General features: G+C 74.3%; 37 protein-coding genes and 2 riboswitches (1 of these 39 running past the window's edge). Of the genes, 15 read left to right on the top strand and 22 right to left on the bottom strand.

All coding sequences use genetic code 11. The features are described 5' to 3' along the window. The coding region (locus AH6_RS01210; RefSeq protein WP_067471925.1) for a tetratricopeptide repeat protein at positions 1-1,152 on the bottom strand (1,152 nt) is incomplete at its 3' end. A 95-nt stretch (positions 1,153-1,247) separates the two neighbouring features. Continuing rightward, entirely contained in the window at positions 1,248-2,153 is a 906-nt protein-coding gene (locus AH6_RS01205) for an NADP-dependent oxidoreductase (protein WP_067471923.1), read from the bottom strand. Positions 2,154-2,291: 138 nt separating this feature from the next. Here AH6_RS01205 and AH6_RS01200 point away from each other — a divergent pair, with 138 nt between their 5' ends. Beyond that, a complete protein-coding gene (locus AH6_RS01200) occupies positions 2,292-3,302 on the top strand; it encodes an AraC family transcriptional regulator (protein WP_067471919.1) in 1,011 nt (336 codons plus the stop codon). Here AH6_RS01200 and gcvP read toward each other — a convergent pair. Beyond that, positions 3,245-6,124, bottom strand: a complete 2,880-nt coding sequence (gene gcvP / locus AH6_RS01195) for an aminomethyl-transferring glycine dehydrogenase (RefSeq protein ID WP_067471915.1) — start codon at positions 6,122-6,124, stop codon at positions 3,245-3,247. The genes AH6_RS01200 and gcvP overlap by 58 nt on opposite strands. 180 nt (positions 6,125-6,304) lie before the next feature. Then, a riboswitch (glycine riboswitch) is annotated at positions 6,305-6,399 on the bottom strand. A gap of 234 nt (positions 6,400-6,633) precedes the next feature. On the opposite strand from gcvP, the gene AH6_RS01190 reads away from it, so the two are divergent. After that, on the top strand, positions 6,634-9,120 hold the full coding sequence (locus AH6_RS01190) for a lysylphosphatidylglycerol synthase transmembrane domain-containing protein (RefSeq protein WP_245679108.1): 2,487 nt from the start codon (positions 6,634-6,636) through the stop codon (positions 9,118-9,120). Positions 9,121-9,196: 76 nt separating this feature from the next. Here AH6_RS01190 and AH6_RS01185 read toward each other — a convergent pair whose 3' ends face one another. The 9 genes from AH6_RS01185 to clsA all read right to left on the bottom strand — a co-directional run bounded on the left by AH6_RS01185 (position 9,197) and on the right by clsA (position 17,985). Then, positions 9,197-9,805 carry a MerR family transcriptional regulator gene (locus AH6_RS01185; RefSeq protein ID WP_067471912.1) on the bottom strand — a complete coding sequence of 203 codons (609 nt, stop codon included), beginning with the start codon at positions 9,803-9,805 and terminating at the stop codon, positions 9,197-9,199. 298 nt (positions 9,806-10,103) lie between these two features. Continuing rightward, complete coding sequence (locus tag AH6_RS01180) at positions 10,104-10,574, bottom strand: bifunctional nuclease family protein (RefSeq protein WP_067471909.1); 471 nt, start codon at positions 10,572-10,574, stop codon at positions 10,104-10,106. Between the two features lie 141 nt (positions 10,575-10,715). Continuing rightward, positions 10,716-11,600, bottom strand: coding sequence for a transcriptional regulator FtsR (gene ftsR, locus AH6_RS01175; RefSeq protein ID WP_218005669.1), 885 nt, complete (start codon positions 11,598-11,600; stop codon positions 10,716-10,718). 86 nt (positions 11,601-11,686) lie between these two features. Then, on the bottom strand, positions 11,687-12,235 hold the full coding sequence (locus tag AH6_RS01170; RefSeq protein ID WP_067471906.1) for an FHA domain-containing protein: 549 nt from the start codon (positions 12,233-12,235) through the stop codon (positions 11,687-11,689). Between the two features lie 317 nt (positions 12,236-12,552). Further along, positions 12,553-13,350, bottom strand: coding sequence for a DUF881 domain-containing protein (locus AH6_RS01165; protein WP_067471903.1), 798 nt, complete (start codon positions 13,348-13,350; stop codon positions 12,553-12,555). Further along, positions 13,347-13,679 (bottom strand): small basic family protein, encoded by a 333-nt coding sequence (locus AH6_RS01160; RefSeq protein WP_067471900.1) that lies wholly within the window; start codon positions 13,677-13,679, stop codon positions 13,347-13,349. The genes AH6_RS01165 and AH6_RS01160 overlap by 4 nt, the downstream gene beginning before the upstream one ends. A 34-nt stretch (positions 13,680-13,713) precedes the next feature. After that, complete coding sequence (locus tag AH6_RS01155; RefSeq protein WP_083982093.1) at positions 13,714-14,658, bottom strand: DUF881 domain-containing protein; 945 nt, start codon at positions 14,656-14,658, stop codon at positions 13,714-13,716. Positions 14,659-14,716: 58 nt separating this feature from the next. Next, positions 14,717-17,215, bottom strand: a complete 2,499-nt coding sequence (locus AH6_RS01150) for a mannose-1-phosphate guanyltransferase (protein ID WP_067471897.1) — start codon at positions 17,213-17,215, stop codon at positions 14,717-14,719. Next, a complete protein-coding gene (gene clsA, locus AH6_RS01145) occupies positions 17,212-17,985 on the bottom strand; it encodes a cardiolipin synthase ClsA (RefSeq protein ID WP_067471894.1) in 774 nt (257 codons plus the stop codon). Before clsA ends, AH6_RS01150 begins: the two co-directional genes overlap by 4 nt. 78 nt (positions 17,986-18,063) lie before the next feature. Here clsA and AH6_RS01140 point away from each other — a divergent pair, with 78 nt between their 5' ends. Further along, the gene (locus tag AH6_RS01140) at positions 18,064-18,600 is read left to right on the top strand and encodes an NUDIX hydrolase (protein WP_067471891.1); all 537 of its coding nucleotides are present in this window, start codon (positions 18,064-18,066) and stop codon (positions 18,598-18,600) included. On the opposite strand, the gene AH6_RS01135 is transcribed toward AH6_RS01140, so the two are convergent. Next, positions 18,567-19,781, bottom strand: a complete 1,215-nt coding sequence (locus tag AH6_RS01135; protein ID WP_067471888.1) for a sensor histidine kinase — start codon at positions 19,779-19,781, stop codon at positions 18,567-18,569. The genes AH6_RS01140 and AH6_RS01135 overlap by 34 nt on opposite strands. A gap of 107 nt (positions 19,782-19,888) precedes the next feature. On the opposite strand from AH6_RS01135, the gene AH6_RS01130 reads away from it, so the two are divergent. The 7 genes from AH6_RS01130 (at position 19,889) to thiC (ending at position 26,513) form a co-directional block, all read left to right on the top strand. After that, a complete protein-coding gene (locus AH6_RS01130; protein ID WP_245679107.1) occupies positions 19,889-20,884 on the top strand; it encodes an adenosine deaminase in 996 nt (331 codons plus the stop codon). 94 nt (positions 20,885-20,978) lie between these two features. Next, positions 20,979-21,620, top strand: a complete 642-nt coding sequence (locus AH6_RS01125) for a YoaK family protein (RefSeq protein WP_067471882.1) — start codon at positions 20,979-20,981, stop codon at positions 21,618-21,620. Further along, complete coding sequence (locus AH6_RS01120; RefSeq protein ID WP_067471879.1) at positions 21,617-22,786, top strand: glutathione-independent formaldehyde dehydrogenase; 1,170 nt, start codon at positions 21,617-21,619, stop codon at positions 22,784-22,786. Before AH6_RS01125 ends, AH6_RS01120 begins: the two co-directional genes overlap by 4 nt. A gap of 55 nt (positions 22,787-22,841) precedes the next feature. After that, entirely contained in the window at positions 22,842-23,645 is an 804-nt protein-coding gene (locus AH6_RS01115; RefSeq protein WP_067471877.1) for a thioesterase family protein, read from the top strand. Positions 23,646-23,760: 115 nt separating this feature from the next. Next, entirely contained in the window at positions 23,761-24,099 is a 339-nt protein-coding gene (locus tag AH6_RS41945) for an NAD(P)-binding domain-containing protein (RefSeq protein ID WP_169807780.1), read from the top strand. 39 nt (positions 24,100-24,138) lie between these two features. Continuing rightward, entirely contained in the window at positions 24,139-24,651 is a 513-nt protein-coding gene (locus tag AH6_RS41940; protein ID WP_083982091.1) for an imine reductase family protein, read from the top strand. Between the two features lie 64 nt (positions 24,652-24,715). Further along, a riboswitch (TPP riboswitch) is annotated at positions 24,716-24,829 on the top strand. Then, positions 24,825-26,513 carry a phosphomethylpyrimidine synthase ThiC gene (thiC, locus tag AH6_RS01105; protein ID WP_067471874.1) on the top strand — a complete coding sequence of 563 codons (1,689 nt, stop codon included), beginning with the start codon at positions 24,825-24,827 and terminating at the stop codon, positions 26,511-26,513. It overlaps the preceding riboswitch by 5 nt. Before the next feature lie 70 nt (positions 26,514-26,583). Here the strand turns inward: thiC and AH6_RS01100 are convergent, their stop codons facing one another. Next, entirely contained in the window at positions 26,584-27,090 is a 507-nt protein-coding gene (locus AH6_RS01100; RefSeq protein ID WP_067471871.1) for an anthrone oxygenase family protein, read from the bottom strand. A gap of 46 nt (positions 27,091-27,136) precedes the next feature. After that, complete coding sequence (locus tag AH6_RS01095; protein ID WP_067471868.1) at positions 27,137-27,976, bottom strand: NAD(P)H-binding protein; 840 nt, start codon at positions 27,974-27,976, stop codon at positions 27,137-27,139. Positions 27,977-28,079: 103 nt separating this feature from the next. Between AH6_RS01095 and AH6_RS01090 the strand changes: the two genes are divergently transcribed. Continuing rightward, positions 28,080-29,021 (top strand): AraC family transcriptional regulator, encoded by a 942-nt coding sequence (locus AH6_RS01090; RefSeq protein ID WP_067471865.1) that lies wholly within the window; start codon positions 28,080-28,082, stop codon positions 29,019-29,021. An 87-nt stretch (positions 29,022-29,108) separates the two neighbouring features. Here AH6_RS01090 and AH6_RS01085 read toward each other — a convergent pair whose 3' ends face one another. From AH6_RS01085 to AH6_RS01065, 5 genes are read right to left on the bottom strand one after another with little or no spacing between them, the layout of a single operon-like run. Then, positions 29,109-31,391 (bottom strand): sugar-binding protein, encoded by a 2,283-nt coding sequence (locus tag AH6_RS01085; RefSeq protein WP_067471862.1) that lies wholly within the window; start codon positions 31,389-31,391, stop codon positions 29,109-29,111. A gap of 10 nt (positions 31,392-31,401) precedes the next feature. Beyond that, positions 31,402-32,205 carry a carbohydrate ABC transporter permease gene (locus tag AH6_RS01080; RefSeq protein WP_245679106.1) on the bottom strand — a complete coding sequence of 268 codons (804 nt, stop codon included), beginning with the start codon at positions 32,203-32,205 and terminating at the stop codon, positions 31,402-31,404. Further along, positions 32,202-33,113 carry a carbohydrate ABC transporter permease gene (locus AH6_RS01075; RefSeq protein ID WP_067471859.1) on the bottom strand — a complete coding sequence of 304 codons (912 nt, stop codon included), beginning with the start codon at positions 33,111-33,113 and terminating at the stop codon, positions 32,202-32,204. The genes AH6_RS01080 and AH6_RS01075 overlap by 4 nt, the downstream gene beginning before the upstream one ends. Beyond that, a complete protein-coding gene (locus AH6_RS01070) occupies positions 33,110-34,462 on the bottom strand; it encodes an extracellular solute-binding protein (protein WP_067471855.1) in 1,353 nt (450 codons plus the stop codon). Before AH6_RS01070 ends, AH6_RS01075 begins: the two co-directional genes overlap by 4 nt. Before the next feature lie 3 nt (positions 34,463-34,465). Beyond that, a complete protein-coding gene (locus tag AH6_RS01065) occupies positions 34,466-35,614 on the bottom strand; it encodes a PfkB family carbohydrate kinase (RefSeq protein ID WP_245679105.1) in 1,149 nt (382 codons plus the stop codon). Between the two features lie 209 nt (positions 35,615-35,823). Here AH6_RS01065 and AH6_RS01060 point away from each other — a divergent pair, with 209 nt between their 5' ends. Both AH6_RS01060 and AH6_RS01055 read left to right on the top strand, forming a co-directional pair. Then, positions 35,824-36,057 (top strand): EF-hand domain-containing protein, encoded by a 234-nt coding sequence (locus tag AH6_RS01060; RefSeq protein ID WP_067471852.1) that lies wholly within the window; start codon positions 35,824-35,826, stop codon positions 36,055-36,057. Positions 36,058-36,159: 102 nt separating this feature from the next. Beyond that, a complete protein-coding gene (locus tag AH6_RS01055; RefSeq protein ID WP_067471849.1) occupies positions 36,160-36,993 on the top strand; it encodes an alpha/beta hydrolase family protein in 834 nt (277 codons plus the stop codon). 56 nt (positions 36,994-37,049) lie between these two features. On the opposite strand, the gene pgi is transcribed toward AH6_RS01055, so the two are convergent. Continuing rightward, a complete protein-coding gene (gene pgi / locus AH6_RS01050) occupies positions 37,050-38,729 on the bottom strand; it encodes a glucose-6-phosphate isomerase (protein ID WP_067471846.1) in 1,680 nt (559 codons plus the stop codon). 206 nt (positions 38,730-38,935) lie between these two features. On the opposite strand from pgi, the gene AH6_RS01045 reads away from it, so the two are divergent. After that, complete coding sequence (locus tag AH6_RS01045; RefSeq protein WP_067472010.1) at positions 38,936-39,955, top strand: lactonase family protein; 1,020 nt, start codon at positions 38,936-38,938, stop codon at positions 39,953-39,955. A gap of 101 nt (positions 39,956-40,056) precedes the next feature. On the opposite strand, the gene trxA is transcribed toward AH6_RS01045, so the two are convergent. Further along, complete coding sequence (gene trxA / locus AH6_RS01040; RefSeq protein ID WP_067471843.1) at positions 40,057-40,437, bottom strand: thioredoxin; 381 nt, start codon at positions 40,435-40,437, stop codon at positions 40,057-40,059. 216 nt (positions 40,438-40,653) lie between these two features. On the opposite strand from trxA, the gene AH6_RS01035 reads away from it, so the two are divergent. Then, a protein-coding gene (locus AH6_RS01035; RefSeq protein WP_067471840.1) for a cytochrome P450 crosses the window boundary here: on the top strand, positions 40,654-41,010 show its beginning. 903 nt of this gene lie beyond the right edge of the window; the window shows 357 of its 1,260 coding nt (coding positions 1-357); the start codon lies at positions 40,654-40,656; the stop codon falls past the right edge of the window.

Below are 41,010 nucleotides of genomic sequence, written 5' to 3'. Positions count from 1 at the left end.
GCCAGGCGAGCCCCCCTGGGCCGGGGCTTCAGGAAATACTGCCGGGGTGCCCATGGCCAGGCGCAGCCGCTCGGCGAAGCTCTCGTGCAGCAGCGGGCCCCAGGCGTAGTCGCTGGGCACCCGCACGGCCTGCCCGAGCACCTCGTGGGCCTCGGCGGGCCCCAGGTCGCCGGGGCCGTCGGCGTAGCGGACCGCCAGCAGCGCGTACATGTGGTCCAGCGCGCCGAACGCCTCGCCGGTCAGGGCGGGCAGCGTGCCGTCGGCGGCGGCCTGCTCCAGCACCGGCTCCCACCACAGGTCGGCGGGGTCGTCCTCGTCGCCGCCGAAGTCGCGCCGCAGCCGCGCCCGGACCTGCCCGGCGACGCCCGGGTCGGCCAGCCCGCGCCGCCACACCTCGTGCGCCTCGGCGCCCCTCCCCCGCAGCGGCAGGGTGCGGGCGAGCAGCTCGGTGGCCAGCGGGCCGACCTCGGCGTCGGCGGGCTCGCCCGGCTCGCCGAGCGCCGCGCCGAACGCGCCGATCGCCTGGTCGAGGTAGGCGATGCCGAGCGCGACCGCCAGCCGCGCGTAGGCGTAGGGAGCGCCGTCCCGGTCGATCAGGCGCAGCCCGGCGGTCAGCACGCGCAGGGCGCGGGCGGGCTCGCCGCGCTCCAGCAGGCGTTGCGCGAGGTCGTGGGCGGCGGGCGGCCCGTACTCGGCGTCGCCGGTGGCCACCACCTGCTCCCAGTGCTCGCGGGCGGCCTCGAAGTCGCCCGCGTCGTCGGCGATGCGGGCCAGCGCCAGGTGCGCCGGGGGCAGGTAGGCGGCGTTGCCGAAGTCCACGACCTCGCGCCAGGCGGGCGCGGCCCGGTCGTCCTCCCCGACGCGCTCGTGGGTGAGGGCCAGGTGGTAGGCCGCGCGCGGGCCGTACTCGGGGTCGCGGGTGGCGATGGCGATCCGGTCGGCCTCGCGGGCCCGGTCCACCTCGCCGGCGTCGTCCAGGACGACGGCCAGTCCGAGCGCGGCCCGCGCCCGGTAGGGGGTGTCGCCGAGCGCGAGCACCCGCCCGAACAGGGCGGCGGCGCGGCCCGGCTCGCCGTGTTCGGCCAGCAGCCGGGCCTGCTCGCACAACTGGGACGGGTCGTCGGCCGGGGCCGGGTCAGGCGTGTCGCTCATGCTGCCCTCTGGGGGTTCGGGGTTCGCCCCGAGCCTAGCGATCCGGCCCCGCCCCGTCCCGCGCCGACACACCGCGCCCCGCCGCCCAAGATCGTCTACGGCGCCAGCACCACCTTGCCGCGCACCCGGCCCGCCTCCGCCTCACGATGCACCGCCGCCGCCTCGGCCAGCGGCCGCACCGCAGCCTCGACCCGGACGGCCCCGGCGTCCACCAGCGCGACCAGCTCCGCGAGCTGGGCGGCGTCGTTGCGGGCGACGAAGTGCGCGGTCTCCACCGGGCTCCCCGGCGGTACCGCGACCGGCCCGGTGATCGACACCAGCCTGCCGCCGGGACGCACCAGCTCGAGCGGACCGGACGCGTCCCCCGGCACCAGGTGCAGGACCAGGTCGACCGGGCCCGCCTCCGACAGCGGGGCGCGCGTGTAGTCCACGATCTCGTCCGCGCCATAGTTCCGTACCGCCCGCGCGCTGCGCGGGCTCGCCGTCGCGACGACCCGCGCCCCGGCGTGCCGGGCCAGCTGGACGGCGAACATCCCCACTCCCCCGCCCGCGCCGTTCACCAGCACGCGCATGCCCGCCTCCACGCGGCCATGCTCGAACAGCGCCTGCCAGGCGGTCAGCCCGGCGACCGGGATCGCCGCCGCCTCGGCCAGCGGCACCGACACGGGCGCGGCGGCCAGATCCGCCGCGGCGGCGACGGCGTACTCGGCCGCCGCCCCGCCTCGGTCCAGCCGCCCGATCACCCGGTCGCCGGGCACGAACCCGGTCGCCCCCTCGCCCACCGTCTCGACCGTCCCCGAGACGTCGGCCCCGATGACGAACGGCGGCTCGACGGGCAGCACCTCGCGCAGCAGACCCGACCGCAGCCCGATGTCGGAGGGGTTGAAGGACGTCCCCGCGACGCGGATCAGCACCTCCCCCGGGCCGGGCACGGGACGCGGTGCCGTGCCGTACTCGATGGCGGACGGACCGCCGAACTCGTTCACCAGGGCTGCTCGCATCACGGCCACGTCCTTTACAAAGTAGATCTGTTGACCGCCTCCAGTCTCCGCCCCGGCCGGCGGCTTCACCATGCGTGACCGTCTCGGTTTTCTGCGTGCGCGTCTCACCGGCCCGCCCGCCCCGTTAGGGTCCGGGGAATGGACGTGCTCAGTGACGTGATCGCGGTGATGCGCACCGGTGAGCCGCGGTCGGCGCGGGTGGCCTGGCACGCGCCGTGGGGCCAGCGGTTCCGGGCCGTCCCGGGCGCGGCGGGCTTCCAGGTGGTGCTGCGCGGCTCGTGCTGGCTGCTGCCCGAGAACGGCGCGCCGATCGCGCTGAGCGTCGGCGACGTGGTGTTCTTCCCGCGCGGCGCGGCGCACGCCCTGGTGGACCACCCCGCCACTCCCCTGACCGCCGAGGACTGCGGCCCGTCGGACGGCGGCGCGCGGTACGCCGCACCCGCCGACGGCCCCGGCACGCCGACCGCCGTGACGCTCTGCGGGGCCTACCAGCTCGACCCGCGCCGCGCGCACCCGCTGCTGGCGAGCCTGCCGGAGGTCGTGCACCTGCCCGCGCAGGTCGGGCGGCAGAGCGAGATCCGCGCCGCGGTGGAGCTGCTCGGCGGCGAGCTGACCGACCCGCGGCCCGGCGTCGACGCGGTGGTGCCCGCGCTGCTGGACACGCTGCTGCTGTACGTGCTGCGCGCCTGGTTCACCGACGCCACCGCGCACGCCCCGCAGGCGGGCTGGGCGGCGGCGCTGGCCGACCCCCGGATCACCGCCGCGCTGGACGCCCTGCACCGCGCCCCCGGCCGCGCCTGGACGATCACCGAGCTGGGCGCGCTGGCCCAGATGTCGCGCGCGGCGTTCGCGCGCCGGTTCACCGCGCTGGTGGGCCGCCCGCCGCTGGCCTACCTGACCTGGTGGCGGATGGCGACGGCGGCGCGGATGCTCCGGGAAGGCGACGACCCGCTCGGCCGGGTGGCCGAGCGGGTCGGTTACGGGTCGGAGTTCGCCTTCGCCGCCGCGTTCAAGCGCGAGTACGGGACCGCGCCCGGACGCTACCGGCGGGAGCAGCGGGGCGAGGTCCCGGCCGCCCGGTCCCCCGCCGCTCAGTCCTCGAACGCCTCCGGCGGCGGGCAGGAGCACACCAGGTTGCGGTCGCCGTAGGCCTGGTCGATGCGGCGCACCGGCGGCCAGTACTTGCCCTCCCGCAGCGCGGGCAGCGGGTAGGCGGCCTCCTCGCGGGTGTAGGGGCGCTTCCAGTCGTCGGTCAGCAGCGCCGCCGCGGTGTGCGGGGCGTTCTTCAGCGGGTTGTCCTCGCGGTCGTACCCGCCGTCGGCGACGCGCTGGATCTCCCGGCGGATCTCCACCATCGCGGCCACGAAGCGGTCCAGCTCGGCCAGGTCCTCGCTCTCGGTGGGCTCGATCATCAGGGTTCCCGCCACCGGGAACGACAGGGTGGGCGCGTGGAAGCCGTAGTCGATCAGCCGCTTGGCCACGTCCTCGGCGGTGATGCCGGTCTCCTTGGTGATCTTGCGGAGGTCGGCGATGCACTCGTGCGCCACCAGCCCGTTGCGGCCGGTGTAGAGGATCGGGTAGTGCGGGGCCAGCCGGGCGGCCAGGTAGTTCGCGCCGATGATCGCGCCCTCGGTGGCGGCGCGCAGGCCGTCGGGACCCATCATCGCGATGTAGGCCCACGAGATCGGCAGGATGCCCGCCGAGCCCCACGGCGCGGCCGAGATCGGGCCGACGCCCGTGTCCTGCGGACCGGCCTCCGCGCGCAGCGGGTGGCTCGGCAGGAACGGCGCCAGGTGCTCGCGCACCCCGACCGGGCCGACGCCGGGGCCGCCGCCGCCGTGCGGGATGCAGAAGGTCTTGTGCAGGTTCAGGTGGGAGACGTCGGAGCCGAACTCGCCGGGCCGGGCCAGCCCGACCAGCGCGTTGAGGTTCGCGCCGTCCACGTAGACCTGGCCGCCCGCGGCGTGCACGGCCTCGCAGACCTCGGTGATGGTCTCCTCGAACACCCCGTGCGTGGACGGGTAGGTCACCATGATCGCCGACAGCGCGGCGCCGTGCTTGTCGATCTTGGCGTGCAGGTCGGGGAGGTCGACGTTGCCCGCCTCGTCGCACTTGACGACCACGACCTTCATCCCGGCCATCACCGCGCTCGCGGCGTTGGTGCCGTGCGCCGACGACGGGATCAGGCACACGTTGCGGTGCTCCTCGCCCCGCGAGGCGTGGTAGCCGCGGATCGCCAGCAGCCCGGCCAGCTCGCCCTGCGACCCGGCGTTCGGCTGCACCGACACCCGGGCGTAGCCGGTGATCTCGGCGAGCGCCGACTCCAGCTCGCCGATCAGCTCCACGTACCCCTGCGCCTGCTCGATCGGCGCGAACGGGTGGATTTCGGCGAACTCCGGCCAGGTGATGGGCTCCATCTCGGTGGTCGCGTTCAGCTTCATGGTGCAGGAGCCGAGCGGGATCATCGAGCGGTCCAGCGCGATGTCCTTGTCCTGGAGCCTGCGCAGGTACCGCAACATGGCGGTCTCGGAGCGGTGCTGGTGGAACACCGGGTGGCTCAGGTAGGGGCTCTCGCGGCGCAACGACTCGGGGAAGGCGTCGCCGACGCCGCCCGGCGCGGCGTCCTCGACGCCGAAGGCGGCCAGCACGGCGGCGACGTGCTCGGGCAGCGTGGTCTCGTCGCAGGCGATCGCGACGCGGTCGGCCCCGTCCGGGCGCAGGTTGATCCCGCGCTCGCGGGCGGCCTCGACGACCTCGGCGGCGCGGCCGGGCACCCGGGCCAGCACGGTGTCGAAGAACGAGCCGTGCACGACCTCCACGCCCCCGGCGCGCAGGCCCGCGGCCAGCTCGGCGGCGCGCGCGTGGGTGCGCTGGGCGATCGCGGCCAGGCCCTCGGGGCCGTGGTAGACCGCGTACATGCTGGCCATCACGGCCAGCAGCACCTGGGCGGTGCAGATGTTGCTGGTGGCCTTCTCGCGGCGGATGTGCTGCTCGCGGGTCTGGAGGGCCAGCCGGTAGGCGGTCGCGCCGTCGGCGTCCACCGACACGCCGACCAGGCGGCCGGGCAGCTGGCGCTGGATGCCCTCGCCGACGGCCATGTACCCGGCGTGCGGGCCGCCGAAGCCGTAGGGGACGCCGAAGCGCTGGGAGGAGCCGACGACGATGTCGGCGCCGGACTCGCCGGGCGGCCGCAGCAGCGTCAGCGCCAGCAGGTCGGCGGCGACCACGACCTGCGCGCCGCGCTCGTGGGCCTGCTCGGCGACCGGGGCCAGGTCGCGGACCGCGCCGGAGGCACCGGGGTACTGGAGCAGTACGCCGAAGAAGTCGCCCTCGGGCAGCCCGCCGGACAGGTCGGCGACCACGACCTCGATGCCCAGCGGGACGGCGCGGGTGCGCACGACGTCGACGGTCTGCGGGAGCGCGTCGGCGTCCACCAGGAAGGTGCCGGGCTCCTTGCGGCGCGACACGCGGTGCGCCAGCGTCATCGCCTCGGCGGCGGCGGTGCCCTCGTCGAGCATGGAGGCGTTGGCGACCGGCAGGCCGGTCAGGTCGGCCACCACGGTCTGGAAGTTCAGCAGCGCCTCCAGGCGGCCCTGCGAGATCTCCGGCTGGTAGGGGGTGTAGGCGGTGTACCAGCCCGGGTTCTCCAGCACGTTGCGCAGCACCACGCCCGGGGTGATCGTGCCGAAGTAGCCCAGCCCGATCATGGAGGTGTACACGCTGTTCTTGTCGGCCAGCTCGCGCAGCCGCGCCAGCGCGGCGGTCTCGCTGAGGGCGGGCGGCAGCTCCAGCGGGCGCCCGGTGCGGATCGTGGCGGGCACCGCGTCGTCGATCAGGGCCTCGGCCCCGGAGTAGCCGATCGCGGCCAGCATGCGGGCCTGGTCGTCGGCCGACGGCCCGACGTGCCGGTCGGCGAACGTCGTCCGGGCGTGCTGCGGCGCCGCCACGGGGGCGAAGAACTGGGCGGTCATGGGGAGAGCCTCCTGGGCTGCTGCGGTCGCTCAGGGCCACCATCGGCCCCTTGGCGGGCCGTTGGCCGGTCTCCCCCTCTGTCATCGGCACCTGAGAGCTTCACCCGCGGCGGTGCGGGGTTTCCCCTTCGGTGAGCCGGTCCGCCCCTCGGGGCGCGCGCGGCTGCTTTCCAGAGGTGCCTCACCCGAGCGGTCCTTTTGCCTGAGAGGTTCCGGGGAGGTTGCCCCTTCGGCGTCCCACGCTGGCTGCGCGGGATCTCTCCCGCCCAGGGTCGACGGCGTTTCTCCCCGAACTCTATCCAATGCGGCGCCCCTCGATCGTTCTCCGGGGCCCGGCAAGTACCATAACCACAGTTCACCGGCCCGGGGGAAGGCCGGCGGGCCGGAGCGTGAGGGCGAGGGGGCCAAAGGGTGGGGCACGGGTGCGGCTCGGTCGGCGAGCGGCCTCGACGCGGCGCGGCCCGTTCTGGGACGCTGATCGCGCAGCCCTGTCCAGACGGCGGTACAACGTGACCCAGACCCACGACGAGCCGGTGACGCCCCGGGACCGCGCCGAACCGGCGGTCCCGCACGCCACGGTGGACGAGCCCGCCCGGCCCGAGCGCATCCGCCGCCCGGTCGACGCGATCCGCTTCGCGACCTCGGTCGCCGGGCTCGGCGCGGTGCTGCTGCTGGTGACCATCGCCCAGCAGACCACCCACGGCCTGAACACCGACATCGCCGAGACCACCGCGCACGCCCCGCACTTCCTGCTGACGCTGGCGACCCTCGCCTCCAGCTTCGGGGTGCTGGCGGTGCCGGTGGCGTTCTCGGTGGAGCGCCTGGTCCACAAGGACGGCATGCGGGTGGCGATCGCGCTGCTGGCGGCCACCATCGCGTTCGCGATCACCGTGCTGCTGGACGGCTGGGAGCTGCCCGCCGCGCCGGGCGGCGTGCTGGACTCGCTGATCTGGGGCGGCAGCGACACCGCCCCGGTGCACACCGACATCACCCCGGTGATCGCGTTCGTCACCGCCGTCGGCATGGCGGGCCGCACCCGCTGGCAGGCCGCCACCTGGACCATGATCGGGCTGGCCGCGCTGACCGGCCTCACCGCCGCCTACGCCTCGGTCGCGGCGCTGGCCGCCACCTACTTCCTGGGCCGCGCCATCGGCCACGGCACCCTGTACGCGGTCGGCACGCCCAACCCGCGCCCGCCCGGCAGCGCGGTCATGGCGGCGCTGGGACGGCTCGGGCTGCGGCCCTCGCACGCCGCGCGGCTGCCCGACGCCGCCGACGAGCCGCGCCGCTACGACGTCGCCACCACCGGCGGGGAGGGCGCCTCCCCCACCGACGGCTCCGGCCTCGCGCTGCCGCGCGGCGACTGGCAGCTCCAGGTCAAGGTCCTGGACCGCGACCTGATGACCGCCGGGCTGGTCTACCGGATGTGGCGGCTGGTGCGATTGCGCGGCCGCGCCCCCTGGCGGGCGGTGCGGTCGCTCCGCCGGTCGCTGGAGCAGGAGTCGCTGGCCTCCTACGCGGTGACGGCGGCGGGCGCCCGCACGCCCCGGCTGGTGGCCACCGCCGAGGTCGGCACCGAGGCGGCGCTGCTGGCCTACGAGCACGTGCCGGGGCGGCTGCTGTCCCAGGTCGCCGACGAGGAGATCACCGACGCGCTGCTCACCGACATCTGGCGGCAGTCGCGCCGCCTCCAGGCGGCCCGCATCGCGCACCGGCGGCTGGAGGGCGAGGCCATCCTGGTCGCCGCCCCCGGCACGCCCGGCGCCCGCGCCCACCTGGTGGACCTGCGCGCCGGGGAGATCGCCGCCGGTGACCTGGTGCTGCGGCTGGACCTGGCGCAGCTGCTGACCACGCTGGCGCTGCGGGTCGGCCCCGAGCGGGCGGTGCGCACCGCCGCCGACGTGCTGGGCGAGGCGGCGCTGGCCCCGGTGGTGCCGCTGCTGCAACGGGTGGCGCTGTCGCGCGGCACCCGGGGCGCGGTCAAGCACGACAAGGACCTGCTGACCCGCATCCGCGAGCAGATCGTGCGGCTGGAGCCGGAGTCGGAGGCCCCGCCGATCCGGCTGGAGCGCTTCCGGCCCCGCACGATCGTGTCGATCGTGGCCCTCACGATCGCCGCCTACATCGTCATCCCGCAGTTCAGCAGCGTCGACATCGTCCACCTGGTGGCGACCGCCAAGTGGTGGTGGGCGGTGGTGGGGCTCGCCGCCGCCGCGCTGACGTTCCTGGCGGCGGCGTGGATGTTGCTGGGCTTCGTGCCCGAGCGGCTGCCGCTGTGGCGCACCGTCCTGGTGCAGCTCGCGGCCTCGTTCGTGAAGCTGGTGGCCCCGGCGGCGGTGACCGGCGTGGCGCTGAACACCCGCTACCTCCAGCGCTCGGGGGTGCGGCCGGGCCCGGCGGTGGCCAGTGTCGGCGCCTCCCAGCTGATGGGCATGGTCACCCACATCCTGCTGCTGATCCTGTTCGGGTTCCTCACCGGCTCGGCCTCCAACGCCACCAAGGACCTCGCGCCCTCGCGCACGGTCGTCATCGTGCTGCTGTCGCTGGCGGTGGCCGCCGCGGTCGCGCTGGCGGTCCCCCGGGTGCGGCGCACCGTCACCGCGCGGCTGCGCAGCATGTTCTCCGGCGTGCTGCCGCGGCTGGTGGACGTGCTCCAGACGCCCCGCAAGATGATCACCGGGATGGGCGGCACGCTGCTGCTCACCGTGGGCTTCGTGGTGTGCCTGGACGCCTCGATCCGCGCGTTCGGCGGCGAGCTGCCCTGGACGGCGGTGGTGGTGGTGTTCCTGACCGCCAACGCGGTCGGCTCGGCCGCGCCCACCCCCGGCGGCCTGGGCGCGGTGGAGGCGTCGCTGACGCTGGCGCTGACGATCTCGGGGCTGCCGGCCGACACCGCCGCCTCGGCGGTGCTGCTGTTCCGGCTGCTGACGTTCTGGCTGCCGGTGCTGCCGGGCTGGGCCGCCTTCGCCTATCTCCAGCGCAAGGAGGCCATCTGAGGGCCGTCCAGGGACGTTCGCGGGCCGGTCAGGGGCGCGCCGGGCGGGACGGGGCCGGGCCGGAAAAGGGCGCGGTTCAGCCCGTCCTACGGGTGCGGCGGCGGTGGGCCAGTTCGTCGTGGGGGTGCACGGTAGGGTCCACGGCCTCATCGGTGGCGGTGCGCTCGCCGGGCAGCTCCGCCAGGCTGCCCTCGACCTCCTGCCAGACGCGGCCCAGCGCGATGCCGAACACGCCCTGGCCGCCCTGGAGCAGGTCCACGACCTCGTCGGCGGAGGTGCACTCGTAGACGCTCACGCCGTCGCTCATCAGGGTGATGCGGGCGAGGTCGCGGACGCCGCGGTCCTGGAGGTGGGTGACGGCGGTGCGGATCTGCTGGAGCGAGACGCCGGTGTCCAGCAGCCGCTTGACGACCTTCAGCACCAGGATGTCGCGGAAGCTGTACAGCCGCTGGCTGCCCGAGCCGTGCGCGGCGCGGACGCTGGGGGTCACCAGCCCGGTGCGCGCCCAGTAGTCGAGCTGGCGGTAGGTGATCCCCGCCGCGGCGCACGCCGTGGGCCCCCGGTAGCCGACGTCCTCGGCCGGCGCCGACACCTCGGTGTCGAAGAGCAGGCCCTGCTCGCCCGCGTGCTGGGACGCCACGTGCCTGTCGGGGGTCGCCTTGCCCTCGCCGCTGCTCACCGCCACGCGGACCTCCGGCTTCTATCAGCCCGCGGTGTTCCGTCAAGGGGGTTTGACGAATTACACCACGGGTGTTCCACCAGCACGGTAGGTGCCGGTCAGGGTGTGGTCAACGTTCGTCGTCGGCGCGTCGCATGCCCGAACGAACCGGCTTCACATGGGCAAACTGCGCACCTTCGCTCGCACTGAACTCCTACCCCGCCCGCCACCCGCGGGAAACGGCCTGATCACGGGCAATGCACGAGCCCGCACAGCACGACATAACCCTGCAAAGCCGACATACGGGTCGAGCAAGGGCGGCCGGTCAGCCCGCGCGGCCGAAGTCCTCGGGGGTGATGGTGTCGAGGAACTCGCGGAACTTCTCCACCTCGTCCTCCTGCTCGTCGGGGATGGCGACCCCCGCCTCCTCCAGCACGTCCTCGCCCGCGAAGATCGTCGCGCCGGTGCGCAGCGCCAGCGCGATCGAGTCCGACGGGCGGGCGCTCACCTCCACGCCGTTGGAGAACACCAGGTCGGCGAAGAAGATGCCGTCGCGCAGCGCGGTGATGTTCACGGTGCGCAGCTGCACGCCGAGGGCGTCCAGCACGTCGCGGAACAGGTCGTGGGTGAGCGGCCGCGCGGGCAGCACCCCCTGCTGGGCGAAGGCGATCGCGGTCGCTTCGACCGCCCCGATCCAGATGGGCAGGTAACGATCGCCGTCGATCTCCTTCAACAGGACGATCGGCTGATTGGAGGGCATCTCGACCCGGACGCCGACGACCTCCATCTGCTTCACTGCGGCTCCCTGCTGGTCCTCGACGTCTCGATCACCACGTGCCCGGATCGACTCCTGACCGAACCCTGTAGCCAACGTACACCCCGAGTCGCGGGGCGCGGTCCGCCGACGGCCCGGCAAATGCCCGCGGGCCCTTCCCGGTCAGGGGTCCAGGCTTTCCCGCAGGCCCGCCGCGACCAGCGCCGCGTGCAGCCGGACCGCGAGGTCGGCGATGCGGCCGGCGGTGTCGGCGGCCTCCTGGTGGGCGCCGGGGCTGCGCCGGCGCAGCTGCGGGGCGACCACCTGCTCGATCAGGCCCACCTGCCGGTCGGCGGCGGCCTTGACGGCCCGCAGGTGCCGGGCCTCGAAGCCGAACTCGCCGAGGGCGGCGACGGTGCGGGCGATGGTGAGCGCCTCGCCGTCGTAGTGGCCGCCGGTGCGCGCGATGAGGCCGTAGTCCTCCAGCTGCGCCAGCAGGCCCTCGTCGATGCCCGCGCCGTCGGCGAGCTGGCGGCGGGTGAGGCGGACGGCCGAGCCCGGCGCGGCGCTGTCGGCCGCCACCAGCGTGCGGGGGGCGGGGACGCGCGGCAGGGCCTCCGCGTCGCCCGCGGCGTGGGCGCCGGGCGCCGGGTGGGCTGAGTGGGCCGTGTGGGACGCGCCATGGGTGGTGCCGCCGGGGCGGCCGGCGGTGAGATTCCCCACGCCGCCGGGCGCGCCCGCGGGGCCGCCGGGACGGCCGTGCTGCGCGCCGTCGGGGCGGCGGGCGCCGAGCGGCGGGACGGGCTCGCCCCGGTCGGCGGCCTGCAGGTGCTGGCGGATCACCCGCAGCGGCAGGTAGTGGTCGCGCTGGGCGGTCAGGACGAACCGCAGCCGGTCGACGTCGGCGTCGGCGAACTTGCGGTACCCCGAGGGGCTGCGCTGCGGCGTGACCAGCCCCTCCGCCTCCAGGAAGCGGATCTTGGAGATGGTGACGTCCGGGAAGTCGGCGCGCAGCAGCCCCAGCACGTCCCCGATGGTCATCAGGGCGCGGGCCGGCTGTGCGGTCACGATCCCTCCCTCGTCGCCGCGTCGTCGTCGGTGCGGGCCCCCGGCCGGCGCGCCCGCCGGCGCCCGGCCGGCGGGCCGCCGGGCCGTCAGCCGTGCTGCGGGTTGGTGAGGAAGACCAGCCGGAACTTGCCGATCTGGACCTCGTCGCCGCCCGACAGGCCCGCCTGGTCGATCCGCTGCCGGTTCACGTAGGTGCCGTTCAGGCTGCCCACGTCGCGCACCGAGAAGGTGCCGCCCTGGCGGGCGAACTCGGCGTGCCGGCGGGAGACGGTGACGTCGTCCAGGAAGATGTCGCTCTCGGGGTGGCGGCCCGCGGAGGTGCGGTCCTTGTCGAGCAGGAAGCGGCTGCCCGCGTTGGGTCCCCGCTTGACCACCAGCAGCGCGGTGCCCGGCGGCAGCGCCTCCACCGCGACCTGGTCGGCGCCCAGCTCGCCGGTCTCCGCCGCCTGGTCGCCGTCGAGGGCCTCGAAGCCCCCGATGGAGATGGTGGAGGTGGACTCGCCCGGCGACTCCTTGTAGGGGGGCTGCTGGGGCGAGGCGGCGGCGTTGCGCGTCAGCGGAGAGCCGCAGTTGGAGCAGAAGCGGGCATCATCCGGGTTGGCGTGACCGCACTGCGTGCAGTAGACGCTCGGCATCGATCGGCTCGGCCTCCTACGATCGGCGTGCCGCCCGCGCCCGCCCGTACGGACGGCCGCCTGCGCCACGCGCATCCTTCTACCAACCCACGCCGGGGTACCCGCCCCCCGGCCACGGTCCGGTTCCCGCCTTGTCAACACGACGGTCGCCGCAACTTACGCGGGTAGTGCCCGAGGGGTCAACCAGCGGCGGGGAGCCGGTCGTCGGCCCCACGCTACCTTCGACAATGATCGCAGGTCTACGCCGCCGCGCGGAACGGGCGCGGCCGCCCCGTTCGGCGTCCCGCGCTGCTCCCCGGCGGCGCCGGTCGATCCCCTCACCTCGACCGTACCGTGTCCACGGTGATCCGCGAACGCGGGGTGATCACGATCCCGGCGCCCGCGTCGTGCAGGGTGCGCACCACGCCGCCGGGGATGTTGAGGGCGGTGGTCATGGTGTGCGGGTCGCCGATGGCCAGGAACCGGTAGGGCGGGGCGAGCGCCCGGCCGTCGGCGGTCACGCCCCCGGGGGCGTCCAGGAAGTAGGTGCCGGTCCCGGCGCGCAGGTCGTTGACCTGGATCACCTCGGCGCCGGCGTCGCGCAGCTCCTGGAGGGTGTCCAGCAGGTTGACCGAGCGCACCGCGCGGCGCGGGTCGCTGATCTGGATCTCGACGCCGGGGCCCTCGGCGGGCAGGGTCCCGGCCAGCAGCCCGTAGGTGGTGGCGCGCTCGCGGGCCTCCTCCAGGGCCGTCTCGCCCTGCACGTCGCGCTCCAGGCCCGCCTTGGTGCCCTCCAGGTCGCGCAGGTCGCCGCGCAGCCGCTCCGAGCGCTGGGACAGGTCCGACAGGATGCCGACCAGCTCGTCCTGGCGGGCGGTGGCGAAGGTGGTGTCGCGCTGGGTGGACTTGACCTGCGCGACCACGGCGAACCCCACCAGCAGGCACAGCAGGCCGCCGACGAGCTGTCCCCAGGTGGTGCGGGGGCGCAGCAGGTCGAGCAGCCCGGACGCGCCAGCGGCCTTCTCAGGGGCGTCCTCGGCCGTGCCGGGGGCGGCGGGGGCGGTCTCCTCGGCGGTTTCCGGAGTGGTCTCCGGGGCGGCGTCCGGGGGCGCGGCCGGTTCCTCGCGCGCGCTCACGCGCCGAACAACTTCCGCCGGATGGCCGCCGCGTTGGAGAAGATGCGGATGCCGAGGACCACCACCACGCCGGTGGACAGCTGGGAGCCGACGCCGAGCTGGTCGCCCAGGAAGACGATCAGCGCGGCGATGATCGTGTTGCTGAGGAACGAGACGACGAACACCTTCTCGTCGAACACCCCCTCCAGCCGGGCGCGCACGCCGCCGAACATCGCGTCCAGCGCGGCCACGATGGCGATCGGCAGGTACGGCTGGAGCCACAGCGGCACGGTGGGCTCCAGCAGCAGCCCCAGCACGACGCCGACCACCAGGCCGATCAACGCGATCACCGTCGGTCCTCCCCTTCCCCGGCCGTCCCCCGGCTCACCGTCTGCGTCCCTGCTGCGCCGGCGGCCCGTCGGGCGGCGGCGCGGTGCGCGCCGGGCGGGCGTGCCGCAGCCGGGGCGACCCGGCGGCGGGCAGCCGCGCCTCCCCGGTCCGCCGCCGGTCGTAGCGCATCCCGAAGCGGTCCTTCAGCGCGCCCAGCCGCCGGTCGGCGGCCGACCCGGAGAAGGCGTCGGCCAGCCGGTCCGGGTCGCCGAGCGCGGTGACCGTGTAGGGCGAGGTCAGCGGCCGGTAGTCCACCAGGATCGCCTCCCCGGCGGTGCGCACCGCCGTGGTGGGCGTGAGCCGCAGGCCGTTGATCGCGATGGCGGTGGCCCCGGCCGCCCACAGCCCGTTCACCAGGACCTGGAGGTCCTGATCATAGACCCGGCCCTCGTCGGCGCGGGCCCCGGCGCGGGCGTCGTCGCCGGGCTCGCGCGGGGCGTCGTCCAGGGTCACCACCAGGCCCGGCCCGGCGGCGGGGGCGGCGGCCACGGCGGCGGCCTCGGCGGCCAGCTCGCGGCGGGCCTGCTCGCCCTCGTTGCTGCGCGCCAGCGCCGCCGCGCGCAGCCGCTCGGTGTCGGCGCGCAGGTCCTGCACGCGGCGCTCCAGGGCGTCGCTCTCGGTGGTGCGAGTGCGGATCTCCCCGATGAGGCGCGAGCGCTGCTCGGCGGCGACCGGCTCGCTGCGCCGCACCTCGGCGCCCGCCGCCGCGACCAGGATCCCGGCCAGGACCAGCACCGCCAGCACGCCGGTGCCGCGCAGCCGGGACGGGCGCGCGGGCGTCCCGGCGGCGGCGCGGCGGGCGGCGGCCTCGGCGTAGCCGGGGTCGAGGAGCCTCCCCGCGAACAGGTCGGCCAGCAGCGACATGGACGCGTCGGGGCGCCAGCCGGGCGGCCGGTCCGGTGCGGGCCCCGGCTCGGGGGGCCGTCGTCGCGCGATCACGGCCCCATCATGGCAAGGCCCGCCAAATCGTGCTGGTCAGGCCGTACCGGTCGGGCGATCAGGTGCCCGCGCGCTCGACGACGGCGGCCCACTCCGCCAGCAGGGCCTGCGCGGTGTCGGCGTCGGGGCCCTCGGCCCACAGGTGGGTGACGGGTTCGGCGGGGTCGGGCAGCACCAGCACCCAGCGGCCGTCGTCCTCCACGACCCGCACGCCGTCGGTGGTGTCGAGGGTGCGGTTCCCGGCGGCCTCCACGACGGTGCGCATCACCCCGCCCTTGGCGGCCCACGGCGTCGGCACCGAGCGGCGCAGCAGGTGCGCCTCGGGGATGCGCCGGTCGATCTGCGACAGCGTGAGCCGGGTGCGCGCGACCAGGCCGACCAGCCGCACGAACGCGGCGATGCCGTCCACGGTGGTGGTGAACTCCGGCATCAGGAACCCGCCCCGGCCGTCCCCGGCGAAGATCACCCCGGGCCGGGCGGCGGCCTTGGTCAGCACGTCCTGGGCGGTGGAGGTCCACTCCACCTCCACGCCGTGGAAGCGGCAGACCTGCTCGGCGACGCGGGTGGTGGTGACCGGCAGCGCGACCCGGCCGCCGCCGCGCTCGGCGGCCACCAGGTCCAGCATCACCAGCAGCGCCCGGTCGTCGCTGATCAGCTCGCCGTTCTCGTCGACCAGCGAGATGCGCTCGCCGACGGGGTCGAAGCGCACGCCGAAGGCCGCGCGCGAGGACGACACCAGCTCGCCGAGCCGTTGCAGGTCGCGCATCCGCTCGGCGAGGGTCTCGGTGGGATTGGCCTCGTCCAGGGCGTTGTTGCGGGTCAGCACCTCGACGCCGACGCGGCCGAGCAGCATCGGCAGCACCAGCGCGGCGGTGCCGCCCGCGCTGTCCAGCACGATCTTCAGCCCGGCCTCGCGGACGCCGCTGATGTCGACCCGGTCCAGCAGGTCGCGGGTGTAGGTCTCCACGATCCGCGCGGGGTAGGTCAGCTCGGCGATCTCGCCGGGGAAGGCGCGCCGGTACTCCTGGCGGCCGAAGACGCGCTCCAGCTTGCGCTGCGCGCCCGGCGACAGGTCGGCGCCGCCCTCGTCCAGGAACACGATGTCCACGCCCTGCGGGTCGCCGAGCGTGGTGCGGATGTAGATGCCGCCCGCGCAGTCCTCGCGGCCGGTCTGGAAGCGCGCCACCGGCAGCGAGGTGGCCTCCAGGTCGCGCACGTTGATGGCGCTGGCGGTCAGCGCGCTGATCACCGCGCGTTTGAGGGTGCGGGCGGCGCGGGAGGCGTCCCGCCCGGTGATCACCGTGCAGCCCTTCTTGAGGGTGGTGGCGTAGGCGCTGGCCAGCCGCACCGCCAGCTCCGGGGTGATCTCCACGTTGACCAGGCCGGACACCCCGCGCGGCCCGAACAGGTTGCGCTGGCCGCGCGACTCCCAGATGACGCTGGTGTTGACGACCGCGCCCGCCTCGATGGTCTTGAACGGGTAGACCTTGACGCCGCTGGAGACGTACGCCTCGGCCTCGATGACGCACTCGTCGCCGACGACCGCGCCCTCCTCCACCCGCGCCCCGGCCATGACATCGGTGTTCTTGCCGACGACGCAGCCGCGCAGGTTGGTGGAGGGGGCCACGAAAACGTTGTCGTGCACCACCGCGCGGTGCAGGAAGGCGCCCTCCTTGACCACCACGTTGCTGCCGAGCACGGTGAACTCGCGCAGCTCGACCCCGGCCTCCACCTTGGCGTAGTCGCCGACGTAGAGCGGGCCCTTCAGCACGGCCTCGGCGTCCACCTCGGCGCCCTCGGCGATCCACACGCCCGGGGAGACCTCGAAGCCGTCCATCTCCACGTCCACCAGGCCCGACAACATGTCGGCCTGGGCCTTCAGGTAGGACTCGTGGGTGCCGACGTCCTCCCAGTAGCAGTCGGCGACGTACCCGTACAGCGGCGCGCCCTCGGCCAGCAGCTTGGGGAACACGTCGGCCGACCAGTCCACCGACTCGCCGGCCGCCACGTGGTCCAGGACCTCGGGCTCCATGACGTAGATGCCGGTGTTGACGGTGTCGGAGAACACCTGGCCCCAGGTGGGCTTCTCCAGGAAGCGCTGGACGCGCCCCTGCTCGTCCACGATGATGATCCCGAACTCCAGCGGGTTGGGCACCCGCTTGAGCCCGATGGTGACCAGCGCGCCGTTCTCCTCGTGGAAGCGCACCATGTCGGTCAGGTCGATGTCGGTGAGCGCGTCCCCGGAGATCACCAGGAAGCGGTCGTCGCGCAGCGCGTCGGCGGCGTTCTTGACGCTGCCGGCGGTGCCCAGGGGCACCTCCTCGGTGGCGTAGCTCAGCGACATGCCGAGCTCCTCGCCGTCGCCGAAGTAGTTGCGGATCAGCGCCGCCAGGAACTGGACGGTGACCACGGTCTCGTCCAGGCCGTGCCGCTTGAGCAGCCGCAGCACGTGTTCCATGATCGGCCGGTTGATCAGGGGGAGCAGGGGCTTGGGCTGGTTGGCGGTCATCGGACGCAGCCGCGTCCCCTCGCCTCCCGCCATCACGACGGCCTTCATCGGGGGGTCTGCGCTCCCTTCTGGTCACCGGTCCCGGGGTCGGGACCGGGGCCCGGACGGGGGTCCGGGCCTGCAACGGGATCAGATGCGGGGTCAGGTTCCGGATCGGGTGCGGGGTCGGTCGCGGGCAGGGGCTCGGGATCGGGATCGGGATCGGGGTCCGGGGCCGCGCGCTCGGCGCGTTCGGCCAGGACCAGCCGCCGGGTCTGCTCCCAGTACAGGAGCGCCGCCCACCAGTACAGGGCGGTGCCCCAGATCGCGAACGACCACCCGACGACCTTGGCGCCGGTGGCCGCGGCCCCGTCGTGGTCGCCGATCAGCAGCAGCGGGAAGGAGTAGAGCAGGCACATGGTGGCGGCCTTGCCGATGAAGTGCACCGGCAGCGTGCCCTGGTAGCCCAGCCGCCGCATGATCGGCACGATCGGCGTGATCGCGACCTCCCGGCCCACCAGCAGCACCACCAGCCAGACCGGGATGATGTCGCGGGCCGCCAGGCCGACCAGCGTGGCCAGGATGTAGAGCCGGTCGGCCGCCGGGTCCAGCACCACCCCCAGGCGGCTGGTCTGGTTCAGCGCGCGCGCCAGCTTGCCGTCCAGCCAGTCCGACAGCCCGGCGAACACCAGGACGCCGAGCGCCCAGCCGTCGTGTTCGGCCAGGACCAGCCACAGGAACAGCGGCACGCCCAGCAGCCGCGCGAAGCTCAGCAGGTTCGGCACCGTCCAGACGCGGGCGGTCGCCGACTCCGGCGCCTTGTCGATCTCAGCACTCACCGACGTGCTCGCCTCCCTGTCCCCCAATGATCCTGACCCTACCGTCAAGGTTCGGAAAGCCCCCGATAGCGTCCGGTCATGCGATGGACCCTGCACGGCGAGCGGTCGCTCTACGCCAGCCCCTGGATGGACCTGCGGCTCGCCGACGTGGAACTGCCCGACGGGCGCCGCTTCGACCACCATCTGCTGCGGGTGCGGCCGGCGGCCGGGGTGATCGCGCTGGACGGCGCGGGCCGCGCGCTGCTGCTGTGGCGGCACCGTTTCATCACCGACCGGTGGGGCTGGGAGATGCCCGGCGGGCGGGTCGAGGACGGCGAGGACCCGGCGGAGGCGGCGGCGCGCGAGCTGCTGGAGGAGACGGGGTACCGGGCCGGGCCGCTGTCACCGCTGCTGGCCGTGCGGCCGTCGCCGGGCGTCCATGATGGCGTTCATCACATCTTCCGCGCCGAGGGGGCCGAGCGGGTCGGCGAGCCGACCGACCTGACGGAGGCCGAGCGCGTGGAGTGGGTGGCGCTGGAGCGGGTCCCGGAGCTGGCCGCGCGGGGCGAGATCGGTTCGGGGTCCACGCTGGCGGGGCTGCTCTACCTGCTCTCGCGGGGCGACGGGACGGCCTGAGGGGCGTCTGAGCCGACCGGCGGGCCGTCCGGTTCCAGCGGCAGGACGGCGGTGACGGTGAACCCGCCGTCCGGGCCGGGGGCGGCGTGCACGGTCCCGCCGACGCTGCGGGCCCGTTCGGTCATGCCGAGGACGCCGAAGCCCCCTGTGGCGCTTCCGATGGGACCGCGGCCGTCATCGGCCACGGTGACGGTGAGGTCGCCGCCGTCGCGGGTCAGGCGGATCTCGGCGTGGGCGGCCCCGGCGTGCTTGAGGACGTTGGTGAGCGCCTCCTGCACGATGCGGTACGCCACCACGCCCACCTCGGGCGCGGGCCGCGCGCCGTCCAGGTCGTCGGTCAGGGCGACCCGCAGGCCCGCCGCGCGGGCGGCGGCGGCCAGGTCGGACAGGCCCGCCAGGCCGGGCGGCGGGGTGAGCGGGGCGTCCTGCGCGTCGGCGCTGCGCAGCAGTTGCAGGGTGGCGCGCAACTCCTGGCGGGCGTCGCGGCAAGTGGCGGCGATGGTGTTGAGGGTTCCGGCCAGCTCCGCGCGGTCCAGCGGGCGGTCGCCGCCGACCGCGTGGGCGGCGGCCCCGGCCTGCACGCCGATGACGGTGATGCTGTGGGCGAGCAGGTCGTGCAGGTCGCGGGCGATGCGCAGGCGCTCCTCCACCACCAGGCGGCGGGCCTCCTGGCGGGCATGCTCGGCGCGGTCGCGTTCGGCGCGCTCGGCGCGGTCCAGAGCGGCGGCGACGCGGGCGCGGTGGGCGCGCCAGAGCTGCGCGACCAGGACGGCGGCGACGACCGCCTCCATCATCGCGACCTGCTCGATGGCGGGACGGCCGCCCAGGTAGACCGCGCAGCCCACGGCGGCGGCGGCCAGCGCCGTCATGATCCCGACCAGGACGGTGCGGGCGCGCCGCCCCAGCACGGCGTAGGTGAACAGCGCGACCAGCTCGCCGGGCACCGCCGCGTGGTGCTGGTACTGGTAGACGTGGAAGCACAGGGCGCTCAGCAGGGTGACGGCCAGGACCGGGCCGGGCAGGCGGCGGCGCAGCGCGAGCGGCGCGTAGACGCCGACCAGCAGCGCCGCGCCGCGCGCGTCCAGGGGGCGCACCATCGTCCACGAGGCGGCCAGCGCCAGTGCCCCGGCCAGCAGGGCGGCGGCCAGCGCGGCGTCGCCCGCCCATGATCGCTTCAGCACCCGCCCATCCTCCCCCACCGGCCGGGCGCACGCATCAGGACACCGCGCACGCAACTCCACAAACCGCCCATACCATGGGACGATCCGTGTCCGGCTTGGAGGCCACAGTGACGAACCCGGTTCCCAAGGCGGAACTCCACCTGCACATCGAGGGCACCCTGGAGCCCGAGCTGACCCTCGCGCTGGCCGGGCGCAACGGCGTCGAGCTGCCCTACGCGAACGCCGAGGAGCTGCGCGCCGCCTACGCGTTCGAGGACCTCCAGTCGTTCCTGGACCTGTACTACGCGCTGATGGCGGTGCTGCGCACCGAGCAGGACTTCGCCGACCTGGCCGACGCCTACCTCGCGCGGGCGGCCGCGCAGGGCGTCCGGCACGCCGAGATCTTCTTCGACCCGCAGGCGCACACCGCGCGCGGCGTCGAGCTGGCCACCGTCCTGGACGGCCTGGGGCGCGCCCTGGCCGCCGCGCCCGAGCGGCACGGCATCACCACCCGGCTGATCATGTGCTTCCTGCGCGACGAGCCGGTGGAGTCGGCGCGCGCGACCTTCGAGGCCGCCCGCCCGTGGTTCGGCTCGTTGATCACGGCGGTGGGCCTGGACTCGGCCGAGGTGGGCCACCCGCCCGCGAAGTTCCGCGAGGTGTACGACCTGGCGCGGGAGGCCGGGCTGCGCCTGGTCGCGCACGCGGGCGAGGAGGGGCCGCCGGAGTACGTGTGGGAGGCGCTGGACGTGCTGGGCGTGGAGCGCGTCGACCACGGCATCCGCAGCATGGAGGACCCGGCGCTGGTCGAGCGGCTGGCGCGCGAGCAGGTGCCGCTGACGGTGTGCCCGTTCTCCAACGTGCGGCTGCGCTGCGTGAAGACGCTGGCCGAGCACCCGCTCCCCCGGATGCTGGAGGCGGGGCTGCTGGTGACGGTCAACTCCGACGACCCGTCCTACTTCGGCGGCTACGTGGACGACAACTTCCGGGGCCTGCGCGAGGAACTGGGGCTGGGCGAGGAGGAGCTGCGGCGGCTGGCGGCCAACTCCTTCCGCGCCTCGTTCCTGCCCGAGCGGGAGCGCGAGGCCCACCTGAAGGCCGTCGAGGCGCACCGCTTCGCCTGACCCTTATGCGCTGACCCTTTACGCAATGCGCGCGCCTTCGTGACCTTGCGTCCGGGACCGCCGGGTATGCCCGCTGCGGTAACGGGGGTGGGAGATGCCGAAGGCGCCGGTCGTCCCGTCCGGGCTGCTGCTGGCGGCGCTGGCGTTCACGGCCGGGACCGTCGACGGGCTGAGCGTCCTGGGCCTGGACCGGGTGTTCACCGCCAACATGACCGGCAACGTCGTGCTGCTGGGGGTGTCGGCGGGGCGCGGGCTGGGCGCCGACACCCTGCGCTCGGCGACGGCGCTGGCGGGGTTCGCCGCCGGGACCGTCGCCGGTCACGCGCTCGCCGGGCCACGGCCGGGCTGGGGGCGGCGCACCCGCGCGGCGCTGGGCGCCGAGCTGGCGCTGCTGGCGGCGTTCGCGCTGCTGTGGGACGCGCACGCGCCCAGGCTCGCGGTGATCGCGGTCGCGGGCGCGGCGATGGGCCTGCAGGGCGGCGTGGTGAACCGCGTCGGCGTCTCCGGCGTCTCCGCCACCTACGTGACGGGCACCCTCGCCGCGTTCCTGGGGCAGGTCAGCGAGCTGACGCGCCCCGACGCGAGCGCCGCGCGGCGCTTCGGCGTCGTGCTCGCCATGGCGGGGGGCGCGGTGACGGCCGCGCTGGCGCTGCGCTGGGACGCGGCGGCGGCCCCGTGGATCGCGGTCGCCGTCGTGCTGGCCGCGCTGCCTGCGACGAAGGGAGCCAGGACGTGAAAGCCGTCATCTACGAGGACGTGCGGCGGGTCGCGGTGCGGGACGTGCCCGACGCCGCGCTGGAGGAGCCGACCGACGTGGTCGTGCGCGTCACCTCCAGCGCGATCTGCGGCACCGACCTGCACATGTACGACGGGCGCACCGGGGCCGAGCCGGGCATGGTGCTGGGCCACGAGCCGGTCGGCGTGGTGGCCGAGGTCGGCCGGGGCGTGGAGACGGTGAAGCCGGGCGACCGTGTGGTGATCCCGACGCACCTGTACTGCGGGGTCTGCGTGAACTGCGCGCGGGGCTATTCGGCGGCGTGCATGCGGGTGCGGTCGGGCGGGTTCGGCGCGGCGTACGGGTATGCGGGGATGGGGACCTACCGGGGCGCGCAGGCGGAACTGCTGCGGGTGCCGTACGCGGACGCCAACTGCATCCCGCTGCCGGGCGAGGCGGGCGACGACCGGGAGGACGACTTCCTCATGCTCGCCGACGCGTTCGTGACCGGCTGGCACGCGACCGAGCTGGCGCAGGTGCGGGCCGCCGACACCGTCGCGGTGTTCGGCGCGGGCACGATCGGGCTGCTGGCGGCCTACAGCGCGCTGCTGCGCGGCGCGGCCGAGGTGTACGTGATCGACCTGGTGCCCGAGCGGCTCGCCAAGGCCGAGGAGATCGGCGCGATACCGATCGACCTGCGCAAGGAGGACCCGGTGGACGCCGTCAAGTCGCGGCGGCGGCCCCCCAGCGGCGAGAAGGGCCTCGACGGGGTGCAGGTCGGCATCGACGCGGTGGGGTTCCAGGCCCGCGACCGCGCCGACACCTCCCGCGAGAACCCGCGCCAGGTGATCAGCGACCTGGCGGAACTCGTGAACCCGACCGGTCGCCTGGGGATCGCGGGCGTGTACGCCGACAAGGACCTGCACCCCGCCACCGAGGGCGGGCACGCGGACGGGTCGCTGACGGTGCCGTGGGCGACGCTGTTCAGCAAGGGCGTGCGGATGGGGTTCGGCCGCACCCACGACCGGCGCTACACGGTGCCGCTGCGGGACCTGATCATCTCGGGGCGGGCGCGGCCGGGCTTCGTGGTGACCGACCACGCCCCGCTGGCCGACGCGCCCGGCCTGTACGACGCCTTCGACCGGCGCGCGGACGGCGTCGTCAAGGCGGTGCTGCGCCCCGCGTGATCTTCCTGACCGGCCATCAGATAGGAAGTCCTCGTATCGCACGAGAGGACGGTCCATGGCCGACACACACCGGTTCGACGCCGACACCGCGGTCGCCCGCACGGCGGACGGCCTCCGCACGGCGGAGATCCGCGAGGGCTGGTCCACGATCGGGGGCGCGCCCAACGGCGGCTACCTGTTCGCGGTGGCGCTGGCCGCCGCCGGGGAGGCCGCCGAGGGGCAACGACCGCTGACGGCGACCGCGCACTTCCTGCGCCCCGGCGTCGTCGGGCCCGCCGAGATCGAGGTCGAGCCGGTCAAGCGGGGCCGCGTCACCAGCACCGTGAGCGCGGCGCTGTCCCAGGAGGGCAAGGAGCGCGTCCGGGTGCTGGCCATGTACGGCGACCCCGCGACGCTGGACGGGGCCGCCGAACTGGCCGTGGAGCCGCCGCCCCTCCCGGACCCCGACGCGTGCGCCGCGCCGGACCCCGGGCTGGCCGAGCTGATGGGAGCGACGATCGCGCGGCGCTACGACTACCGCGTCCCGGCGTCGTCCCGCTGGGTGGGCGGCGAGGGCCCCGGCGAGGCGGCGATCGACGGATGGATCCGCTTCGCCGACGGCCGCGAACCGGACCTGGCGGCGCTCCCCCTGTTCGCCGACGCCTTCCCGCCCGCGCTGGGGGAACTGCTCGGCCCGACGCACGTGCCGACGCTGGAACTGACGGTCCACCTACGGGCCGAACCCGCGCCCGGCTGGATCCGGACCCGCATCGAAAGCCGCCAGCTCGCCGGAGGCCTGGTCGAGGAGGACGCCTACCTGTGGGACGCCAAGGGCGACCTGGTGGCGATGTCCCGCCAGCTGGCCTACCGCCCGCGCTGACCGTCCCCGATGCCGCGGCAGTTGACCTCAACCTTAGTTGAGTTCCTAGCGTGACTCCCGTCCGATGACGCGCCGCGGCCCGGTTTCCGGGTCGCGGCCTATCCGGGGAGTCCCCATGACCGTTTCCCAAGACACCGTTTCCCAAGACACCGTGGCCGTGCTCGGGCTGGGCGAGATGGGTTCCGCGCTCGCGGGCGCGTTCCTGGACGGCGGGCATCCGACGCGGGTGTGGAACCGCACTCCGGAGAAGGCCGACGCCCTGGTCGCCAAGGGCGCGCGGCGCGCGGAGTCGGTCCGTGACGCCGTGGAGGCGGCGCGGCTCGTGGTCGTGAGCGTCAAGGGCGACGACACCGTCCGGCGGCTGCTGGAACCGGCCGCCGACCTGCTCGCCGGACGCACCGTGGTCAACCTGAGCGACGGCACGTCCGCCGAGGTCCGGGCGGTGGCCGAATGAACCGTCGAGCAGGGGGCCGACCACCTGCACGGGCAGATCATGACGATCGCCCCCGGCATCGGGCATCCGGACGCGGTGGTGTTCTTCGGCGGCTCCGAGACCGCCTACGCCCGTTCCCGTCCGGCGCTGGAGCTGCTGGGCGGGCGCACCGTCCTGGTGGGGGCCGACGCCGGAGCGCCGGTCCTGTACGGGATGGCCGTGCACGACACCATGTGGGGGCTGCTCAACGGGTTCCTGCACGCGGCGGCGCTGCTGTCGGACGAGGGCATCGAGGTGACGCGTTTCCTGGAGCAGGCCGACGCGTCCTTCTCCGCGCTGCTGTCGTTCCTGCCGTCGCTGGCCGGGGACGTGGACCGGGGTGAGTACGCGACGCCGTTCGGCGCGCTCCGGCACCACCTGCCGTCGATCGACGACCTGCTGAGGGAGAGCCGGGCGCGCGGCATCGACACCGGCCTGCCCGGCTACACCGAGGCATTGGTGTCCCGTGCACTGGCGGACGGGCACGCCGACGACAACTACTCGCGCCTGGTCGAGCACTTCCGGAAGGGGTGACGGCGCGCCCTTATCCCACCCGCCCGGGTTGCGGCAATGCCGGTGGGGCGGGTTACCGTGGGCGGCGACAGATCGCGGGGGCCCGGCGAACCGGGCTGAGATAGCGGCTGGGACGGCCGCTGACCGCTGGAACCTGACCGGGTAATGCCGGCGTAGGGAGAGATCGAGTCGTCATGACCGAGACCGTGGTTTCGCATGCCCGCAAGACCTACCTGCAAGGGTCGCGCCCCGACCTGCGCGTGCCGATGCGGGAGGTGCCGCTGACCAACGGCGGCTCCGTGGTGCTCTACGACACCTCCGGCCCGTGCACCGACCCCGCCCACGAGGCGGACGTGCGGCGCGGGCTGCCGCCGCTGCGCGAGGCGTGGATCGCCGGGCGCGGCGACACCGCCGGGTACGCGGGCCGGGCCGTCCGGCCCGAGGACGACGGGCGCCGCTCCGGCGACCCGCTGCGCGACCGGGCGGCCTTCCCCGCCCGCCGCCCGCTGCGCGCCACCGGCGGGGCGGTGACCCAGCGCGCGTACGCGCGGCGCGGGGAGATCACCCCGGAGATGGAGTTCGCGGCGCTGCGCGAGGGCGTGGAGCCGGAGTTCGTACGGGCGGAGCTGGCCGCCGGGCGCGCGGTGCTGCCCGCCAACGTCAACCACCCCGAGACCGAGCCGATGGTCATCGGCCGGAACTTCCTGGTGAAGGTGAACGCCAACATCGGCAACTCGGCCGTGGCGTCCTCGATCGAGGACGAGGTGGAGAAGATGCGGTGGGCGACCCGGTGGGGCGCCGACACGATCATGGACCTGTCCACCGGCCGCGACATCCACACCACGCGCGAGTGGATCCTGCGCAACTCCCCCGTCCCGGTCGGCACCGTGCCGCTGTACCAGGCGCTGGAGAAGGTGGGCGGCGACCCGGCCGAGCTGACCTTCGAGGTGTTCCGCGACACCGTCGTCGAGCAGGCCGAGCAGGGCGTGGACTACATGACGGTGCACGCGGGGGTGCTGCTGGCGTACGTGCCGCTGACCGCGCGCCGCAAGACCGGCATCGTGTCGCGCGGCGGCTCCATCATGGCGGCCTGGTGCCTGGCCCACCATCAGGAGAACTTCCTGTACACGCGGTTCCGGGAGCTGTGCGAGATCTTCGCGGCCTACGACATCACCTGGTCGCTGGGCGACGGCCTGCGGCCCGGCTCGATCGCCGACGCCAACGACGAGGCGCAGTTCGCCGAGCTGCGCACCCAGGGCGAGCTGACCCGGATCGCGGCCGGGTTCGACAACCAGGTGATGAACGAGGGCCCCGGCCACGTCCCGATGCACAAGATCAAGGAGAACGTGGACCGGCAGCAGGAGTGGTGCGACGGCGCGCCGTTCTACACGCTGGGCCCGCTGACCACCGACATCGCGCCCGGCTACGACCACATCACCTCCGCGATCGGCGCCGCCATGATCGGCTGGCACGGCACCGCGATGCTCTGCTACGTCACGCCCAAGGAGCACCTCGGTCTGCCCGGCAAGGAGGACGTGAAGGCGGGGATGATCGCCTACAAGATCGCCGCGCACGCCGCCGACCTGGCCAAGGGCCACCCGGGCGCGCAGGCGTGGGACGACGCCCTGTCGGACGCGCGCTTCGAGTTCCGGTGGGAGGACCAGTTCAACCTGTCGCTGGACCCGGAGACGGCGCGCGCGTTCCACGACGAGACGCTCCCGGCCGCGCCCGCCAAGACCGCGCACTTCTGCTCGATGTGCGGCCCGCACTTCTGCTCCATGAAGATCAGCCGGGAGGTGCGCGACGGCATGGCGGCCAAGTCCGCCGAGTTCCAGGCCGCCGGAGGCCGGGTCTACCTGCCGGTCACCCCGGCCGACGGCTGACGCGGCGGCGGTGCGGGCCCGCTCAGGGGCCGGGCCCGCGCCGCCGTCTCCTCCGGTGGAACGCCCGGGGTCAGGAGGCGCGGCCCCACAGGTAGGCGCCGTAGGCGGCCAGCAGGAGCGCGGTGGCGCTCGCGGCGCCGCGCAGGTGGTTCCAGGCGGTCCAGCGGGGCGCGTAGTCCTGCCAGATCCGCGCGGCCTCGGCCGGGTCGCCGGTGAGGCGGACGGCGTCCAGCACGTTGTTGAGCGGCACGTTGACGGCCACCGTCGGCAGGAACGCGCCCACCGCGTAGACGGCCGCCGCCGCCAGGAACAACAACCCGGCCGTCCGGTGGTGCAGCAGCGCCAGCAGCAGCACGCCGGTCAGCGCGGCCAGCGCGGGCGCGCCGGTGAACGACACCAGGAACAGCGGGTTCAGGATCTTGCGGTTCATGTGCTGCATGGACTCGACGGCCACGGCGGGCCGCACGGCGTTCAGGCCGGGCATCACCGAGGTCGAGAAGGCGAAGAAGACGCCGGTCATCCCGGCGGCGGTCAGGAACGTCAGCGCGGCGGAGACGGCGGTCAGGGCGGTTTTCATGGGTCCTCCCCCCGGGCCGGGGCGCGCAGCCCCGGCCCGGGTCGTATCAGGTGTTCCAGACGCCGGTGGCGGCGGTGGTGTGGGCGTAGTCGGCGAAGTCGTTGGGCTCGCGTCCCAGGGCGCGCTGCACGCCGTCCTGGGGCCGGCTGTTGCGGCCGTCGAGGATCGTGCCGAACAGGTAGGACAGGAACTCGGTCACGTCGTCGGGCAGGCCGTGCTCCTTGAGGACGGCGGCGTAGGCGTCCACCGGCACCTGGACGTAGGCGATCTCGCGGCCCGTGGCCTTGGCGATCTCGTCCACGGCCTCGGCGAAGGTGAGGGCGCGCGGGCCGGTGACCTCGTAGACCTGTCCCGCATGCCGGTCCTCGGTGAGGGCGGCGACGGCGACGTCGGCGAGGTCGTCGATGTCGACGAACGGCTCGGGCACGTCCCCGGCCGGAAGCACGACCTCGCCGCCGCGCACCGGGTCCAGCAGGTAGTCCTCGCTGAAGTTCTGCGCGAACCAGGCGGCCCGCACGATCGTCCATTCGAGGCCGGAGTCCTGCACGATGCGCTCGCACGCCTGCGCCTCGTCCTCGCCGCGTCCCGACAGCAGCACGATCCGACGTACTCCGGCGGCGACGGCCGCGTCGGTGAAGCCGCGGATCGCCTCCGGCGCGCCCGGCACCGCCAGGTCGGGCGAGAAGACCAGGTAGACGGACGTGACGCCGTCGAGCGCGGGCGCCCAGGTGGCCGGGGCGTCCCAGTCGAAGGGGATCTCGGCGGAGCGGGAGCCGCGGCGCACCGGGACGCCGAGGGCGGTGAGCCGGTCGGCGACGCGGCGGCCGGTCTTGCCGGTGGCGGCGAGGACGAGGGTCAGGTCGGTGGTGTCGGTGTTGTTCGTCATGTCCTCAAGTCAACCGGGGCGGGCCTCCGGCGAACATCGTCGAGAAGCCGGACGGCATACGCCTGCGTCCACGTCCGGCCGCGCCGCCGTTTACGCTGGTCGCATGGACCCCCTCACCGACCTGCTCGACGGCCCCCGGGCGCGGGGCGCGTACCTGCTGCGCTCGTCGCTCAACCCGCCCTGGTCGGTGCGCATCCAGGACGAGGCGCCGCTGTGCCTGGTGGCGATGGTCAGCGACGGCGCGTGGCTGACCCACGACGACGACAGCGGGTGGACGCGGCTGGAGCAGGGCGACATCGCGATCCTGCGCGGCCCCGACCCGTACGTCATCGCCGACGACCCGGCGACCGCGCCGCAGATCGTCATCCACCCCGGGCAGCGCTGCGCCACCCCCGGCGGGGCGAGCCTGTCGGAGGAGATGGACCTCGGCGTCCGCAACTGGGGCACCGCCCCCGACGCCTCCACGGTCATGCTGGTGGGGGCCTACCAGATGCAGGGCGCGGTCACCCACCGGCTGCTGGCCGCGCTGCCCCGCCTGGTGGTGGTGCCGGGCGGGTCGTGGGACTCGCCGCTGCTGCCGCTGCTCGGCCAGGAGATCGACCGGGACGAGCCGGGGCAGGACGTGGTGCTGGACCGCCTGCTCGACCTGCTGCTGACGGCGGTGCTGCGCGTCTGGTTCGCCCGGCCCGAGGCCGAGGCGCCCGGCTGGTACCGCGCGCACGGCGACCCGGTGGTGGGCCCGGCGCTGCGGCTGCTGCACGACGACCCCGCGCACGCCTGGACGGTGGCGGCGCTCGCGGGCGAGGTCGGGGTGTCGCGGGCGGCGCTGGCGCAGCGGTTCACCAAGATGCTGGGCGAACCGCCCATGACGTACCTGACGACCCTGCGGCTGGCGCAGGCCGCCGACATGGTGCGCGAGAGCGACGCGACGCTGGAGACGATCGCGCGGCGGGTCGGCTACGGCACGGCGTTCGCGCTGAGCACGGCCTTCAAGCGCGAGCACGGCGTCAGCCCGCAGGACTACCGGGCGGGCGCGCCCGCCTAGCCGTCCTCGACGACCCGCTTCCACGGCGAGTTGAGACGGTGCGGCCGCCTGCGCGACGCGCTCGGGAGCAGGCGGCCAGGCCCGCCGTCAGCCGGGCAGGCGCGCGACGTCAACGGCGGTGCCGCCGCGCCGCGCCTCGAACGCCACCGTCAGCGTTCCCGACGCGCCGCGCACCGTGACGGTGCGCGTGCCCGCGCGATCGACGCTCACCCGCTTGGAGCCGAGCGTCCTGCCGTTCCACACGTGCGCGTGCACGGTGCCGGGGCCGGTGGCGCGCAACCGGAAGGTCGTCGCGCCGCCGGAGACGGTGGGACGGCCCACGATGCGCGCGGTCGCGGACGGCGGCGCGGCCGGGCCGCCCGCCAACGGCACGCCGGTCGCGGCGGCCTGGAGGATCGACTGCGGCGAGTCCACCGAGCGCGCCGCCTCACCGGGCAGCACCGGCGGCGTGGCGGCGACGGCGGGCGGGTCCAGGCCGGGCAGGGACGCCAGGCCCCACCGGTACGGGTCGCCCTGCACGCCGCCCCAGGTGGACCAGCCGAGACGGGTCTGGCCGGTCTTGTCCTGGGTGTCGGAGTCGTAGACGAAGATGTTCAGCCCCATGCGGGCGGGGTCCACGGTGGCGGGCAGCACCGTGAACGGGATCGTCGCCTCGACGGTGTAGCCGCTGTAGGGCTGGGTGAGGGCGGCGGCGACCTTCATGCCGGGCGCGGTCCGCGGCCCCGGCCCCTGCCGGTGGTCGGCGTCGCGCTCGAAGCACGGCCGCCCGTCGGCCATCGCGGGGAAGATCCCGGTCTTGAAGGTGGTGGAGGTGTTCTCGGAGTCGCCGCGCGGGTCGACGGCGATCTCGACGGCGTCGGTGCGCCAGTGCCGCTTGCAGTCGTCGGCGCCCAGGACCGCGCCGCGCGCGTCGTCGCGGACCTTCACCAGCACGTGCAGCGCGTCGGCGGTCCAGGTCACCTTGCCGGTGGCCGAGCAGTCGGCCGCCGAGGCGCACGCCGCGCCCTCCCACACCCGCGACAGGTCGAACTCGGGCCCGGGGTACTCGCCGGGGGCCTCCGCGCCGTCCAGGACGGGCGCGGCGGGCGTCTGGGCGAGCGTGGCGACGGGGACCAGCTCCAGCGCGGCCTTGCGCACGTCGGGCGGGCCCGTCGTGCTCGTGGTGGTGATGGTGTAGTCGGACGTCGGGATCGACGGGTCGGTGTTGCGGACCGTGAAGGTCACCGAGCCCGTCGCCTTGGCGGCCAGGCTGTAGGGCCGCGAGGCGGGCTCGGCGGCGAAGCCCTGCGGCAGGTTCGGCGTCACGGTGCCCGACTGGGGCGCGGAGGTGGTGTTGTCCAGGTCGATACGGACGGGGCGGGACGCGCCGGAGCCGAGCGTGAGGACGCGCGGCACGCGCCCCGCCAGGGCGGGCAGGCCGGTCCGGATCGCCCAGGCGTCGTAGTCGGCCACGCGCGGCAACGGTTCCTGCTGCCCGGTGACGGCGGGCCCGGCAGCGGCGGCGCGCGGGGCGGTACGGCTGTGGATCTGCGTGAAGTAGTCGCAGCCGATCCGGTTCGGGTCGGCGGGCGCGTCAGGGAAACCGCCCCATCCCTGGCTGACGTACATCCGCTGCGCCTCGCGCTCCACCTGCGCCCACGTCCTGCCGCCGTTGCGGGCGGACGCGCGTCCAGCCCATACGCCCAGCACGGTGCTCGCCGGGTCGGTGGGGGTGAAGGTCTTCTCGCAGGCCGGGCCGGTGGGGCCGGTCGCACCGCCGGTCATGAGCAGCCTGCCGGGCGCCCACGTCCGCAACCTCTCGCCGCGCAACTGGCCGGGGTAGCGGGCGCGGTCGGCGGCGGCGAAGTACGCCTCGGCCGCCAGCCGCGCCGCCTCCTGGTGGTTGCCGTGCTGGCCGGGCAGCGGCGCGGGGTCCATGGTGACGATGGTCTTGGGGCGGGTCTCGCGGACCAGCCGGACGACCTTCTCCAGCGTCGCGCCGTGGTCCCAGGCGCGGGCGGTGAGCGGCGCGCTGACGGTGTAGTAGAAGTCGACCTTGTCGAGGTAGTGGACGTCGGTGATCCCGGCCCGGCCGACGGCGCGGCGCTCCTCGCCCTCGCGGAGCAGGCCGAGCGGCGGGCCCTCCTCGGTCCCGGCGGCGTTGCCGCCGCCCTCGCCGCGGGTGACGGTCAGCACGCCGACGCGGGCCCGGCCGTTCTCGTTCCACTGGCCGAGCGTGGACAGCGTGCTCGCCTCGTCGTCGGGGTGGGCGCCGACGAACAGGACGTCCAGCCGTCCCCGGTCGGGAGGCCGCGCGTCGGCCGGGGCGGTCCCCGGCACCACGGTGACCAGCGCCGTGGCCAGGGCCACGGCGAGGACGGGTCTGCGCATGGGAGGTCTCCTACTCCTTGACGGCCCCCGAGAGCATCCCGGCGATGAAGCGCCGTTGCAGGAAGAGGTAGAGGACGACGACGGGCGCGGCGATGATCAGCGCCCCCGCCATCAGCAGCGGGTAGTCGGTCTGGTGCGAGCCCTGGAAGAACGACAGGCCGAGCGGCGCGGTGCGCAGGTCCTCGGCCGAGTTGACGACGACCAGCGGCAGCAGGAACTCGTTCCAGGTCCACATCGCGGTCAGCACGACCATGGTGAGGATCGCCGGGCGGCCCATCGGCACCAGCACCCGCCACAACGTGGTCCAGCTCGACGCGCCGTCCATGCGCGCCGCCTCCAGCAGCGCGGGCGGCACGCCGCGGAAGTAGGCGCGCATCCAGAAGGTGCCGAACGCCAGCGACTGCGCGGTCTGCGGCAGGATCATCCCGGCGTAGGTGTTGTCCAGCCCGGCCGAGCGCAGGTCGAAGTACAGCGGCACCACGATCGCCTCGGTCGGGATCGTCAACCCGGCCAGGAACAGCAGGAACACCGCGCCCGCGCCCCGGAACCCCAGCGTGCCCAGCGCGTACCCGGCCATGATCGACAGCACCGACGCGACCGCCACGACCGTGACCGTGACGATGACGCTGTTGCGCATGTAGGTCGCGAAGTGCCCCTCGCGCCAGGCGCGGCCGAACGTGGCGACGTCGAGGTCCGGCAGGTTCAGCGCCTGCGCCACCACGCCGACCATCGGGACCAGCGCCAGCGCGGCGAACAGCAGCAGGACCGCGTAGTTCAGCCACCGCTCGCGGGCGGAGATCAGCGGGGCCGTCACCGCGCCTCCCCGCGCCCCTCGGCCAGCCGGCCGATCCCGGCGGTGAGCGCGAACACCAGCACGGCCAGCGTGACGCCGATCGCGCAGGCCAGCCCTACTTCACCGGTGTTGAAGGTGCGGTTGTAGACCTCGTAGGACGGCACCCGCGTCGCGCCGCCCGGCCCGCCCTTGGTGGTGACGTACACCAGGTCGAAGTTGCGCAACGCCATCACCGACGTCAGCGTCAGCGCGACGGCCAGCTCGCGGCGCAGGCCCGGCAGGGTGACGGCGCGGAACTCGGCGAACGGCCCTGCGCCGTCGATGCGCGCGGCGTCGTACAGCTCGCCGGGGATGCGCTGCGCGCCCGCCAGGAACAACACCAGCGCGAGCCCGAGTTCCACCCACGTGCCGATCAGGCCGACGGCCGGGAGCGCGAACGTGAAGTCGCCGAGCCAGCCGCGCGACCAGTCGGGCAGGCCGAGCCGGTGCAGCAGGTGCAGCACGCCGTTGACCGGCCCGTCGGCCGAGTACATCCACTGCCAGGCCACCGCGACCGCCACCATCGCCACGACCTGCGGCAGGAACAGCACCGTGCGGAACAGCGCCAGGCCGCGCACCCGCGTCCGGGTGATGACCGCGACCAGCAGGAACGCCAGCAGGCACGGCAGGATCGCGTAGAAGACGACCAGGATCAGCGCGTGCCCGAACGCGCCGCGCAGCCCGGGGTCGGTGAGCACGGTGGCGTAGTTGGACAGGCCCGCCCAGGTGCCGGTGCTGATGCCGTCCCAGTCGTACAGCGAGAACCAGAAGCCGCGCACCAGCGGCCACAGCAGGAAAACGCCGTAGACGGCCAGGGCGGGCAGCACGTACAACCAGCCGATGTTGCGGGGCGCGCCCGGAGGGCGGCCCGGCCTGCGCCGCGCGGTCACTTCTTCAGGAACGCCGAGTAGTCGCGCTGCGCGGTCTCCATGGCCTGCTGCGCGGTGGTGCGCCCGGCGATGACCTCCTGGAGGGAGCCGCCGAGCACGTCGCCGAACGTGGGGGTGGCGTAGTCGAGGTACGGGGTGATGCTGTCGACCTTGCTCAGCGTGTCCCACGACGCCTGGACTTCCTTCAGCAGCGGCGAAGACGGCTGCTTGGACGGCGGTTTCAGCGCGGGCAGGTTGCCGGTCTCCACCGCCGTGTCCATCGCTTCGGGCGAGGTGAGGAAGTTGATGTAGGCCGCCGCCACGTCCGGGTGCTTCGACTTGGCGGTGATGGCGAACGGCAGGCTCTCCCCGCCCATCGTCGCGGGCGCTCCCCCGGCCTGCTGCGGCGGCGGGGTGAGGAAGCCGACCCTGTCCTTCATGCGGTCGGCGAGGTCGGCGGCCCACCAGGTGCCGCCGAACATGAACACGCCCTGCCCCTTGGCGAAGTTGACCGGGGTGTCGTCCCACTTGACGGCGGCGGCGTCCTTGTTGAAGTAGCCCTGCTTAGACCAGTCCGCGAGCTTCTGCGCAGCCTGCGCGTTGGACTGGTCGGTCCACGCGCCGCCGCGCGCGAACACCAGGTCGCGGACCTTGTCGCGTCCGGCGGTCTGGTCCTGTACGACGCCGAACACCTGGAGGCCGGGCAGCTTCTCCAGGTTGCCGAACGCCAGCGGCTGCTCGCCCCGGCCCTTGGCGGTGGCGAGGGCCTGCTCGAACTCGCCCCACGTCGCGGGCGGCTTGAGCCCGAGCTTGGCCAGCTTGTCCTTGTTGTAGTAGATGCCGACGATCTCGCCGTTCATCGAGACGCCGTACAGGTCGCCCGCGCCGATGCGCCTGCCGTCGGCGCTGACGCTGTTGAGCTCGGTGAGGGCCTTGGGGTAGCGCTCGGTCCAGCGGTAGACCTTGTCGTAGGGGGCCAGGGACGCCAGCATCCCGGCCTTCACGAACTGGCCCATCGCCGCGTAGCCCTGGTTGGCCTGCACCACGTCGGGCGGGTTGCCGCCGGACAGCGCGAGCCGCAGCGTCTTCTGGAGGTCGGTGAAGGAGCGCGCCACCCGGTTGATCTTGACGTTGGGGTACCTGGCCTGGAAGGCGGCGTTGAGCTGCTCGATCTGCTTGCGCTGGCCGCCCTGCACCTCCTGGTCCCAGACGGTGAGGGTGACGTTGCCCGCCTTCGCGACGTCGGTGCTGACGGCCGCGGGCCGCTTGCTCGCGGGCTCGCCGCCGTCGCCGCCGGGCGCGCACGCGGTGGCCAGGACCACGAGGGCCGCCGTTCCGAGGAGCGCCCCGCGCCCGACCGGTCTCAGCATCTCCTACGGTTCCTTTCGCAGGGTCGGCTCGGCCCGCACGACGGTGTCGGGGGCGGCCTCGGGGATGAACGGCACCACGAACGCGTACTCGGCCAGCACCTCCTCGGGCACCTCGCCCGACTCCCCGAACGCGGCGATCTCCCCCCAGCAGGGCGACCCCAGCGACCCGCTGTAGTGCCGCACCGACAACCCGGCGACCAGGTTGGCGAACTTCAGCCGCTCGGCCAGCGGCAGCCCGGCCAGCGTCGCGAACACGAACCCGGCCGCGAACACGTCCCCGGCGCCGGTCGCGTCCAGCGCGCGCACCGGCAGCGCGCCGGTCTCGGCGTACTCCCCGGTCGCCGAGTCGATCGCGACCGCGCCGCACGATCCGCGCTTGACCACCACGACCGGCAGCCGCCCGGCCAGGGCGCGGGCGGCGTCCTCGGGGGTGCCGGTGCGGGTGTAGGCCATGGCCTCCACGGCGTTGGGCAGGAACACGTCCACGTCGTCCAGCCGGTCCAGCACGTCGGTGGACCAGGCGCCGGTGTGGTCCCAGCCGAGGTCGGCGAACACGGTGGCCCCGGCGGCGCGCATCCGGCGCGCCCAGGCGGGCACCGGCCGGTCGACGTCCAGGAAGCAGGCGCGCGCCCGCGGCGGCGCGCCGACCAGCTCGTCCTCGCCGACCGGCGCGGGCCGCGCGTAGGTGACCATGCTGCGGTCGGCGTCGTAGGCCAGCGACACCGTCACCGGCGTGGACCAGCCCGCCGGGCGGCGCGACCGGCTGAGGTCCACGTCCTCCTGCTCGGCGAGGGTGCGCCACAGGTAGGAGCCGAACAGGTCGTCGCCGAACGCCGCGGCGAGCCCGACCCGCAGGCCGAGGCGGCTCATCGCCACCGCGATGTTGGCGACGCCGCCGGGCGCCGAGCCGAGGCCGTCGGTGACCACCTCGGTGCCCGGGGGCGGCAGGCCCGGCAGTCCTGTGAAGATCATGTCCATGAAGACCTGCCCGGCCAGGAACACGTCCAATCCTGGCGATCCGTCCGGATGCAGGCGCTCTCCGGCGGGCTCGCGGCCCTCGCAGGGATCGGTCAGCGGCGGGCCGGACGGCGGCGGTCCGGGCGGGTGTGCTTCTGGCGGGTGCGGGCGCTGCGCGGGCACGATCCGGGTCACGGTGCCTCCCCGTTGAGGCCGACTGCGGTTGGCCGAATCTAACGCGGCCCGGCGCTCCCGGAAGAGTCCCCGGCGGGCCCGTGATGAGAACTTGTCCGAAGCCGTGCCGGAAGCCGGGAACCCCCGCCCGCGCGGCGGCGTTTCGCCCCATGACGGCCCGTGCCGCTATGGCATGATGCCGGGCACATCGGACCTATGCGAGGAGCGAGATGACCACCAGACCTGCCGAGGGCGATCTGCACGCCGTGTTCACACGGGCCGACCTCGGCGGCGACGACCGGCTCGACCTGATGGAGTTCTCGCTGGTCCTCGACAGCCTCGGCATGTCGTGGACGAAGGCCGAGGTCCAGGACCGCTTCGAGAAGGCCGACACCAACCGCGACGGCTTCATCTCCTACCCGGAGTTCCAGACGCTGCTGGAGACACAGGGCTGGACCGTCTGAGCCCCGCCCCCGCGCGGTGACGCGCGGGGCCCTTGCCGTGTCCGGTGGGCGGGGTTATGTTCCGTTCACCAGTGGGACGCCCGGAAAGCGCGGTGAGGGTCCATGCGCGTGCGCAGCTCGTCGGTGCGGCTGTTCTCCACGAGCGTCCTGACGCTCGCCCTGATCGGAACGGCCCCCGCGCGGGCCGCGCAGGTGGGAGGGCAGGTCGGCGCGCGGGTCGACTGGAGCAAGCCCGGCCCGGACCAGGTGACCGAGGAGCTGCTGCCCGCCCACACCCTCTACGCGCCGAAGCCGCTGCGCGGCCGCCATCCCGTCATCGTCTGGGGGAACGGCACCTTCGCCTTCCCCGCCATCTACGGCGGGCTGCTGCGGCACTGGGCGAGCCACGGGTTCATCGTGGTGGCCGCCAACACCCCGATGTCGGGGAGCGGCAAGGAGATGCGCGCGGGCATCGACCTGCTGGCGAAGCGCGACGCCGACGCCGGGAGCCCGTTCCACGGCAAGGTCGACCTGTCCCACATCGCGGCCACCGGGCACTCCCAGGGCGGCGCGGGCTCGGTGAACACGGCCGCCGACCGGCGCGTCACGACGGTGCTGCCGATCCAGCCGGGCGGCGCGGCCGACGTGCGGGCGCTGCGCGTGCCGACGTTCTACGTGTCGGGGCAGAAGGACGGCCTGGTCGCGCCCGCCGAGGTGAAGGCGCTGTACAACGCGTCCGGGCACGTGCCCGCCCTCTACGGCGAGCTGCGCGGGGCCGGGCACCTGGTGCCGCTGGGCGACGGCGGCGGATATCGCGGGCCCGCCACGGCGTGGATGTACGCGATGTTGCGCAACGACGGGCGGGCGCGCGCCGAGTTCTTCGGGCCTGGCTGCGGTTACTGCGGGACGTCGGCGTTCTCGGAGTTCCGCCGCAACGGGTTGGCGGAACGGTACTGACGGGCGGGCCCCCGCGCCCGCAGGCGCGGGAGCCCTCTGCCCTGTCTGCAACCGGCTCAGACCGCCCGGCCGCGCAGCTCGCGGTAGCGGCGCACCAGCGCGGCGGTGGACGGGTCGGGCGCGTCGTCGGCGGGCCGCGCGGAGGTCAGCGCGGGCGCCAGGTCCTGCGCCATCACCTTGCCCAGCTCCACGCCCCACTGGTCGAACGAGTCGATGCCCCAGACCACGCCCTGCACGAACACCATGTGCTCGTACAGCGCGACGAGCTGGCCCAGCGTGCCGGGCGTCAGCTTCGGCACGAGGATGGTGCTGGTGGGGCGGTTGCCCGGCATGACCTTGTGCGGGACCACCGCGGCGGGCGTGCCCTCGGCGGCGATCTCCTCGGCGGTCTTGCCGAACGCCAGCGCCGAGGTCTGCGCCAGCAGGTTGGCGGTGAGCAGGTCGTGCATGCCCTGCCCGTCCTCGCCCGCGTCCTGGAACGGCTCGGCGAAGCCGATGAAGTCGGCCGGGACCAGCCGGGTGCCCTGGTGCAGCAGCTGGTAGAAGGCGTGCTGGCCGTTGGTGCCGGGCTCGCCCCAGAAGATCTCGCCGGTCTGCGCGATGACCGGCGCGCCGTCGGCGCGCACCGACTTGCCGTTGGACTCCATCGTGAGCTGCTGGAGGTAGGCGGGGAAGCGCGCCAGCCGCTGGCTGTAGGGCAGCACGGCGCGGGTCTGCGCGCCGAAGAAGTCGGTGTACCAGACGCCGAGCAGGCCCATCAGGACCGGCATGTTGGCCTCGAACGGCGCGGTGCGGAAGTGCTCGTCGAGGGTGTGGAACCCGGCGAGCATCTCGCGGAACCGCGCGTCGCCGACGGCGATCATCAGCGACAGGCCGATGGCGCCGTCGAAGGAGTAGCGGCCGCCGACCCAGTCCCAGAAGCCGAACATGTTGTCGGTGTCGATGCCGAAGTCGGCGACGCGCTCGGCGTTGGTGGACACCGCGACGAAGTGCCGCGAGACCGCCGCGTCGTCGCCGAGCCGCTCCACCAGCCACCGGCGCGCGACCTTGGCGTTGGTCAGCGTCTCCAGCGTGCCGAAGGTCTTGGAGCTGATGACGAACAATGTCTGCTCGGGGTCGAGGTCGCGCAGGGTGCCGGTGATGTCGGCCGGGTCGATGTTGGAGACGAACCGGGCCTCGATGCCCGCGCCGGGGAGGTCGGTCGGGGTCGGTTGGTCGGGGGGACTCGTGTAGTCGCGCAGCGCCTCGTAGGCCATGGCGGGGCCGAGGTCGGAGCCGCCGATGCCGATGTTCACCACCGTGCGGATCGGCTTGCCGGTGAAGCCGGTCCACTCCCCCGACCGCACGCGGTCGCTGAAGGCGGTCATCCGGTCCAGCACCTCGTGGACGTCGTGCGCCACGTCCTGGCCGTCCACCGTCAGTTCCGCGTCGCGCGGCAGGCGCAGCGCGGTGTGCAGCACGGCGCGGTCCTCGCTGACGTTGATGTGCTCCCCCGAGAACATCGCGTCGATGCGCTCGCGCAGCCCGGCGGCCTTCGCCAGCGCCGCCAGCAGGCCGATGGTCTCGCCGGTCACCCGGTGCTTGGAGTAGTCCAGGTACAGCTCGCCCGCCGTCACCGTCATCCGCTCGGCCCGGCCGGGGTCCGCCGCGAACAGCTCGCGGAGGTTGCGCCCGGCGACGCCCGCGTGGTGCGCCGACAGCGCGGACCACTCGGATGTCTCGGTGATATCAGCCATTTGCCCCTCATCTCCTCATGCGGCACATGCCTGCGGCGCCCCCGGGAAGTGCCGCCCGCCCCGCGATGATCCTAATTCGGCGCGTCGCCGCATGGTCGCCAACCCGCGAAGGCGTCGTCCTCTTCCCGGTCCCCCCAGGCACCCGGCCTTCTACCCAGGCGGAGCCGCTCGGAACGCGCCGGGGCGGGTGACGTAGGGTCATGTTCGTGACCGAACGTGACTTCTGGGTGGGGACCTACGGTCCGGGCATCTACCGGATGCGGCGCGGGGCCGACGGCGTGCTGGGCGCGCCGGAGCTGGCGGTGGAGGCGACGCGTGCCTCGTACCTGGCCGAGCATCCGGACGCGCCGATCCTGTACGCGGTCGGCGAGGAGCCCGAGGGCTCGCTGCTGACCTTCGCGGTCGAGCGCGGGGGACGCCTGCGCCCGCTGGACAGCCGGCCGGTCCCGGCCGACCCGTGCCATCTGGCGGTCCGGCCGGACGGCGGCACGCTGCTGGCCGCCTGCTACACGGCGGGCGCGGTCGCGGCGCAGGCCCTGGACGGCGACGGCGGGTTCGTCGGCGATCCGACGATCCTGTCCGGATCCGGCAGCGGCCCCAACGCCGAACGGCAGGAGGGACCGCACGCGCACTGCACGTTGTGGGCCCCCGACGGCACGGCGCTGAGCACCGACCTCGGCGCGGACCTGATCCGCGCGTACCGGTTGGAGGGCGACACGCCCCGGCAGGTCGCCGAGATCCCCGTCCCGGCCGGGTACGGGCCGCGCCACCTGGCGCTGCACCCCTCCGGCCACCTCTACCTGATCACCGAGCTGGAGCCGCGCCTGCTGGTGCTGACGCCCGGCGACTCCTACGCGGACCTGACGGTGACGGGCGAGTCGGCGGCGCTCGCGGACACCTCCGCGACGGGCGGCGAAAAGCTGGGCGCGGCCATCAAGATCGGGGACGGCGGCGGGTTCGTCTACACCTCCGTGCGCGGCGCCGACGCGGTGACCGCGCACCGGGTGCTGGACGGCGGGGCCGCGCTGGAGCCGGTCGCCGACGTGGACTGCGGCGGCCACTGGCCGCGCGATCTGCACGTGGACGGCCCGTGGCTGCATGTGGCCAACGAGCGCTCGGAGGACGTCACCTCGTTCCGGCTGGACGCCCGGACGGGTGTGCCCGCCCAGAACGGTCAGCCGGTGTCCGTGCCCACGCCGGTCTGCCTGATCGCCGCCCGCGACTGAGCGGCGGCGTCACCGGAACGTACACGGCCCGCTTCCCCGTGGATCATGGGGAAGCGGGCCGTGGCGATGGATGTCAGGCGACGGATGTCGGCCGATGGGCGTCAGGCGTCGCCGGGGACGTCCGAGGAGGCGTCGGCCACGCTCTTGCGGACCTCGTCCATGTCCAGCGCCCGCGCCTGGGACAGCAGGTCCTCCAGCACGTTCTCCGGCAGCGCGCCGGGCTGCGCGAACACCATCACGCCCTCGCGGATGATGGCCAGCGTGGGGATCGAGCTGATCTCGAACGCGGCGGCCAGCTCCTGCTCGGCCTCGGTGTCCACCTTGGCGAACACGATGTCCTCGTGCCGCTGGGACACCGTGTCGTAGACCGGTGCGAACTGGCGGCACGGACCGCACCACGACGCCCAGAAGTCGATCACGACCATGTCGTTGTCCGCCACCGTCGTGGGGAAGCTGTCCTTGGTCATTTCGATGGTCGCCATGCTCTGCTCTCCTCCTCGTCGGGCACCGTCGCCCGCATAACCGGAGTACCCGCGTCCGCATTCCTTGGAACGTTCCAGCAGCCGGGTGGGGGCGCGCGGCCACCGGGGCGGCGGGCGTCGGAACGCCGGGGCGTCCGGGACCGGCCAAAAAGCGAACGCGGTTCGGTCGCCGTCCTAGATTTGATGATCACAGTGACGCCGGAAAGGTCCTCCCCCATGACCGACACCAGCCCCTCCCCTGCCCCGCCCTTCGATCCCGCCGCGTTCAGCCCGTTCGACCCCGCCTTCCAGCAGGACCCGCACCCCGCCTACGCCGCGCTGCGCGGCACCGCGCCGGTGGCGCTGACGGCGGCGGGCATGTGGTTCGTGACCTCGCGCGCGCTGGCGTCGGAGGCGCTGGCCAGGCCGGAGGTGTTCTCCAGCCGGTTCGGGGTGCCGCAGAGCCCGGCGAGCGGCGCGACGCTGGCCCGCATCGAGGAGATCCAGGCGCGGGGCTGGCCGGAGGTGCCGACCATGCTGACCGAGGACCCGCCCGCGCAGACCCGGTACCGGCGGCTGGTGTCCAGGGCGTTC

It is taken from the genome of Actinomadura hibisca NBRC 15177 (genome assembly GCF_001552635.1).
GTDB lineage: Bacteria > Actinomycetota > Actinomycetes > Streptosporangiales > Streptosporangiaceae > Spirillospora > Spirillospora hibisca.
This window is presented reverse-complemented; position numbering and strand designations above follow the sequence as displayed.

Excerpts from the sequence above, each read along its gene's own strand:
- AH6_RS01205 (WP_067471923.1), bottom strand. The coding sequence starts at position 2,153 with ATGCGAGCAGCCCTGGTGAACGAGTTCGGCGGTCCGTCCGCCATCGAG.
- AH6_RS01200 (WP_067471919.1), top strand. The coding sequence starts at position 2,292 with ATGGACGTGCTCAGTGACGTGATCGCGGTGATGCGCACCGGTGAGCCG.
- gcvP (WP_067471915.1), bottom strand. The coding sequence starts at position 6,124 with ATGACCGCCCAGTTCTTCGCCCCCGTGGCGGCGCCGCAGCACGCCCGG.
- AH6_RS01170 (WP_067471906.1), bottom strand. The coding sequence starts at position 12,235 with ATGCCGAGCGTCTACTGCACGCAGTGCGGTCACGCCAACCCGGATGAT.
- AH6_RS01150 (WP_067471897.1), bottom strand. The coding sequence starts at position 17,215 with ATGAAGGCCGTCGTGATGGCGGGAGGCGAGGGGACGCGGCTGCGTCCG.
- AH6_RS01140 (WP_067471891.1), top strand. The coding sequence starts at position 18,064 with ATGCGATGGACCCTGCACGGCGAGCGGTCGCTCTACGCCAGCCCCTGG.
- AH6_RS01125 (WP_067471882.1), top strand. The coding sequence starts at position 20,979 with ATGCCGAAGGCGCCGGTCGTCCCGTCCGGGCTGCTGCTGGCGGCGCTG.
- AH6_RS01115 (WP_067471877.1), top strand. The coding sequence starts at position 22,842 with ATGGCCGACACACACCGGTTCGACGCCGACACCGCGGTCGCCCGCACG.
- AH6_RS41945 (WP_169807780.1), top strand. The coding sequence starts at position 23,761 with ATGACCGTTTCCCAAGACACCGTTTCCCAAGACACCGTGGCCGTGCTC.
- AH6_RS41940 (WP_083982091.1), top strand. The coding sequence starts at position 24,139 with ATGACGATCGCCCCCGGCATCGGGCATCCGGACGCGGTGGTGTTCTTC.
- thiC (WP_067471874.1), top strand. The coding sequence starts at position 24,825 with ATGACCGAGACCGTGGTTTCGCATGCCCGCAAGACCTACCTGCAAGGG.
- AH6_RS01100 (WP_067471871.1), bottom strand. The coding sequence starts at position 27,090 with ATGAAAACCGCCCTGACCGCCGTCTCCGCCGCGCTGACGTTCCTGACC.
- AH6_RS01095 (WP_067471868.1), bottom strand. The coding sequence starts at position 27,976 with ATGACGAACAACACCGACACCACCGACCTGACCCTCGTCCTCGCCGCC.
- AH6_RS01090 (WP_067471865.1), top strand. The coding sequence starts at position 28,080 with ATGGACCCCCTCACCGACCTGCTCGACGGCCCCCGGGCGCGGGGCGCG.
- AH6_RS01085 (WP_067471862.1), bottom strand. The coding sequence starts at position 31,391 with ATGCGCAGACCCGTCCTCGCCGTGGCCCTGGCCACGGCGCTGGTCACC.
- AH6_RS01070 (WP_067471855.1), bottom strand. The coding sequence starts at position 34,462 with ATGCTGAGACCGGTCGGGCGCGGGGCGCTCCTCGGAACGGCGGCCCTC.
- AH6_RS01060 (WP_067471852.1), top strand. The coding sequence starts at position 35,824 with ATGACCACCAGACCTGCCGAGGGCGATCTGCACGCCGTGTTCACACGG.
- AH6_RS01055 (WP_067471849.1), top strand. The coding sequence starts at position 36,160 with ATGCGCGTGCGCAGCTCGTCGGTGCGGCTGTTCTCCACGAGCGTCCTG.
- pgi (WP_067471846.1), bottom strand. The coding sequence starts at position 38,729 with ATGGCTGATATCACCGAGACATCCGAGTGGTCCGCGCTGTCGGCGCAC.
- trxA (WP_067471843.1), bottom strand. The coding sequence starts at position 40,437 with ATGGCGACCATCGAAATGACCAAGGACAGCTTCCCCACGACGGTGGCG.